The organism is Roseivirga echinicomitans (genome assembly GCF_001592935.1).
Classification (GTDB): domain Bacteria; phylum Bacteroidota; class Bacteroidia; order Cytophagales; family Cyclobacteriaceae; genus Roseivirga; species Roseivirga echinicomitans.
Window position 1 is genome coordinate 1 of record NZ_LRDB01000004.1, and the last position, 57671, is coordinate 57671.

The 57671-nt window shown below is 40.0% G+C and carries 30 protein-coding genes and 1 pseudogene (2 of these 31 only partly in view); 13 read left to right on the forward strand and 18 right to left on the reverse strand.

What is annotated here, in order from left to right; genetic code table 11:
• Window positions 1–585 (reverse strand): annotated as a pseudogene (locus AWN68_RS06185) (hypothetical protein); the annotation flags it as partial.
• Window positions 586–1339: 754 nt separating this feature from the next.
• Between AWN68_RS06185 and AWN68_RS06190 the strand changes: the two are divergent.
• Complete coding sequence (locus tag AWN68_RS06190) at window positions 1340–15487, forward strand: NHL domain-containing protein (RefSeq protein ID WP_068412853.1); 14148 nt, start codon at window positions 1340–1342, stop codon at window positions 15485–15487.
• Window positions 15488–15662: 175 nt separating this feature from the next.
• On the opposite strand, the gene AWN68_RS06195 is transcribed toward AWN68_RS06190, so the two are convergent.
• A complete protein-coding gene (locus tag AWN68_RS06195; protein WP_068412854.1) occupies window positions 15663–16334 on the reverse strand; it encodes a LytR/AlgR family response regulator transcription factor in 672 nt (223 codons plus the stop codon).
• Window positions 16327–17937, reverse strand: coding sequence for a sensor histidine kinase (locus AWN68_RS06200; RefSeq protein ID WP_068412860.1), 1611 nt, complete (start codon window positions 17935–17937; stop codon window positions 16327–16329). The genes AWN68_RS06195 and AWN68_RS06200 overlap by 8 nt, the downstream gene beginning before the upstream one ends.
• Before the next feature lie 439 nt (window positions 17938–18376).
• Between AWN68_RS06200 and AWN68_RS06205 the strand changes: the two genes are divergently transcribed.
• Window positions 18377–19996: a M14 family metallopeptidase gene (locus tag AWN68_RS06205; RefSeq protein WP_068412862.1), complete on the forward strand. Its 1620-nt coding sequence runs from the start codon at window positions 18377–18379 to the stop codon at window positions 19994–19996.
• Window positions 19997–20004: 8 nt separating this feature from the next.
• Window positions 20005–21744, forward strand: a complete 1740-nt coding sequence (locus AWN68_RS06210; protein WP_068412864.1) for a M14 family metallopeptidase — start codon at window positions 20005–20007, stop codon at window positions 21742–21744.
• Between the two features lie 117 nt (window positions 21745–21861).
• On the opposite strand, the gene AWN68_RS18900 is transcribed toward AWN68_RS06210, so the two are convergent.
• The 5 genes from AWN68_RS18900 to AWN68_RS06230 form a co-directional block, all read right to left on the reverse strand.
• Window positions 21862–22011, reverse strand: a complete 150-nt coding sequence (locus AWN68_RS18900) for a hypothetical protein (protein WP_172796042.1) — start codon at window positions 22009–22011, stop codon at window positions 21862–21864.
• Between the two features lie 56 nt (window positions 22012–22067).
• Complete coding sequence (locus tag AWN68_RS06215; protein WP_068412865.1) at window positions 22068–23420, reverse strand: DEAD/DEAH box helicase; 1353 nt, start codon at window positions 23418–23420, stop codon at window positions 22068–22070.
• Between the two features lie 77 nt (window positions 23421–23497).
• On the reverse strand, window positions 23498–24478 hold the full coding sequence (locus AWN68_RS06220; protein ID WP_317038919.1) for an NADPH:quinone oxidoreductase family protein: 981 nt from the start codon (window positions 24476–24478) through the stop codon (window positions 23498–23500).
• A gap of 43 nt (window positions 24479–24521) precedes the next feature.
• Window positions 24522–25055: a GNAT family N-acetyltransferase gene (locus AWN68_RS06225; RefSeq protein ID WP_068412868.1), complete on the reverse strand. Its 534-nt coding sequence runs from the start codon at window positions 25053–25055 to the stop codon at window positions 24522–24524.
• Complete coding sequence (locus AWN68_RS06230; RefSeq protein ID WP_068412869.1) at window positions 25052–25246, reverse strand: YwbE family protein; 195 nt, start codon at window positions 25244–25246, stop codon at window positions 25052–25054. The genes AWN68_RS06225 and AWN68_RS06230 overlap by 4 nt, the downstream gene beginning before the upstream one ends.
• 132 nt (window positions 25247–25378) lie before the next feature.
• Here AWN68_RS06230 and AWN68_RS06235 point away from each other — a divergent pair, with 132 nt between their 5' ends.
• Window positions 25379–26866, forward strand: coding sequence for a YfcC family protein (locus AWN68_RS06235; protein WP_068412872.1), 1488 nt, complete (start codon window positions 25379–25381; stop codon window positions 26864–26866).
• Between the two features lie 142 nt (window positions 26867–27008).
• On the opposite strand, the gene AWN68_RS06240 is transcribed toward AWN68_RS06235, so the two are convergent.
• A complete protein-coding gene (locus AWN68_RS06240) occupies window positions 27009–27626 on the reverse strand; it encodes a deoxynucleoside kinase (RefSeq protein ID WP_068412875.1) in 618 nt (205 codons plus the stop codon).
• Between the two features lie 310 nt (window positions 27627–27936).
• Here AWN68_RS06240 and AWN68_RS06245 point away from each other — a divergent pair, with 310 nt between their 5' ends.
• On the forward strand, window positions 27937–28902 hold the full coding sequence (locus AWN68_RS06245) for a YheT family hydrolase (RefSeq protein ID WP_068412878.1): 966 nt from the start codon (window positions 27937–27939) through the stop codon (window positions 28900–28902).
• Here the strand turns inward: AWN68_RS06245 and AWN68_RS06250 are convergent.
• From AWN68_RS06250 to AWN68_RS06265, 4 genes are all read right to left on the reverse strand, one after another.
• Window positions 28899–29375 carry an SRPBCC family protein gene (locus AWN68_RS06250; RefSeq protein WP_068412880.1) on the reverse strand — a complete coding sequence of 159 codons (477 nt, stop codon included), beginning with the start codon at window positions 29373–29375 and terminating at the stop codon, window positions 28899–28901. The genes AWN68_RS06245 and AWN68_RS06250 overlap by 4 nt on opposite strands.
• Before the next feature lie 55 nt (window positions 29376–29430).
• Window positions 29431–30543: a fatty acid desaturase family protein gene (locus AWN68_RS06255; RefSeq protein WP_068412883.1), complete on the reverse strand. Its 1113-nt coding sequence runs from the start codon at window positions 30541–30543 to the stop codon at window positions 29431–29433.
• Window positions 30544–30684: 141 nt separating this feature from the next.
• Entirely contained in the window at window positions 30685–31884 is a 1200-nt protein-coding gene (gene lhgO, locus AWN68_RS06260; RefSeq protein ID WP_068412888.1) for an L-2-hydroxyglutarate oxidase, read from the reverse strand.
• A gap of 1 nt (window position 31885) precedes the next feature.
• The gene (locus AWN68_RS06265) at window positions 31886–32275 is read right to left on the reverse strand and encodes a DUF3127 domain-containing protein (protein ID WP_068412891.1); all 390 of its coding nucleotides are present in this window, start codon (window positions 32273–32275) and stop codon (window positions 31886–31888) included.
• 285 nt (window positions 32276–32560) lie between these two features.
• On the opposite strand from AWN68_RS06265, the gene AWN68_RS06275 reads away from it, so the two are divergent.
• The 6 genes from AWN68_RS06275 to AWN68_RS06300 all read left to right on the forward strand — a co-directional run bounded on the left by AWN68_RS06275 (window position 32561) and on the right by AWN68_RS06300 (window position 49008).
• Complete coding sequence (locus tag AWN68_RS06275; protein ID WP_084362781.1) at window positions 32561–35629, forward strand: T9SS type B sorting domain-containing protein; 3069 nt, start codon at window positions 32561–32563, stop codon at window positions 35627–35629.
• An 84-nt stretch (window positions 35630–35713) separates the two neighbouring features.
• Complete coding sequence (locus AWN68_RS06280) at window positions 35714–38845, forward strand: T9SS type B sorting domain-containing protein (protein WP_068412899.1); 3132 nt, start codon at window positions 35714–35716, stop codon at window positions 38843–38845.
• A 60-nt stretch (window positions 38846–38905) separates the two neighbouring features.
• Window positions 38906–42046 (forward strand): UvrD-helicase domain-containing protein, encoded by a 3141-nt coding sequence (locus tag AWN68_RS06285; RefSeq protein ID WP_068412901.1) that lies wholly within the window; start codon window positions 38906–38908, stop codon window positions 42044–42046.
• Entirely contained in the window at window positions 42043–44880 is a 2838-nt protein-coding gene (locus AWN68_RS06290) for a PD-(D/E)XK nuclease family protein (RefSeq protein WP_068412904.1), read from the forward strand. Before AWN68_RS06285 ends, AWN68_RS06290 begins: the two co-directional genes overlap by 4 nt.
• 297 nt (window positions 44881–45177) lie before the next feature.
• Window positions 45178–46560, forward strand: coding sequence for a DUF5106 domain-containing protein (locus AWN68_RS06295; RefSeq protein WP_068412906.1), 1383 nt, complete (start codon window positions 45178–45180; stop codon window positions 46558–46560).
• 87 nt (window positions 46561–46647) lie between these two features.
• Complete coding sequence (locus tag AWN68_RS06300; protein WP_068412908.1) at window positions 46648–49008, forward strand: ABC transporter permease; 2361 nt, start codon at window positions 46648–46650, stop codon at window positions 49006–49008.
• Between the two features lie 59 nt (window positions 49009–49067).
• Here AWN68_RS06300 and AWN68_RS06305 read toward each other — a convergent pair whose 3' ends face one another.
• Complete coding sequence (locus tag AWN68_RS06305) at window positions 49068–49544, reverse strand: GNAT family N-acetyltransferase (protein ID WP_068412910.1); 477 nt, start codon at window positions 49542–49544, stop codon at window positions 49068–49070.
• Between the two features lie 110 nt (window positions 49545–49654).
• On the opposite strand from AWN68_RS06305, the gene AWN68_RS06310 reads away from it, so the two are divergent.
• Entirely contained in the window at window positions 49655–50254 is a 600-nt protein-coding gene (locus AWN68_RS06310) for a DinB family protein (protein WP_068412913.1), read from the forward strand.
• A gap of 106 nt (window positions 50255–50360) precedes the next feature.
• On the opposite strand, the gene AWN68_RS06315 is transcribed toward AWN68_RS06310, so the two are convergent.
• Both AWN68_RS06315 and AWN68_RS06320 read right to left on the reverse strand, forming a co-directional pair.
• Entirely contained in the window at window positions 50361–51833 is a 1473-nt protein-coding gene (locus AWN68_RS06315) for a S10 family peptidase (protein WP_068412915.1), read from the reverse strand.
• An 11-nt stretch (window positions 51834–51844) separates the two neighbouring features.
• A complete protein-coding gene (locus AWN68_RS06320; RefSeq protein WP_084362782.1) occupies window positions 51845–54946 on the reverse strand; it encodes a WD40/YVTN/BNR-like repeat-containing protein in 3102 nt (1033 codons plus the stop codon).
• Between the two features lie 180 nt (window positions 54947–55126).
• On the opposite strand from AWN68_RS06320, the gene AWN68_RS06325 reads away from it, so the two are divergent.
• Window positions 55127–56071 (forward strand): DUF6268 family outer membrane beta-barrel protein, encoded by a 945-nt coding sequence (locus AWN68_RS06325; protein WP_068412921.1) that lies wholly within the window; start codon window positions 55127–55129, stop codon window positions 56069–56071.
• Window positions 56072–56362: 291 nt separating this feature from the next.
• On the opposite strand, the gene AWN68_RS06330 is transcribed toward AWN68_RS06325, so the two are convergent.
• A protein-coding gene (locus AWN68_RS06330) for a TonB family protein (protein ID WP_068412923.1) crosses the window boundary here: on the reverse strand, window positions 56363–57671 show its 3' portion. Its footprint extends 14 nt past the window's final position; the window shows 1309 of its 1323 coding nt (coding positions 15–1323); its start codon lies beyond the right edge, outside the window; the stop codon is at window positions 56363–56365.
• A protein-coding gene (locus tag AWN68_RS06335) for an RNA polymerase sigma factor (protein ID WP_068412926.1) crosses the window boundary here: on the reverse strand, window positions 57669–57671 show its final stretch. Its footprint extends 585 nt past the window's final position; only the last 3 of its 588 coding nucleotides appear in the window; its start codon lies off the right edge, out of view; it ends in the stop codon at window positions 57669–57671. Before AWN68_RS06335 ends, AWN68_RS06330 begins: the two co-directional genes overlap by 17 nt.

The following is a 57671-nucleotide window of genomic DNA, read 5'->3' on the forward strand; positions in this document are numbered from 1 at the left end:
GGTACCGTTAGTTCCAGCAATACCTTGAATTCCCTGAACTCCTTGGGTTCCAATGATAGAAGTAGGGCTTCCCCAGTTTCCAATGGTTTTAGGCCCGAATAGGTCTAGCGTAGTAGTGTTGATAAAGAAGTCACCGTCTACGCCATTGGAGGAAGTAGGGTTTGTGGCGCCACTTAAGAGCGCGTTTCCGTTAGAGGACCTACTTAGTTTCACAGATCCGCCATTTTCTAAGGTTAAAAGACCAGTTGTTTCATCAAAACTCAACTGTTGAAAACTAAGGTTCTTTTGCTTATCAAAATCGATTAGATAATTCCAGCCACTCGTTGAGTAAAAATGAAATCCGATAGGTTCATCAATTTGGAATACTAGGAGTCCGAGTGGAGGGTTGACTATCGCTTGCTTTTGTTGACTTGATAATCGAGGTATGAGTAGCCCTTGGTTATTAGACTTTAACTCTAAGATTGCTGCGCTGTCTGGTTTGAAATCAACACTACCTATACCAACTGATTGTGCGCTAAGTCCTAGGTTCAAAGTCAAGAACAAAAAGGGAATAAGAATCAGTTGATTAAAGTTAGTTTTAATCATCGTTCAGGTGGTTTTAGTTAAGTTCTCTAATTCTGTTAAGACTCTTTAGGTAATGGATTTGACCTTTACTTTAAGTCTTGTGCACATATCATATACGAGATGTCTGAAACAATCCGATCTATTAAGTGCCATACTCTTTTTTTTACTTTTGAGCCTATCTGGTTTTCTCCCTTTTTAGTTAAAAACACAAGTTGTCTGATAAGGCTCTTAATCAAACATAATGTTATAAATCAGCCAACAGATGATCCTTTCACCCATTATTGGCACTAAGAGAAATACCTAGTACGGTATTTATGAGCACTAAATAAGGCTTATAATAGGTTTGTGTTTTGGGATTAGAGAAGTCTTTCAAGTACTAGAAATTACATTAGTACGACAGTTTCAAAGGTGTGTTTTACGTATTCCGAATGAAGGGGGAATTGATAACGAACAAGAACTCGAGCAAATAGTGATCTTTAACAATCAAAATTAAGTGAAATTTATTTTGGTGCAGTTCGATTTTTTTCAACAATAATATTGGCTTTTGGTGCTATGGAAGAGGGTGGGGCTTTTTGGAAACTATAGTCGATTCAATTTGAAACGACTACATGTTTAGACTCTTCCATCTAAACAGGTCAAGTACCATTCAACAGGAGAAATGAAAGACTCTTACTTTTTATGACTTATTAGGTTTTATTTTATCAGAATTCTAATAGGACTTGAGAAATAAAGTTATCTTTAGGCGATATAACCAAAACTATACCCTACAGCTTATATGGCTCGTCTCTTACCCATTGTGAAGTACTCTTTGCTTCCTTTGATCTTTCTTCTTTTTAGCCAAAAAGTATATTCCCAGAAATTGGACTGGGTATCTGAATTAAAAACTCTAGAATACAGAAATAATGTAAGCTTGTTTGTCGATGACAATCTATACAGCTCTGCTGAAAAAAGATTAGAGGTTACTGTGAATGATGGGTTAGATCCTGTATTCACTTCGGCAACCACAGCCAATTTTGTAGAAAACGGAACAGGGACTGCTTATACTGCGGTAGCGACTGATTCAAACCCGATTACTTATTCATTAGGCACAGATAAAGACGAATCACTTTTTAATATTGACGCTACTTCTGGTGAAGTAACTTTTAAATCTGCTCCAGATTTTGAGACACCAATAGATGCAAATACGGATAACGATTATGCGATTGAGGTTAAAGCCAGTGATGGGGTAAATCAGATAAACCAAACGGTAACCATCACCGTGACTGATGTTGACGATACAAATCCCGTTTTCACTTCGGCAGCCACAGCTACTTTTGTTGAAAACGGAACAGGCACTGCTTATACAGCAGTGGCTAACGATGTGAATACAGTTACTTACAGTATTGATGCAGGAGATGATGGCGACAAGTTCAACATTGTGGGCGCAACGGGTGTGGTTACTTTTAAATCTGCTCCTGACTTTGAAAGCCCATCGGATGTAGGTTCAGATAACACATATTTAGTCCGAATAATAGCCAGAGATGATGTAGGAAATTCAAGTAATCAAACGGTCACTATTACGGTAACCAATGTCAGTGATGTAAATCCAACCTTCACATCCACAGCAGTCACGACAATCAATGATAATGCTACTTATATTTATGCCATAACCACGAGTGATGCGGATGGAGATGCAGTAACGGTGACAGCAAACACTAAACCCTCCTGGCTCAATTTGACTGAAGGACAGGCTATTGTTAGCACGATTGCAGGGAGTAGTGCGCTTGGATCTGCTGAAGGCACAGGGACTGCTGCCGCTTTTTGGGATCCAAGAGGCATTGTAGTAGATGCTGTTGGGAATATCTATGTAGCAGATCAACAAAATAATAGAATTCGAATTATCGATACGCAAGGAGTTGTTTCAACATGGGTGGGCTCAACAAGTAGAGGGTTGGTTAATGGTATTGGCACTGAAGCTCGTTTTTTCTTACCAAGCGCTCTTGCAATAGATGCTAACGGTAATATCTATGTCGCTGATTCTGGCAATCATACGATAAGGAAAATCAGTCCTTCCGGTGTGGTAACTACATTGGCGGGGTCATTTGGAAGTGGAGCAGACGGTACTGGTACGTCAGCTCTTTTCAATAACCCTGCTGGGCTTGCGGTAGACTCTGAGGGTAATGTGTATGTAAGTGATGACCAGAACTACTCAATCAGAAAAATTACCCCAGAGGGAGTTGTCACCACATTGGCGGGATCTGGAAATAGGGGGTCATCCAATGGCACGGGAACTGAAGCTGAATTCGATAATCCAAGAGGTTTGGCAGTAGGGCCGGATGGAAATATTTACCTAGCAGATAGAGAGAATAATTTGATTCGTAAGATTACCCCAGAGGGAGTTGTCACCACTTTCGTGGGTTCAGGAAATGCGTCCTTCGCTGATGGAACAGGATCGGAAGCTGAGTTCTATAATCCGGTTGATGTTGTATTTGATCGGGCAGGAAATCTATATGTTTTGGACCAGTTTAATCAAAGAATAAGAAAGGTTACTGCTGAGGGGGAAGTGACAACAGTGGCAGGGTCCTCTTTTTCCCCGGTAATTTCAGTGGATGGTATTGGAACAAGTGCTTCTTTCTATTTCGGGTATCATATGACCGCTGATCAAAATGGTGATTTATACGTTGCACAAACACACAGCATTAGAAAAATAGAAATTACAGAAGCCTTGTTGAGCGGGAATCCTACCGATCAGTTGGGTACACACAGCGTTGTACTCGATGCAGCCGATGATAACGGAGGTACTGCACAGCAGAGCTTCACCATTACGGTTCTGGATGCACCTCCAGTGTTCACTTCAGCTACCACAGCCAATTTTGTAGAAAACGGAACAGGGACTGCTTATACTGCGGTAGCGACTGATTTCAACCCGATTACTTATTCATTAGGCACAGATAAAGACGAATCACTTTTTAATATTGACCCTACTTCTGGTGAAGTAACCTTTAAATCTGCTCCAGATTTTGAGACACCAATAGATGCAAATACGGATAACGATTATGCGATTGAGGTTAAAGCCAGCGATGGGCTTAACGAAGTAAGCCAGAATGTATCAATCACGATTACTGATGTTGATGAGATTGCACCAGTCTTCACCTCAACAGAATCAGTGTTTTTTGCCAATAAAGGTACAGGTGTTGCTTATGCTGCGACAGCATCGGATACTAATGTTATTGCATTTAGTCTTGGAAGCGATAATGACGAACAACTGTTCGATTTGAATTCATCTACAGGCGAAGTTAGTTTTAAAAGTGTACCTGATTTTGATAATCCAGCAGATGCCAATAGTGATAATACTTACTTAGTTCAAGTCATAGCAAACGATGGACTACAAGCTGCAAGTCAAATTGTATCCATTAAAGTATTGTCGTTAAAGTTTGAATCGGCACCCATATTGAATATCTCTAACACGGAGACTTATAATTATAATGTTGTGGTTAGTGCCTCAAATGGAGGGTCAATGGTTATTAACGGGGATAATTTACCGTCTTGGTTAACACTTAAGAATCAAGCAGAAGTGACTAGTACTAGTGGTATAACTAATGGTGTCAATACTGCTCTAACTCAAGATACAAATGGTGATTTTTATGCAGTTTCGAATAACCAGGTATTAAAGATTGATGGTATGGGCAATGTCACTGTCGTGGCAGGGTCGGGAGATTTTGCATTTGCAGATGGTACAGGAATAAACGCCTCATTTGCTGTTCCAACGGCAATTACTATGGGGCCTGATGGAAACCTTTACGTGGCAGACATGAGAAATAGCAGAATTAGAAAGGTGACCAAGGAGGGGGTTGTAACTACTTTTGCAGGAAAAGGAAATACTGGTTTTGAAGTTATCGATGGCCCAGCAAGTCAAGCTTCTTTTATATGGCCGAGTGATTTAGAATTTGATTCACATGGTAATCTCTTCGTGGTCGACAGAAGGTCTCATTCAATCAGAAAAATAGATACTAATGGTGATGTTTCTACGGTAGCTGGGGATGGAAGAAAATGGTATATAGATAGAGGCGATGGTCCTACTTTAAGTGGACTAGATGGTGAGTTTGCTGATGGACAAGGTATTAATGCTAAGTTTAATGCTCCTCTTCAATTAGCCATTGATGGAAGCGATAATATTTATGTAGTTGATAATGGTAACTATAGAATTAGAGAAATCTCACCTACTGGTTTAGTAAGTACTGTTGCTGGTTCTACTCGTGGTACTAATGATGGTATTGGCTCATCTGCTCAATTCGATTCCCCGCTCAGTTTAGAATTAGGGCTCGATGGAGTGATATATGTTGGCGATGGAAATAAAATTAGGGGTATCACTAATGATGGATCGGTAACAACAATAGCGGGTGGAGTAACATCTGGTTTTGCCGATGGCATTGGGACGGATGCAGTTTTTTCGGGTGTGTCGAATATTTTGCAGGCGAATGATGGGTTCCTATACATTCCTGATGATGCTAATCAAAAGTTCAGAAAGTTTAAGATAGTAGATTTGCTGACGGGCGATCCTTTCGAGCATGTTGGTGATCATCAAATTTCCTTAGTTGCTACTGACGCTAATTTAGAATCAATATCACAACAATTTACGCTTCAGGTAAGAGATGTTATAACGCCATTTATCACTGAGATACTCAGGGTTAATCCAGTGGAGGAAGAGATCAAGTCTGATAATGTAGCATTCCTAGTAAAATTCAATGAAAAGGTTTTGAATGTAGATGCTTCTGATTTTGGAATCAGCTTGAATGGTGCTGATAATGTAGTAACGGATATTAGTCAAGATGTATTTGATGAGACCAAGTATAGAGTAAAAGTGAATGTTAGCAAGTTTGGTTTGGTTGATTTGAATTTAATGCCATCTACAGATATCACAGACTTTCATGGTAATGAGTTGAATAACTTAGTGCCAACGGGCTTAGAAGAGACTTTTCTTGTGCAAGCCAATAATTCTCCTACAATAGATTCATCGCCTCTTTTAGAAGTAGGCGATAGCGAGCTCTACAAATATGAATTAGTAATCAACGATTTAGATTTTGATTCCCTAACGCTAATAGGCACAACTTTACCAAGTTGGTTAACGCTTAGTATTGAATATGTGGTTGAAACATTAGCTGGTTCAGAAAGTGGATTTCAAGATGGCGTAGGTAATACAGCTAAATTTAGTAACCTCGGAGGTATAACGGTAGACCAGTTTGGAAATGCTTTCGTTACCGAGTATTCGAGTAATAATATTCGAAAAATAACCCCTTTAGGGGATGTAAGCACATTTACCCAAGTGATTAGAAGAATTCCAACTGCGGGAGGAGGAAGTACTTCTGTGATGCGACCAACCTCTATTATGTTTAGTCAAGATGGAGATTTTTACATTACTACAAACCGTTTTGGGACAATTGAAAAAATGAATGGTAAGGCAGACAGATTTACCCTCGCTGGAAGCGATCCTGGTTATGTTGATGGCACGGGAGCAACTGCACAGTTTAGAAACCCATTAGGCTTAGCAATAGACAGTGAAGGCAATTTAATTATTGCTGATACGGATAATCACTTGATTAGAAAAGTAAGCCCTTCAGGGGTTGTGTCAACTTTTGCCGGTTCAACAAGAGGATATCAAGATGGTAGTAAAAATGTAGCCCGTTTCGATATGCCCACAGATGTTGTAATAGATAAAATAGGAAATATTTTCATTGTAGACTCTGGCAATAACAGGATAAGAAAGATTGACCAATCTGGTAATGTCACAACATTCGCAGGATCTAGTGCGGGATTTGCCGATGGCTTAGGTCAAAGTGCCCAATTTAATTCTCCTTTATATATAGCTGTTGATCCTTATAATAATCTTTACGTTGTAGATCGATTTAATCACAAAGTTCGAAAGATAGATGCCTCAGGGAATGTAAGCACAATTGCTGGTAGCACTTCAGGATTCTACGATGGATCCGCAGAAGAGAGCAAGTTTAATACGCTAGCTGGTATTGCAATTGACCATGCAGGTAATATAATTGTCGCTGATGCAGGTAATTCACGAATAAGAAAGATTTCGAAAAAGTATATCCTTTCTGGCTCAGCCATTGGGCAATCAGGGACCCATGACGTAAGCCTTAGTTTGAATGATAATAATGAAGGAACAGTTTATCAGAATTTTCAAATTGAAATTAACGATGTTATAGCGCCCATCGTCACTTCGCCCGCCACTATATCTTTTACTGAAAACGCAACAGGCACAGCTTATACCGTTACGGCTACTGATACGAATACGATTACTTATAGCTTAGGCACAAACAATGACGAAGCATTATTCAATATAAATGCGGGAGTGATAACATTCAATACGCCCCCAGATTTTGAGGCACCATTAGATGCAAACACGGATAATGCCTATGTGATTGAAGTCGGAGCCAGTGATGGCGTAAATCAGGTAAACCAGACGGTAACCATTACTGTGACTGATGTTGACGATACAAATCCAGTGTTCACATCACTTATCACAGCTAGTTTTGCAGAAAATGGAACAGGAGTCGCATACACTGCGGTAGCTACTGATACCAATACGCTTAGTTATTCATTAGGTGCTTGTAATGACGAGAACCTTTTTAATATTAATGCTGCAACTGGAGAGGTAACATTCAAATCTTCTCCCGACTTCGAATCTGCAACCGATTCAGATTCGGATAATACCTATGTGATTGAAATTAGGGTAAGTGATGGGATAAATGAGGTGAGTCAAACAGTGATAGTATCAGTTGCTGATAGCAATGACCCACCACTATTAACAGGTAATGGCAGAGATTTTACCTATACAGAAGCTTTTCAGTCTGGCATTAGTACTTTGTTATTTGAGAATATTTCAGTTTCGACAGTGGAGCCAGATCAGTTGATTACCTCTTTTTCTATAGAGTTGACAAACATAGCTGCCTTTCCAAATGCTGGGAGCTTTGAGAGTTTTGATGGTTCAACCATATGGTTATCTAACTCTAGAGGTACTACTCAAAACAATGGTTTGGAGATGAGGCGTGAAGTGATTTCTGGAGTAAATACAATGACCTTTACTAAAGAATCAGGTATTACTACTGATGTGTTTAATACAATATTGAACAACGTAAAGTATAACTATGCTGGTAGAGATCCTGATGTGGAAAATGTTCGAACTTTTGTTTTAAAAACTATTCAAGATAATGGGAGCAATGAGGCAGATAATAATACTGGAACTTTTGCAATAACTTCCAATGTAACGCTGATTGGAACAGATACAGAACCTTATTTGAGTTCCTCTCCATTGAACCCTACACATTATGTAGGTAATAATCCAGTAAGTCTTTTTAAGGATACTAATGCCTCTGCAGTAGAGTCTTCTCAGAAAATTAGTCAAATAGAATTTACAGTTAACAATTTAGTGGATGGCGCAGAAGAACTTATTTTTATTGATGGTCAGCAGTTTACATTAACAGATGGCGAGTCTGGAGTAACAGTCAATAATTCAATCACTGTTAATATTGAATTAGTCGATGATATAGCGACAGTTAGACTGTCAGCATCTCAAGGCTTAAGCGATGATTCAACAATCGACCTTATAAATGGTATAACTTATAGTAATACCAATCAATCCCCAGTAGCTGGTACAAGAGGAGTAACCTTGATAAAAGTTATTGATACTGGTAATAATACTGGTAATGACAGAAATGAGCAGGTGTTTTCAATTAGTAGTAGCATCAATTTGCTTAACGAAACTGTTCCTCCACCCGTATTCACTTCTGCTGCAACTGTAAATTTCACTGAGAATGGAACTGGGGTGGTTTATACGGCTCAAGTAACTAGTGTAAACACTGTTACTTATAGCTTTGGCACAGACAATGATGAGGCTTTATTTGATTTTGGTGCGGCTTCCGGAGAGGTCGTTTTTAAATCTTCTCCTGATTTTGAATCGCCAATAGGTTTGGGTACCGATAACACTTACGTTATTGAAATTAATGCAAATGATGGAGTGAACTCTGTAAGTAAAACTGTGAATATTAGTGTTACAAACCTTAATGAAGCTCCTGTTTTTACTTCAACACCTATTACTGAAATTGATGATAATGAGACTTATGGCTACAATATTACAGTAACTGACCCCGAGAATGATAAAGTAGTCATTAGTGCTTCCGAGATCCCAAGTTGGTTGAATTTGAAAAATGAAACCTTGGATGAGGTGGACATATTTGCTGGTTCAAGGGGTGGATATATGGATGGAACAGGAGTGAATGCATCTTTTGCAAATCCATATGGTCTTGCTATCGACAATCAGGGCAATATTTTTGTCGCAGATAATTCTAACCATAGAATCAGAAAAATTAGCAAGGAGGGAGTAGTGTCTACTTTTGCTGGTTCTGGCGTGCCTGGTTATTCTGACGGCAATGGTCTATCAGCTCAATTCTATCGACCATATGACATAGCGGTGGATCATCTTGGATACTTATACGTTTCAGACTGGCAAAATAATAGAATAAGAAAAATAAGCCCCGATGGAGAAGTAACAACTATGGCTGGTTCGGGGGATGATGCATTCCGAGATGGGCAAGGGGTTAATGCATCCTTTAGCAATCCAATGGGCATCGATGTGGATAAATCGGGAAATGTATTCGTTGCAGATTTTATAAATGGTCGGATTAGAAAAATAGCCCCCTCTGGAGAGGTGACTACTATAGCTGGTAATGGCAGCAGAGGCCATTCCGATGGTATTGGGACGTCTGCATCGTTCGATGGGCCGAGTGGATTGGCAGTTGATCTAAATGGATACTTGTATGTTTCTGATCAGTACAATCACAGTATCCGAAAAATAGCGCCTGATGGTATGGTGAGAACATTAGTTTGGAGCGGAAATGGTGGAGTTAAAGATGGTGATCCTGGGATTGCTTATTTTCAATACCCAAGTGGTATAGCAGTGGACGATCTGGGGGTAGTTTTCGTAGCTGATAATGGTAATAGACGTATAAGAAGAATAGACCAAGCGGGTGTAACAACTACTATAATAGGTAATGGAACAGATGCTTATTCAGCTGGAATTGGGGTACAGGCAGGGATAGGACGTCCTTCTGGAATTGCAGTTGATTCAAATGGGGAATTATACATTAGTTCTGGTCCTTATGTACTCAAACGCTCGATAGGAAAAACGTTTATTCAAGGGATTTCTTCAGCTCCTTCGGGTTCTCATTCAGTTTTACTTGAGGCAAGAGATGAGTTAGGGAATGTATCGAACCAGTCGTTTACTATCACTGTTAATGACGTAACTGCTCCTATATTCACTTCGGCTGCAACAGCAACTTTTACAGAAAACGGAACGGGCACGGCATATACCGTCACTGCTACGGATGCCAGTGCAATTATTTACAGTTTAGGGACTGATAACGATGAGGATTTTTTCGATATCTCAGCTGGTGAAGTGTCATATAAATCTGCACCAGACTATGAAACTAAGAGCAACTATACAATAGTAGTAAAGGCAAGTGATGGCTTATATACTGCCTCACAAACAGTGACTATCACCATAGCGGATGTTGACGAAATTGCTCCTGTATTTACATCAGCTACTACAGTAAGTTTTATTGAAAATGGCACAGAGGTAGTTTATACGTCTATTGCAACAGATAATAGCCCATTGACCTACAGTTTGGGTGATGGCAATGACGAATCATTTTTTAATATTAATGCTACTTCTGGTGAATTGATTTTCAAATCTGCTCCAGATTTTGAAACCAAGAACAGTTATATAATAGTAATCAATGCAAATGATGGTTTCAATACGGTCTCGCAAACGGTGACCATCACCATTGTGGATGTTGACGAAATTGCGCCTGTATTTACATCAACCACCAAAGCAACTTTTACAGAAAATGGAACAGGGACGGTCTATACCGTCAAAGCTACTGATGCAAATGCAATTACCTACAGTTTAGGGACTGGCAATGATGAATCATTTTTCAACCTGACAGAAGGCGTATTAACCTTTAAGACATCTCCAGATTTTGAGACGAAGAGCAGTTATACTATTCAAGTAAGGGCGAATGACGGACTGAATGAGGCTACTCAGAATGTAACAATCACCATCACTGATGTAGATGAAATTCCTCCGGTATTCACTTCGGCTAATGAACTCATCTTTGGAGAAAACCGCATAGGTACAGTCTATACATTTACTGCAACTGATGCGAATGCTGTTACTTATAGCTTAGGTACTGGTAATGACGAAGCCTTTTTCAACATCGCAGCAGGGGTAGTAACATTCAAAAACGCTCCTGACTTCGAAACAAAATCGACATATGTAATCAATGTGATTGCAACGGATGCTAACAACAATGCTTCGAATCTGAATGTGACGATTAGGATTGTAGATCATGATGAGATTGTACCTATTGTTACCTTAACCGCAGATGTGAATGGATTGGCCTTTACACCATCAGTGAAAATGTCACTTAAGTTCAGTGAATATGTTACTGGACTCGATCTGTCAGATTTCACATTGATCAACGCTTCGATTTCTAACTTAGAAGGAACAGGCAATACTTATAGCTTTATCTTAAACTCGATACTTGATGGAAATGCCTCAGTCGGCCTTAAAGGGAATGCTGTTATAGACGTTGGTAACAACGGGAATTTGGCTTCGGCCACGTTCAATCAGAGTTTTGAAGCCCGCAATGAACTCCCTACAGAAATAAACTTGAGCACATCGGCAATTGCAGAAAACATCATCAACCGTGCAGAGGTAGGTAGCTTATCTACTAAAGATGTTGATGTAGGAGATCTTCATTCGTACAAACTTGTCAGTGGCTCGGGAAGTACGAACAATGATCTGTTTGATATCGTAGGGAATAAGCTCTTCAAAAAGGCAGGTTTGTCTTTTAACTATGAAGATGTAAAGTCACTTTCAGTTAGAATTCAAGTGGCGGATTTAAGAGGAGGAACCTATGAGACGGCCAAAACCATTACGGTTGCTGATGTAGCAGAACCTACTGCAGCTTTGACTATTGTTGATGCTTCTAATATCGAGTTAGGAGGTAAGAGCATCATATTTGACTTAGTGAAAATAGGGGCGAGCAAAACACGTCAGGTGAAGATCAAGAACACAAGTCCAGATGCAAGCTTACAAGTAAGTAATATTAAACTACCGGTAGGTTTTACAGCGAGTGTGTCTAGCTTTACTTTGGGGATTGGAGAGGAAAAAACAGTCACTATTACTTTCAGCCCAACGGATGATCAGTTCTTACTCAATAGGCTTGAGGTGATCAGCAATGCGGATATTCAACAATTATTTGTGGTAGGGAAAGGCCTTAAGAATAGAGCACCCATTGCTATGGCCCCTTCTGTAAGAATAGCCCATGTACCTGGGAACTTATTTAAATTGATAGGTTATGACCCTGAAGGTGAGCTTGTTGACTTTGTTATTATTGAAGGGCCTAGTTTAGGTACCTTAACGGCTCGTACACAAGCTGGTGAATACACTTTTGTCCCCAATGGTCTGTCTCCTGAAACGGTGTATGAAGATCAAGTAATATTTAAAGCAGTTGAGCAAGGTGGAGGTTTATCTTCGCAAGAAGCCACAGTACGTTTTAAATTTAGTATTCCTGATTCCAAGCATGCGCTTTATCCTATTACAATAGAACCAAAAGATGAAAATAACATTGACTTGGTGGTTAAACTTGAAGATCAGGTAATCAATAATGAGTACTTCATTAATGGCTTTTATAGAGGTAAGGAAGAAAAACTGAACAAAGTATTTAGAGAAAATATTGCGATATCTAATTCAGCTTTTACTGTTGATGGTAGCACACTAACGTATAGAGTATCATTAAGTAAAACTGACTACCCTGCCTTATTTACGAACACTAAAGTTTTGTTGGGGGTGAGTATATCAACCACCAATGGATTTCGCGATTCAAAAGCACAAATATTTAGTAGAAACACAGCTGGTAACTTAGGCGGTGGCGGAATTAATGATGATTCATCTATTGATGGTAATTTCTCCGTGTTCTCAGTTGATTCATCAGTGCCTGAAAATGAAACGGTTAATCTTAAATTATCTGCCGTTGAATTTGGTGACTTTGACCTGTCTGATGCCGTAGTTGCAATCGTAAAAGGGCCTATTAGCGGCACTGTAGGCACTCCTAAGCTAGCCTCTAGCAAGGATGGCTTTATCGAGTGGACGATAGCGTATACCTCTGCATCGGAAATTGGGTTAAAGGATTCGGTACAGTTTAGTGTAACACATAAAGGAAGAAATGAAACCTTGTTGGCATACGCTCGGGTTCAGGTCATTGACGTTCCTGATGCACCAACGTTGGTGGATATAAATGATCAGTCAATGGATGAAGATAAAACGCTGTCGGTAGATTTTACGGCTACTGATCCAGATAGTCAATTATCTTATCAAGTGATTTCATCCAATGCAAATGTTACTGGAACAGTAGTGGATGGTAAAATAGAGTTGAAAGCTGCCAATGATTTTAATGGCAATGTAAATATCCAGCTGTTGGTTACTGAGGTGGGGGGGGCAAGTCCACAAGTAGTCACCGATGATTTCAGTTTGGTAATAGTGCCGGTAAATGATTCTCCCATTATGGGGGATATTCAAAATCAAACCGTGGCGGAAGATAATCAGTTGATAATACCTCTTTCTGCGACTGATATTGACGGAAATGTAAGTGTCTTTAATTATTTGGCCAGCTCCAATGCTGATAATAATGTATCCTATAAAATTGAAAACGGGTCATTAACTGTAACTCCAAAAGCGGACTTCTTTGGAGAACTTGAATTTACCGTTAATGCGGATGACGGAACTGGAACCAAAACAGCCTTATCTATTGGTAAGACTTTTAAAGTAACAGTAACTCCAGTGAATGATTCTCCAATTTTGAGCAAAGCGCTAAACACTCAGACGCTGGTTCAAGGTTTTCCAGCGTACTCACTAGACCTTGCTAATTTCTTTGAGGATAAGGAGACCGTTGCCAAAGATTTAACCTATACGGTGAGTAGCATTTCTAATGTTGCTTTGTCAATGAGTGGTAGTATACTCACCATAACCTCTTCTAATGGAAATGTTGGTTTAGAAACAGCCAAATTGACGGTTAGTGACGGTCAGTTAACCACTCTTCAGGATTTAAATTTCTTAACGGCTGTTAATAGTAAAGACATTACAATAGCCAATTCTATATCTGATATTACACTACAAGAAGATTTTGGATTGAAGGAAATAGACTTGAGCACTGTATTCTCTTATGCAATTAACCCGAGTGCTAAATTTGCTTACAGCTTAGCTGGTAACCAAAACCTAAATGCATCGATCAATGGAAATAAAATAGAGCTTAGCTCTGTTGCCAATTTTAATGGGCTCGATAAATTATATGTAACCGCAATGGTAGAGGGCAAAGCCTCTATGATGAGCTTTAATATTACGGTCAGTGCTGTGAATGATTTACCTACTTTGGTTACAAAAACTGGAGATCAATCTATTCTTGAAGACGCAGTGTTTAAGAAAACTATTTCTTCTTCAAGCTTTGCAGATATTGACAATGATGTATTGACCTACTCAGCCAGTTATACAGCCAGTTGGTTAAGTTTTGATGCAACCACAAGGACTTTCTCTGGTACCCCAGATAATGGTAATGTAGGTGAAGTGGCAGTGACGTTGACAGCTACTGATCCTTCAGGTGGTAAGGCCAATGATGTTTTTAAAATTATAGTCAGTAATGTAAATGACGCGCCAACTGCTATAGTTTTGGAATCTAATACAATGGAGGAAAATACAGTGCTTGGAACTGCTATTTCGAGCTTATCGAGTATTGATGTGGATGCCGGAGATAATGTATTTACTTATCAGTTTGTAAGTGGAGTAGGGAGTACAGACAATGATAAATTCACATTGGCCAATGGTAAGTTGGTTTTAGCGGCTTCTGTTGATTATGAGAAAAAGTCCAGCTATTCTATAAGGCTTAGAACCACGGATGGCTTTGAGGGTAGTTTTGAACAAGTAATGACCATCAAAGTGAAGGATGTAAACGAAAGTCCAACCGAGATTAGCCTGTCATCAGCAGTACTCACTGAGAATGCTGCCATCGGAACCTCAGTTGGTTTGTTAGCCTCGGTTGACCAAGATGCTGAAGACAGCCACACTTATGCTATGGCAACAGGTACAGGAGATACAAATAATGCTTCGTTTGAAGTTGTAGATAATAAGTTAGTGGCTAAAGCGTCATTTGATTTTGAAACCAAAGAATCTTATTTGGTAAGAATCAAAGCTACCGATACAGGAGGCTTGTCATTTGAAAAGAGTTTTGTCATATCAATTACGAATCAAGCTGAAGCTCTATTGAGAGTAGAGGTTGGGGAAAGTGCAGAAACCACCAATGTAGGAGAAACTTCAGCTCTAGAAATTTCAATCTTCAATGATGGTGATGGCCAAATGGAGGTGAGTTCAATCACCTACCCAGATGGTTTTACTGGCCCAGCCACGATTGACGCAATAGCTCCATCAACGAATAAGTCAATAACCATTAATTTTGTACCAACGGAGGCTAAAACCTATACGGGTAATATTGTATTTAAATATAATGGAGGCTCGGGTATTAAATCAGTGGTTGCAGTAGCCGAAATGGTGACTTCAATCGATGATGGGGTTATTGATGAAGTGGCAGTAAGTATTTATCCAAACCCTGCTAATGATCGAATTACACTCGATTTGATTCAATATAATGGAAGACCCGTTGATGTTTTAATACTTAATGAGTCTGGGCTTCAGCTATACAATAGCTCGAATATTATAAATACATCCCATGACATTGAGGTCGGCAACTATCTTCAGGGTATTTATATTGTATTGATTAAATCAGAAATCGGTGTGGTAAGAAAGAAACTGATGATTTTCAGGTAGTAAAGGTTTTGGTACCTGATATTTTAGAAACAAAAAGCCGGAGGAGACTTCGGTTTTTTGTTTTCAGGTAATATTAAGGTTTACTAGCTCAAAGAAGCACCCATTGGGGGTAGGTCTGTTGAGTTGAACTGCTTGCCTCTATTTGTGTTTTGTTTACTTTTTTATATTAAGTTGGTTACTGTGAATTGAGAAACCTTTCAATATTGTCTTTATAGCTTCTTGAAATGGGGATTTTATGCCCCTTTAAGCTTAGATGATTTGCTGAAAACTGGAGCACATACTGACTGTTTACTAAATAAGACCTGTGCACCCGTAAAAACAATGAAGGAAGCTCGTTTTCAATTTCCTTTAGGAGCTTTCTCTGTATAAAGTGATGTTGGGGGGTATGTATTTCAATATAGACCCCATCTGACTTTACATAAACTATATCGTTTGGATTAATATATTCAACACCATTAGCAGTACGGATTTTAAGTGTTTCAGGTAGTTTATGAGCAATGATCTCCAATGCGGCAGTAACATCTACCTCATGGAAAGGTTTACTAATATAAGCAGCGGGTGCTAGGCGGGCAGCAGCCTTTAATGTCTCTTTGTCTTTGTTGGCGGTTATGAAAACAAAAGGCTTTTGATGTTCCGTAAGTTTAGGCCCTAGGTCTAACCCTGTTACCTTTGAAGAAAGAAAAATATCAACAATGGCCGCATCAAACTCCCAATCGGTTTCTTTGAGAAAATCCTCGCCACTATGATAAATCCCTACCACCCAAAAATTATGCTGTGACACCAGTTTTTTTAAGTGTGTCGCGGCAAAAAACTCATCTTCTATAATGACAATTTTGGCTTTAAACATGAAATGAAAAATTAAACTGACCGTTTTTAGGATCGAAAAGAAAATCGAACCCACCCACTCTTTCAACTAATTGTCTAATCAATACGCTACCGGTCCCTTCCTTATAATTAAGGTCCCAGGGTGAATTGTCCTTGTAATAAAAAGTAAATATCTCATTGTCTTTAGAAATTTCTATATGAGCTTGTTTAGCTGCTGCTTTCGAGTGTTCCATTGTGTTGGAGAGCATTTCGTTAAAAATTAGCCCAAAATAAACAATTCGCTGGCTACGAATCTCCGCGTTTTCAAATTGATGTGAGATGATAAAGTGAGTGGTTGATAAATCAGAATAGAGCTTAATGATTTCGTTAAAATATATTTCTAGGCTCACCTTTTCATTGTGAACGTCTGCATAAAGGTGTTTGTGCAAGGCACTGATTGTTTGAATCTTTCTAGACATCCGTTTTATAACAGTCAGGTCATTCACATTTGGAGTAGTCTCGGCAAACTCGAACATTGATATCACCATTTGTAAGTTGTTTTTTATTCGGTGGTTGCTTTCGATCATTAGCATTTGATATTGTTTATTGGCCGTTTCGAGCTGCTGATTCATGACTTTGAGTTTGTTCCTTAATATCAATTCCCTGTAAAAAAGAATAGCTATGCTAAGTATGATAACTATTAAAATAGAGAGGTAAATAAAAAGATTTCTTGTACGTATTTCTTGTTGTGTTAATGCTAGTTGAGCATTTATGGCTTCATTTTGAAAGTTCAGTGTTTCTTGCTGAACTCTAAAATTATCGAGCCTTTCAGAACCAATTGCTGCGCTATACTTAATTAAGGACTTGTTCGCTTTGTCCTTCCATTTAAAATAGTTGAGGGAGTCGCCAGACTTTAAAATGTATTGATAGGCAATAATATTGAAAAGCTCTACTTCTGCGGTATGCCAATTTTTACCTCCTGTTTCCTTTAAAAGTATTTGTATAATTGAATCAGCCTTGTCATGATCATGAATTGTGTTCTGATAAATATTTAGGACTTTGGTCATTGCACCAACATAGTTGTGTCTATCGTTATTTTTCAAAAAAAGCTGTGCAGCTTCTAAGTGATAAGGTAGTGCGTCACTACCTCCGATTAAATGACCGAACTCGTTTTTTAATAATGCTTTTTCAATTTCAAAGTCATAACTATCGGCAAATTCAAGCCCAAGGTTAATGTATTTACTTACCGAGTCTACGGTCTGTTGTCGGTCATCAAAGCTTGATTCGTGATATATTGCTGCAAGCCGTCCTAGCTTTTTGACATGTTCAAGGGGATATTTCTCAGTGTTTTTCAATCTTAAAAGTAATGCTGCCCCTTTGTCGTAATCCCTTGTTTTTCTTAAAGTTTCTGCCAAAAAAATAGTGGCCTGAATCTCTTCCTTTTCTAAATAATTTAGCTGTGCTAATTTTATGGATTTGGTGAGTTCCTCTATGCTCTCTGAGTATAGATTGGCCCGGCTCAGTTTCTTGGCTTGGTCAAAGTGTTGCTGGAAATCTCTGGTAGAAAGCTGCGACTCCTGTGCATTTATAATTATCGTGAAACAGAGCGAAATTATCAGATAGCTATATGGAAAAAGATTTCTCAATACTAAGTAGTTCGTGCTTTTAAGAAATTAATAATCATCTAAAGTAGTGAATAGACCCTTGTTTCTATATTTTTTATTGAATGAAGTTTTTTGAATATAGAAGAGTTTGAGGAGTTCCTTATGCTGTAAGTCATCCACAACAGAAATGGGTTATTCACAACAATACCAATTGAAGGTAATACAGAAGTAGTAGATTGAACATAATAACCTCAACCAGTATATTTTTTCAACTATGACATTCTAGCTTATTCAATTTGATAAAGAATGCTATTATGTTTGAGAACCCAGAAGTGATTTTGGGTTCTTTTTTATGTCTTCCATCTAACCCGATCAGATACCATTCAACAGAGGAATTGAATGCCTTTAGTAATCCTCGATTTTTTCAACACCATTTTTTCCTTAAACTCATGGTTTAATTGAACAAACTATTAATTAGCCTATGAACCAGAAAGTCAAAAAATGGGTATTGGGGGCACTATTTCTTTTTAGTGTTTCTCTTCAAGCCCAAGACTACAACAACGCTAATCAGCTTGAACAAAGGCTGAAGCAGTTGGCCGGGTCTTCACCCGATGTAAAACTAGAATCAATCACAAAAACCGATGGAGGGAAAGACATTTGGATGCTTACTCTTGGTAAAGGCGATGTAGATAGCAAACCAGCTATGGCCGTTGTCGGTGGGGTAGAAGGAGCACATGTTCTCGGAGTAGAGATGGCCGTTCGTTTTGCTGAAGGTATTGTGAAGGATAATGCGAATGTTTTAGAGAAAACTACTTTTTATGTTTTCCCAAACATGAGCCCTGATGCTACTGAGCAGTATTTCGCAAAATTGAAATACGAAAGAAGTGGCAATGCAAAACAAACAGATGATGACCGTGATGGGAAACTCAACGAAGATCCATTCGATGATTTGAACGGAGACGGAATCATTACTTGGATGCGTGTTGAAGATGCAACAGGTGACTGGATTACTCACCCTGCAGATAGCCGTGTGATGATCAAAGCCAATAAAGGCGAAGGTGAAAAAGGTAAATACAAGATATTTACAGAAGGAAGAGATAACGACAAAGACGGCAGCTTTAATGAAGATGGCGAAGGTGGAATCCACTTCAGAAAGAATTTAACTTATGAGTTTCCATACTTCGAAGCTGGAGCTGGTGAGCATTCTGTTTCTGAAAAAGAAAATAGAGCTCTACTAGATTTCCTTTATACTAAGTGGAACCTATATTCAGTATTTACTTTTGGCCCTGGAAATAACCTTGCGAGCCCATGGAAATTCAACCGTGCTGGTGCTTCAAAAAGAGTAGTAACCAGTATTTTGAGCGAAGATGCTGATTTGAATAAATTTATTTCTGATGCATATAATAAAACGACAGGAATGAAAAATGCACCTGCTTCTGGAGAACAAGGTGGTGATTTCTTGCAGTGGGCTTATTTCCACTTCGGAAGATTGAGCGTGGGTACACCAGGATGGTGGGCACCTACTGTAAAAGATGAAGAAGGAGGAGTTGCTAATAAAGACAAAAACCAAGAAGTGAACTTCTTAAGATGGGCAGCACAGGAAAACCTAAGCAACTATTTCGTTGATTGGAAAGAGATCAGTCACCCTGATTTCCCAAATCAAAAAGTAGAAGTAGGAGGTATTGCGCCATTCAAAATGAACAATCCTCCAATGTCAATGGTAGGCGATGCTTCTAAAAAGAACAATGATTTTATTGTTGAATTAGTAGGAATGCAAGCCGATGTTAAATTGGTGAATCTTAAGTCTGAAGCCGTTGGTAAAGGAATGACAAGAATTACGGTAGATGTTTACAATGCGGGTACACTGCCAACTCATACGCAAATGGGAACTCGTTCTCGTTGGTTAATGCCAATAAGAGTTGAAGTGAAGCTTGGTAAGGATCAAGAAGTGATTTCTGGCCGAAGAATTATGACCATAAATAACCTTGATGGTGATGGGTCACAACAATTTACTTGGCTTGTAAAAGGAAACGGATCAGTTCAAATTGAAGCTGGCGCTCCACATGCGGGTGTTGATAACGTAACTGTAAACCTTAAATAATAAAACCGATGAAAAGATATATATCAAACTTATTCGCTGGTTTAATCATGGTAGGTTTAACACTACCGGCAACCAGTTTTGCACAAAATGCTGATGAAGTTTTTAGGGCAGCAGGTTCTCCTCACAATCCTAAAGTTGACATTGCCTTTAACCGTTATTATACAGCGGAAGGATTAGCTGAAATTTCTAAGAAAATAGCAGCAGCACACCCTGATTTGGTGAGACGTGTTTCTATTGGGAAATCTTATGAAGGTCGTGATATTTGGATGCTTCAAGTAACCAATTACAAAAAAGGAGTGGCAGACAGAAAACCAGGTTTTTATGTAGATGGAAACATTCACTCGAATGAAATTCAAGGAGCGGAAATCTCTATTTACACGGCCTGGTACCTGACTGAAAACTTTGGTGATGTAGATTACATTACAGACATGCTTGATAATCGTATTTTCTACATTGTTCCAACCATCAATCCTGATGCAAGAAACAATTACATGAAAGAAGCGAACACAGGTAGTTCTCCTCGTTCGGGCATGATGCCTTTGGATGATGATCGTGATGGTTTAGTAGACGAAGATGGTCTAGATGATTTAGATGGTGACGGTTCTGTAACCAGCATGCGTAGAAAAAGTGAGTATGGCGATTTTATCGTAGATCCACTTGATCCACGAAAGATGTTACAAATAGGGCCGGATGACATTACTACTGCTCAACGTTATGAAATGTTAGGTTCTGAAGGAATTGACAATGACGGTGACGGCAGAGTGAATGAAGACAGACCAGGTGTTTATGATCCAAACAGAGATTGGGCTTGGAAATGGCAACCAGATTATATTCAGCGTGGAGCATTAAAATACCCATTCAGTGCACCTGAAAACCGTGCTGTAGCTGATTTCGTTTTAGCTCATCCAAATATTGCTGGTGCGCAAAGTTTCCACAATTCTGGAGGTATGATTTTAAGAGGCCCTGGGGCTGAAGAAGATTTAGCTACGTACAACCGTGCTGACCTTAGAATTTACGATGCTATTGGTATGAAAGGGCAGAAAATGCTTCCTGGATACCGCTACTTAACAGTATATAAAGATTTGTATTCTGTCTTTGGTGGAGAGCTGGATTGGTTCTATGGAAGCCGAGGTATTTACACATTCACCAATGAGATTTTCTCAAGTTTTGCATATTATAAGTCAAATAACCCTGACCGTAACCAAAGCTATGATTTTGATCAAGAGTTATTGGCGGGCGATGCATTTACCCCTTGGGCAACTTATAACCACCCAACTTATGGTGAAGTGGAAATCGGTGGTTTCAAGAAAAACTTTGGTAGAGCTACTCCTGGCTTCATGTTAGAAGAAGAGCTGCATAGAAACATGGCCTTTGCATTATATCATGCGCACCATATGCCACTGCTAAGCATTGATAAAGTAACAGAGAAGGACTTAGGTGGAGGACTTAGAGAGATTACTGTAGTAATCAAAAATGATAGAATGATGCCTACTCATGCTTCTCAAGATTTGAAGTATAAAATTGAGCGTCCTGATTTTGTGACCATCTCAGGTGTTGATGTTCAAGCAGGTATGATTGTTCAGGATCTAGATTTAAACCTTAGTACTGAACAAAAAGTAGACCCAGCTAAAATGGTTTTGGAAAGCATTCCAGGTAACGGTATCGTTACCCTACGTTGGATTGTTTCTGGCAAAGGGAAAGCCAAAATTACAGTAGATAGTGCTAAAGGTGGTGTTATAACCAACTAAGCCATTTCTAACTGATATTGAATAAAAAAAACCGGAGGAGACTCCGGTTTTTTTGTGATTAATTTTATCGAATAAAAGTCATAAAGGCTTTACTCTGATGATTAAGCTGTTGCCAACTTAATCGTAGGTCTTTTTAGACTTTTTTTCTCTTTTTGCTTCTTTCTTTTCTTTAGGCGTTTTTAATGCCTCTTTTTTTGCAGACTTTTTCGCGTCTTGAGATTTGGCCATGATTTCTAAATTTCGTTGAATGTACTGTTTTTTAATCATTAACGAAAAAAGGGACATAATCTTTCCTGAAAAGGAAATGTGGCTAAGCAAAGGGCTTACTTTCTCTTATTTTTCTTGATTTGATTTTTATCTCCTCTTGTTCTCGGCTTTTTGTATTTGGCCTCGATGGTTCTTTTGTAAGAACCCCCAAGGTTTTCTTTTTGGTTCTTCTCCTTCTTTTCATGAAAGGCTGGGCCAGGCTCATGTTTTGACTGCTTGTGATTCTTATGGATTTCAATCACCGCAGGTTCTTCTTCAGGCGTCATCCTTCTGTTGACGGTTACCTCTTCTGGGAAATCCAAGGTTGGGATTTCGTAACCCATTAAAAGCTCAATGGCTTCTTTATCGTTTTCTTCCTTTTCAGTATAAAACAGAATACTTTTTCCTTGATGTTCTGCACGGCCAGTTCGACCAATTCGGTGCATGTAGTTTTCGGCAAAGTTCGGAGTATCGAAGTTGATGACATGCGTGATCTGGTCTAAATCCAATCCACGAGCAATTACATCGGTTGCTACTAGAATTCGAGTAGTGCCTTGGTCAAATTCTTCAATGGACCTGATTCTGTAATTCTGTGATTTGTTAGAATGAATCACCCCAACCTTCGACATGAAAGTTTCTTCCAATAACTCATAGAGCCTGTCGGCTACCTTTTTGTTGGCCACAAAAACCAACACCTTCTTAAACTCTTCTTTGGCCTCTAAAAGGTGGGTGAGTAGGTTGGCCTTGGTGTAAAAGTTAAGCACTGGGTAACACTGCTGCGAAATGTTTTCGAGCGGTGTTCCACTTACCGCGATGGATATTTTGGAAGGAGTGATAAAATAATCTGTAATTAACGCATCTACCTCATCCGTCATTGTGGCGGAAAACATTATGTTCTGCCTTCTTTCAGGAAGTAGATCGAAAATGTTTTGAAGTTGAAATCTAAAGCCCAAATCAAGCATCACATCTACTTCATCAATTACTAGTTTATTGATACTCTTTAATGAAAGTGCCTTGCTTAGCACTAAATCATATAATCTACCCGGAGTGGCGACCACGATATCGCAGCCTTCAAGCGCTTGGGCCATGTGCGTTTTGATGTTCACCCCACCATAAACACCAAGGGTTCGGACGTTCATATATTTTGTGAGTAGCTTGGTTTGTTCTACCACCTGCAATACAAGTTCTCGAGTAGGAACAACCACCAAAACCCGTGGTGTGGTCTGTTTAGAGAACTTCAGGTCACGAAGGGAAGGAAGCATGTAAGCGAAGGTCTTGCCTGTACCCGTTTGTGCAATACCCACCAAGTCTTTTCCAGATAAGACTACTGGAAAAGCTTCTGCCTGAATAGGGGTAGGTTTTTCAAAATTCAGATCATCAAGGGCGTTCCGAAGCGGAGTAGAAAGATTAAGCGATTCAAAGTTATCCATGAAGAAAATATTTTTGCAAAAGTAGGAATATCTTGATTAGCAATTAGTAAGCCCAGAAAATCTTCTGTGAAAGTCTTTTATTTAATTACCACCACATTCTTGCCCATTACCTTCCGTTCCATTAAATCCTGAATGGCTTGAGCACCTTCGCTCAGTGGATATTGGTGGTGAATATGCTGCTTTAGCTGGCCGTTTTTAATCCAAGCGAGGATCTGCCGAAAGTTTGCCATACTGTCTTTGGGTTGTTTTTGTGCAAAGGCTCCCCAAAACACGCCCACAATGGAAGCGCCTTTCAGTAGAGGTAAATTTAAGGGAATGGAAGCAGGAGCTCCTCCTGCAAAACCCACGACCAAATAACGTCCTTGCCAAGCCAAGGAACGAACGGCTGGTTCTGAAAAATGATCACCTACGGGGTCATAAACAACATCTACACCTCGGTTGTCTGTCAGTGTTTTTATTCTCTCTCGAAGGTCTTCAGTGCTGTAATTAATGACTTCATCTGCTCCCTTTTCCTTACATAAGGTCAGTTTTTCATCTGTTGAAGCTGCGGCAATCACTTTAGCGCCCATCAACTTCCCGATTTGAACTGCTGCTAAACCTACACCACCTGCCGCACCCAATACCAAAAGCGTTTCGCCTTCTTTCAACTGTGCTCTTTGCTTTAAGGCGTGAAGTGAAGTGCCACAAGTGTACATCGTTGTCGCAGCGGTGATAAAATCCATTCCTTCGGGAATCGGCAGGGTCTTATAGCCATCGGCTAAAACTTCTTCAGCAAAACCTCCCCAGCCTGTCAACGAGAAAACACGGTCACCCACTTTTAAATGGTCAATTCCTTCACCTACCTCTTTTACAATGCCTGCTACTTCGCCTCCTGGTGCAAAAGGTAATTCAGGTTTAAACTGATACTTGTTTTGAATGATAAGACTGTCAGGGAAATTAACTCCGCATGCTTTCACAGAAATGACCAGCTGACCTTTTTCGGGTTTCGGGCTTTCCGTATTAGTTAATTTAAGGTTTTCTGTAGAACCAAATTCATGGCAGAGTAGGGCTTTCATCATTCAAATGTTAGGTTTAGACTTGCTGACTCAGATTAACCAAGATTTAAGACAAAGACAAATCGCAGCGCATTAAATGATCCTTCTGCTTGGCTGTGCCTAACTTAAAAGGGTGCTCTGCAAATTTGTAAAATCCCAGTTGTTCATAAAAAGCAATAGCTTTTGCGTTTCGCTCCCAAACGCCTAACCAGATGTATTCAATTTGATGCAACTTGGCCTGTTGAACGATAAAGTCGAAAAGCATTTTCCCATAACCTAGGCCATGGAATTTCATGTCCACATAGGCCCGCTCAAGCTCTAAACTTTTCGGGTCATTGATATCTGATTGAAAAGGAGTGAGGTTCAGTTTTATATAGGCAATCACCCGGCCTTCAAGCTCTAAAAAGTAAAAGCTAGAACCTTTATTGGCCATTTCTTGACTTAGTTTTTCTTCTGTAATCGCCTTTTCTATATAGGTATTGAAATCTTTGGGCGCGTTGTCTTTTTCAAAGGTGTCTTTGAAGGTCTTAAGTGCAAATTGACTTAGCTGAGTTAAATCCTTTGCTTCACACTTTCTAATGATGGCAGCCCCGGTTTTCATTCTAGTATTTCTTTTACGCGTCCCACTTGGCCATCCTCTAAACGCACTTTTATGCCATGGCTGTGCTTTGGAGATTTTGTCAAAATATCTTTCACTACACCTTGGGTCAGGTTCCCATTTCTTTGGTCTTGTTTAAGCACAATATTTACCTCAATGCCAGGTGTTATGTCTGTTCTATTGGTTCCGTCCATGCTACAAATGTAATGAAAGCGAAATAATGAAAAGCCTGTCTTCGCTTAGATTTTAAAGCGGAAAGCAGCTATTTCTGTGAGTAGAAAATCAATCCTTCAAATTCCTTAACTTAAAGCCTTTAATCTTGCCTTATGAAGAAATTCAAGTTCCCTAATCCGTTTACAGTACTGTACATAATTATCATTCTAAGTGCGGTGGCCACCTTTTTAATGCCAGCTGGAAGCTTCTCAACTTTGAGTTATGATGCTGGTAATTTTATTATTGAAGGAAAGGAGACTACCGTTTCCTTAAAAGCGAGTCAATCAATTTTGGATAGCCTGAACCTGAAAATGGAGCTCTCTAAATTTGAAGAGGGTAAAATCAGAAAACCTGTTTCTATTCCAGATACTTACAACAAAATGGAGCCGAGTCCACAAGGCTTAATGCCCATTGTGTATGCCCCGATTAAGGGAATCTACGAGTCGATTGATATTATTCTCTTTGTATTGATTATCGGAGGGTTCATTGGTGTGTTTACAGCCTCTGGTGCCTTTGATCGAGGTTTGTCTTCGCTTTCAGAAAAAATGAAAGGTCAGGAAAAGTGGCTAATTGTAGCAGTAATGACCTTAGTGGCCATAGGGGGGACAACCTTTGGAATGCAAGAAGAAACCATTGCTTTTTATCCCATTCTAGTACCCATATTTTTAGCTGCTGGTTATGACCTCATTGTGCCTGTCGCAGCCTTGTATGGTGGCTCTTGCATAGGTTTAATGGGGGCTATGATCAATCCCTTTGAAACCATAATTGCTTCGGATGCCGCTGGCGTAAGTTGGACATTGGGTATTTACAGTCGATTGGCCATGTTTATTTTGGGTGGAATAGTTATGATTACCTATGTGCTGCGCTATGCTGAAAAGGTAAAGGAGAATCCCAATCAGTCGCTTTTGTATCACATGGATATTAAGCAGCCATTTTCAGCACTGAACAAAACAGAAGGGGTTGGGAAATTGAATGCCAAAACGAAATTGCTATTAATGCTCTTCGGCTTGACTTTCATTGTCATGGTGTATGGCGTTTCTAGTTTGGGTTGGTGGTTCGAAGAAATGACAGCCTTGTTTCTAGTCAGCGCCTTGTTTTTAGGCTTGATTATTCGTTTGGGCGAAAATGCTTTTGTGAATGCCTTTATTAACGGTGCAAGAGACCTACTCGGAGTAGCGTTGATCATTGGAGTGGCACGAGGCATCACCATCATTATGAACGATGGACAGATTTCCGGTACCATCTTAAACTATGCTTCCAACATTGTGAGCGGAGTAGATGGCTTGGTGTTTTTGCCCGTATTGATGTTAGTGTTCTTTGTGTTGGCCTTCTTTATTTCCTCTTCATCTGGTTTGGCCTTGGTGAGTATGCCAATCATGGGCGCTTTGGCCAATGTGGTGGGCGTGCCTACGGAAGAAATTGTGAATGCCTATGTGTTTGGTTTTGGTCTTATGATGTTCATTACACCAGCTGGAATTATCCTCCCTTCATTGAGTATGGTGAATGTGCCTTATAATGTGTGGCTCAAATTTGTTTGGCGTCCAATGTTGATGATGGCTGCTATTGGGGTTGGAATTCTGGCCGTAGGTTACTTGTTTTAAAAGACTCTTTTTTCGAGTTGAGGCAAAAAAAATGTCCCGGTAGAATACCAGGACTGTATAAGTTTCAATTAAAAAGTAGAGTTTCTATAGCGATTTCATTACCAATATAGTGAATTTTTCAATATTCTATGTTACCCTACTATTAACTAAAAAGTCCATTAACTTCTATATTTACTTTTTCTACAATGAGGGAGTAGTCCTCTATATTGTTTACGAAATCAAGACTGTTGACATCAATGACAAGCAGTTTACCCATATCGTAATCACCGATCCAATTTTCATAATGTGAATTGAGGTTTTTTAAATACTCGATTCTAATCAACTCTTCGTAATCCCTTCCTCGCTTCTGAATGTTGCCCACAAGCTTTGGGATATCTGCTTTAAGGTAAATTAACAGATCTGGCGGCTGCACGTACTTAATCATGGACTTAAATAGTTCTAAGTAATTCTCATAATCTCTTTCGCTGATAAGCTTTGATTGTTTAAGGTTGGCGGCAAAAATATGAGCATCCTCATAAATCGTTCTGTCTTGAATGGTTCCTTTTATCGATTCCTGAATGACAGAAATTTGTTTAAACCGGCTATTTAAAAAGTAAACCTGAAGATGGAAAGACCAACGACTCATGTCTTCATAAAAATCCTTTAGATAAGGATTGTCCTCAACAGACTCCAGTTCCACATTCCAATTGTAGTCTTTACCTAGTTTCTGGGCTAAAGTGGTTTTTCCAGAGCCAATATTTCCTGCTATCGCTACGTGCATATGTTCAAAAGTAATGACCGCAAGTTAGGATTTAACCAACTTTTGAACAGTTTTTTTGCATAAAAAAAGTCTGTGGAAAACCAGACCTTTTTTACAAACACCCAATATATATGAAGAGATTATTTATTAGCCTAAAGGTAAATTGTGTGTATATCTTAGTCGTAAAGGAAAGGTTAACAATATGTTACTTATTAACAGATAGCTTTCATCAGTAATTAGAATCAGTGTTTTAAGGCTTTTTGTTTAGGAATGCAGATATTTGCGAATCGAATTTTTCAACCTTTCGATAATAAAAATTCAGTAAAGTAACATGCCCATACTTCCTTCCAAATACCAAGGCCCTCCATTCTTTTACCTCAATGGCCATTTTGAAACCATTATTCCGAGCATAAGAAGAAAGGTAGTTGGCGTTACTTACGAAAGAGAAAGGATTGAAACCCCAGACGATGATTTTTTGGATATCGACTGGATTCGAAAAGGAAATAACCGATTATTGGTCGTGAGCCACGGGCTGGAAGGAGATTCAGGACGACATTACGTAACTGGCTTGGCAAAGCTTTTTGGTGAGAACGCTTGGGATATTTTGGCTTGGAACAACAGGACCTGTAGTGGAGAAATGAACCGCCAAAAGATTCTTTATCACCATGCTGCCAGCTACGACTTACGGACTGTCATTGAACATGCCAACCAGAAGCACGGCTACAATCAAATCAGCCTCGTTGGTATTAGCATGGGGGGCGGGCAGACCTTACGTTACTTGGGGGAATCAGATTTTCCATTGCCAAAAAACGTGAAAGGCGCGGTGGCCATTAGTGCGCCCTGTTCTCTGATCGAAAGTGCAGCAACTTTAAACCTTAGGGTGAACAAGGTGTATGAACAGAAATTCCTAGTAAAACTTAGAGAGAAGATCAAGAAGAAAGCACTTCAATTCCCTGAAATTGATGTAAGCCGAATGGATACTGTGAAAACGCTAAAGGAATTTGATAACTTGTATTCGGGACCCATCCACGGTTTTAAGGATGCGAAGGAGTTTTATGCGTTCTGCGACCCATATCCCTTCATTAAAAATATTGAAGTGCCCATTTTACTCATTAATGCACTGAACGACCCATTACTGGAAGGGGATTGTTACCCATATCAGTTGGCAGAAGAAATGCCAAACCTGTATTTAGAAACCCCAAAAAGGGGAGGGCATGTAGGTTTTACGCTTGCTAAAAGTGAGTTCACCTATTCAGAACTCAGAGCCCTTGAGTTTTTGAATAAAGAGAAAGGTTAAACAGAAAGCACCTGTTTCCATTTATTGGATTCTGCAAACTCCTTGATGACTTGGTTTCTTTTTTCAAGAAGCTTGAACATGTATTTTTCTAAAACAATGCTGTCGAAGAGTCTTCCAATAATGCGAAGGGGAGAAGTGTAATAAAACTGATCTATCATTTGAGTTTGGCCATTAATAACTTCAAAATGATGTTCATGCTTGAATGATTTGAAAGCTCCACTTACCATTTCATCAACAAAGTAATTTGGGCTATTGACAGCAGTTATTTTTGAAGTCAGATTTTGAGTAATGCCAAAGTGTTTTGCTCGCCAAGTTACCGTTTCGTTTAACCCAATTAACCCTGAAGTTTTACCTGCGATTGCTCTTTCCTTGGTTTGAACTGTGGAGATTTGATGAAGATCAATGCTTCTTGATAAGTCAAAACACCTTTGAATAGGAGCGTTAATAAGTGTTTTTATAATGATAATGGGCATATTTGGATTCACTTGGTTAATAATGAACCTTCAAAGAAGCAGGTGAATTAAGGATTTAGGCTTCCGCTAATTTCTGATCGTATTTGCCTGTTCCCAGGTCATGCAATAAGCTAAAGTGACTTTTTAGAGCATCATAAAACGTCCTGTGTTGGTAATAAGGGATGTCGTATTTCTCGGCCGTTTCCTTTACGATTTTTGAGATAGCCCTATAATGCACATGGCAAATGTTTGGGAAAAGATGGTGTTCAATTTGGAAGTTCAGTCCACCTACATACCAAGAAAACCAACGGCTGCCATTGGCAAAATTGGCGGTCGTTCTTAACTGATGAATCGCCCAGTTATTCTCCATACTTCCTTCTGCATTTGGAAGAAAGAAATCAGTTTCTTCAATGACATGTGCAGGTTGGAAAATGAGTGCTAGGATAAGTCCTGAAATAAACTGCATCATTAAGAAACCAAGCATTACCTGCCACCAAGGTAAGTCTACAATAATGAGCGGTAAAACTACTGTGAGTGCGATGTAACCTATTTTATTGACGGTCAGCCTCCAAATGGCTTTTCGTAAAGTAAGCCCTTGGCCTACCAATAGGTTCTTTTTGTTATAATCAATGAGTTGCTTAAAATCTTTGCTAAAAAGCCAGTTCAATGTGAGCAGTCCGTAAACAAACGGGGCATAGAACGCCTGAAATTTATATCCTTTTTTGCGTGGCTGACTAGGCGATAAACGCATGACTGGATTCTCAAAGTCCTCATCAAAACCTTCTACATTGGTGAAAGAGTGGTGGAGTACATTGTGCTGAATTTTCCAGTTAATATGGTATGCGCCTAAAAAGTTGACCAAAAAACCGAAAATTTGATTGACACTTTTCTTGTTGGAATAAGCCCCGTGATTGGCATCGTGCATTACCGATAAGCCAATGCCAGACATGCCCATACTCATCAAAAACCAGAGGCCCATCATAGGCCAAAAGCTATTAATGGTGCCAGAAAGTAATATGGCGAGGGGAATGAAGTATAGACAAACCATGAAAGCAGTTTTTACCACCATGGTGGTGTTGGCCTGCTTAGAAATGTTGTTCTCTTTAAAATACCCGTTTACGTTTTTTCTCAGTTCGGTAACAAACTCGGGTCTGTCTTTTGTATTGAATTTGACAACGGGAGTTCTCATATTGATTCTTTTACTTTGCTACAAAAGTAATGCGAATTCAGTTGAGTTGTTGTCATTCAATTAAAGTTTTGATTATCGGTGAGTTCATTATTGAGATAATGAACTCATTGATTCTCAATTAACTTTGAGTTTTCGATCTATTCAGTCAAAGCGCTTTAAAGCCAAGTCTGAAATAGAATCACCAATGGATAGAGACGAGGTAGCTGCTGGAGATGGTGCATTACACACATTGATGGCCTTTTTAGTTTCTATGATCGAGAAGTCATCTAATAAACCGCCAGTTCTGTCACAGGCTTGTGCGCGAACACCCGCACCACCATCGATTAAGTCATCAGATTGAATTTCTGGAATCAATTTCTGTAAAGCTTTGGTAAATGCAGCTTTGCTAAAAGAACGGTACATTTCGCCAAAACCTGTTTTCCAATATTTCATGGCTACTTTTTGGAAGCCTGGCCACATGAGTGACTCGGCCAATTCACCCAAATGAATTTGAGATTTCTTGTATCCCTCGCGCCTAAAAGCCAAAACAGCATTAGGTCCCGCTTCAATTCCGCCTTTCATCATTCTGGTGAAATGAACGCCTAGGAAAGGGAAGTTTGGATCGGGAACGGGGTAAATCAAATGCTTTACTAAGTACTCTTTTTCTGGCTTCAGCTTAAAATACTCACCCCTAAAAGGGATGATTTTCAAGTCCACATCTTCAGAGGTTTTTCTGGCTATTTTATCAGAATACAATCCGCAGCAATTGATCACCAGTTTGGCCTCAAATGAACTGTCATCAGTAGAAACATTCGAATATTGACCTTGATCGGAGATCCCCGTTACTTTGGCATTCAACCTAATTTCTCCACCTAATGCTATGATTTTCTCACCGTACTTTTCGGCCACTAGTTTGTAATCAACAATGCCAGTGTAGGGAACATTTAAGGCAGCAATTCCTTTTACATGCGGTTCAATTTCATTCATCTCCTCAACAGAGATTCTAGAAATCTTATCCAATCCGTTTTGTAAACCACGTTGATAGAGGTTTTCTAATAGGGGTTTTTGAAAGTCATCGGTGGCAACCACAATCTTCCCACATAGGTCGTAGGGAATACTTTCTTGATCGCAAAAATCAATCAGCATATGGTAGCCATTGATGCAGTTGGTAGCTTTTAAACTCCCCGGCTTATAGTATAAGCCGGAGTGAATTACACCACTATTATTACCTGTTTGATGTGCGGCTAGCGCTCCTTCTTTTTCAAGTAGAAGGAGTTTGAGGTTTGGCCTTTTCTTCAAAGTTTGATAGGCAGTAGCTAAGCCTACAATACCTCCTCCAATAACAATCACATCGAACTTCATATTAGAATGGTAAATCGTCTGAACTATCGCTGTTTAACCAATCTGGCTCATCATTGGCCGAGGGTGGAGGAGGTGTATTCCCGCTCGACTGTGGTGCAGCGCTTTGACCAGCAGATTCTGGCGTAATTCTCCAAGCTTGCAAAGAGTTGAAATATTTCACCTGTCCTTGCGCGTCCGTCCATTTTCTTCCTTTTAGGTTGAAACTCACGTTTACAGTTTGGTTAGGTTTGAAGCTGTCCAAAAGATCACATTTGTCTTGAATGGCTTCAAACTTCACATACTCAGGATATTGTGGGTTTTCAGCAAACTCTACGACAAACTCTCTTTTCTTGAAAGAGGCAGACACTTGTTGGGTTGGAAATATTTCGAGGAGTTTAGCTTTGAGTTCCATTTTCTAAATTTTGCTCAAAACAATTGATTAAATGATCAAGATGCAAATGGAAAGGCCAAGTTTAATTATTCATCTCACGTTTTTTTTTACGTAATCGATAACCCTAACTTAGGTAGTGTGTTACTTGATTGGATGTTTTTCAGGTCTTAATTTAAACTTATCTCATAAAAAGAGGCATATTTAAAGTTCATATAAGAGATTACTGCTAAAGGAAGAATTAAATTGAGGAGCTTATTTCTAACTTTTTTTGGGTTTGTCTGTCTCGCTTTTTCAGCAAGCGGCCAAGTGACTACAGAAGGTACTGACTTCTGGTTTGGCTTTATGGAAAATGTTTTAGACCAGACCAGCGGAATCGAAATATATATCAGTTCAAATGAGACCACTAAAGTAACTGTGGCGATACCCCTCAAAGCATTCACAAAATCCGTCACCGTAGTTCCGTCTGCTTCAACCCGTATTGAAATTCCCTTGGAATACATGCCAAGGGATGAAGATTTATTTGATTTTGGCATCCATATTACCTCTGATCAAGCAATTTCAGTATATGCATTGAATAAGAAAGAGCATAGTGCTGATGCGGCAGTTATCCTACCAACTCCAGCATTGGGAAGTGAATATTATGTTTTTGCCCATAGAGAGCCGCCAGGTGATGGGACGGGATTTGACTTAGAGTCTGAATTATTGATTGTGGCTACCGAAGATGGAACGGAAGTGGAAGTTACAACCTCAGTGGATTCTTGGGGGAATTTTAAAAAAGGAGTGCCTCGCACAATTACCCTGAACAGGGGGCAAACTTATCAAATAAAATCAGAAAAGGACCTGAGTGGGACTTATATCAGAACAAAAGGGGAGAGCGCAGGAGCCTGTAAGAATATTGCGGTTTTTGGAGGGAATAAATTCACCAATCTTGGAGGATGCGGGCAATTTCATGACCATCTCTATGAGCAAATGTTTCCGGTCGATACCTGGGGAAAGAAATTTCTGTTTGTTCCCTATGAGACAAGGAGAGGGGGGGATATGATCAAAATAATAGCTGCTCAGGATGATACCGAAATTGCTATATCATTTCAAAATACTATAAAATTAAATGCAGGTGAAGTTTACACAAATAAAGCCCTAGAGCGCATTAGGATAATTTCTGCCAACAAACCTATTAGTGTGGCCCAGTTTAGTAGAAGCCAGGAATGTGATGGTATTGAAGACTTGCATGCAGATCCTTTTATGATTGTTTTGAGTCCATTAGAACAGAGTATAAAATCGATTACTTTTAATGCATTTGAAGTCGAGTATATAAGTGATTATTACCTAACACTTGTGGCTGAAATTAAGAATGTAAAAAACATAAAATTAGATGATCAGGATATTACAAATAAGTTTGTACCCTTTGGCGATGTGGCTTTTGCCTCGTTGCGTATAGCTCAAGGGAACCACACCCTAATTGCTCCGAATGGTGTGATTGCCTATGTTTATGGTTATGGTGATAAGGAGTCTTTTGGCTACTCGGCTGGAACTAGTTTGGACAAGATTAAAGCAGAGTTGATTTTGAATGATGCCACCATTGCCCTTATCGATGAAGAAGGCTGTGTCAACTCAGAGATTGATTTTAGTTTTGAAGTTCAAAACCAATCGAGTAGAGTGACTCGGTATAATATTTTTGATTGGCATTTTGGAGATGGATCTGTAGTTACGGGTGAAAACCCAATTCATACCTATACAAACCCAGGTACCTATGATGTGACTTTAATCGCCTCAAACGGAGAGGCAGGCTGTGGTTCGTCAGAGACTTTTTCCAAGCATGTAATCATTAGAAATGTTGATGTAGAATTAGTAGTTGGCCCTCAATCGGTATGTCCTGAAGTAGAGGATGTAGAATATTCTGTTCAAGGTGGGGAGGGGAATACGTATCAATGGGAAATCAGCAATGGAAGTTCGTTCACAGTCGATTCCCCTTCAGGAGATAAGGTTTTGGTGGATTGGGGGATGACAAACCCAGATGCCTTCCTTAAGGTAACCCCCTATAATAATTTAGGCTGTAAAGGAGATGCAATTACCTATGCAGTAAATATCAATAATGTGCTTGAACCCGCAATACCTGAGTCAAACGTTATTTTTGCCAGTCAAGCTTGTGTAAATACGGCAGAAGGGATTATTTATTACACTCCACAAACCAACGGATCCATTTATGAATGGTACATCGATGGAGGTCATTTTGTAAACGGAAGTAATGTAGGTAATGAAGTAAGTGTTATCTGGGATAGACTTGGTGCAGGACAGGTTTGGTATATGGAATCAAATCCTTTGATTGACGACTGTGCTGGTGTATCTGCTCCACTAAATGTAACCATCTATCCTGAACTCAAAGCAAGCCCAACCATAACAGATATTTCATGTAGTGGGCGCTTAGATGGCTCAATTGAGCTTATGATTTCTGGGGGAAGACCTGGGACTTATGATGTGATATGGGATAATGGAGATACAGGGCTATCAATTTCCGGCTTGGCTGCAGGTGATTACGAGGCCACGATTACCGATGCCGCTGGCTGTCAGTTGGTGGTGTCCTACACCATTGTGGAACCAGCTCTGTTGACCATTGCAAATTCTGAAATATTACCTGTGAGATGCTTTCAAGAAAACAACGGAAGCATTACACTTGATATACTTGGAGGAACTCCTAATGCCCAAGGTAACTACACTTTACAAGTGATTGGTGAGCATTTCAATGAGACATTTAATACAAATATGGCTACAAATCTTCCTGCTGGTGACTTTACTATTACTGTAACAGACAGTAGAGGTTGCCAAACTTCCAGACAATATACTGTAGCCGAACCGCCTGCCTTAGCACCGCTTCTCGAATCATTTATCAATGAGCCGATATGTCCGCAGGCATCTGATGGAATGACTTTTATTGAAGCCAAGGGAGGTATACCAGATTACCAATTCTATTGGAGTAACCAACCATCGGTAAACACGCAAGAAGGTACTAACTTTTCCAAGGGGACATATAATCTAAGAATTGTAGACGCCAATGGCTGCGAAACTATGATGGACTTTGATGTGGTGGAGCGATTGCCTAAAATTTTCATTCCAAACGCTTTTAGTCCTAACAATGATGGCGTTAACGATGTGTTTGAACCAATAACGGACTGCGATCTAGCCTATAGCATGCAAGTTTTTAATCGTTGGGGCGAAATAATATTTTCTAAGGAAGGAAAAGGCTCGGGTTGGGACGGAAGCTTTAAAGGAGAAAAGGTACAAGACGGGCAGTATAGTTATGTCGTTTTTTATGCTGGATTGGTAAACGGAGTTGGTTTCGAAGAAACAAGAAGAGGCTCCTTCAAGCTTTTTCGTTAATCCTTTTTTATAGAATAATGTCACATGACAGCGGAGGAATGCGAGGAAAAAACGCCATATTTATAGCCTTTAAGACTACTTATATTGAAAAAGTTAACGCTGAGGAGCCTAATCCTAACTTTTTTTGGACTACTATCTATTGCCTTATCGGCAAATGCCCAAGTAACTACTGAGGGCAGAGATTTCTGGTTTGGTTTTATGGAGAACCTTGTAGAGCCAACAACTAGTATTGAAATCTATATCAGTACAGAAAAAACCGCAGCAGTATCTATTTTGACGCCAAAAGGCACTCTTAATATATCCGTTACAGTAGCCCCTGGGGTTTCTAAAAAAGTAGTGCTCCCTTTAAACCTTATGCCTTTAGCGGAAGGTAAATTTGGCTTCGGCATTCATGTCACTTCTGATAATCCCATTTCATTATATGCATTGAATAAAAAGCAATATAGCGCAGATGCGGCTGTAATATTACCTACTCCAGCCTTGGGGAATGAATATTATGTGGTGGCGCATATGGAGCCTCCGGGTGATATAGAACCTAGTTCTAGAGAGTCGGAATTCTTGGTGGTGGCTTCTGAGGACAATACTGAGATCGAAATAACGCCCACAGGCAATACCTATAATGGTTGGTTAAAAGGTGTTCCTCAGGTCATTGTATTGAACGCTGGCGAAACCTATCAAGTTAAATCGAATGAAGATTTAAGTGGCTCTTATGTGCGTACAGTAAGTCAAAACACCTCCGACTGTAAGAATATTGCTGTTTTTGGAGGGAATGTATTTACCAATGTGGGGGGCTGTGGGCCGGCTAGAGATCACTTGTATGAGCAAATGTTTCCGGTTTCCACTTGGGGGAAGAATTTTCTTTTTGTACCCTATGAGACACGGAAAGGGGGAGATTATGTAAAGATCATCGCTTCTGAAAATGATACGAGAGTGGTGATTTCCAAGATGTCTCAAACACTTATCCTTCAGGCGGGGGAGGTAAAAATTTTTAGTCCACTTGATGGAGTGAGAACTATTTCGGCAGATAAACCCATTACGGTGGCCCAGTTTAGCCGAAGTCAAGAGTGCGACAATGTTCCAGGTGATCCTTTTATGATCATTGTTAGTCCTTTGGAACAAAGGATTAAGTCAGTAACCTTTAATGCCTTCGTAGTTCAAAACATTGATCGTTATTATCTTACACTTATAACTGCGAGTGATGCCGTTAAAGATGTGGTTTTGGATGGAGTTGATATAACAAATCAATTCAAAACTGAAGGCGATGCAGCTTATGCATCTTTGAATATTTCTCAAGGCAATCATAGATTGACCGCCCCTGAAGGCGTAATCGCTTATGTTTATGGTTATGGAGATGTGGAATCTTTTGGTTATTCAGCCGGAGCCAGCCTTGAAAATCTCAATGCGCAACTTTTGTTAGCAGATGCCAATCTCAATATTATTGCCGATGAAGGCTGTTTGAATTCAGCTATTGATTTTAAAATTCAGTTTGAAACCGTACCGGGTGAAGACCCTCTTTATACGGTCTTCGATTGGCATTTCGGGGATGGCACAACTGCCACGGGAAAAGAAGTAAACCATACCTATACGGAGCCCGATGACTATGTCATCAGAGTAATTGCTTCTAATGGGGAGGGTAGCTGTGGTAACTCAGAAGTTTTTACTAAGCAGGTTACTATTTTAGAAGTGGAGGCCACTGAAATCATAGGCCCACAGTCGGTTTGCCCAGATGTTCAATTTATAGATTATTCTGTAGTAGGTGCTGAAGGAAATACCTATGAATGGATTGTATCTACTGGTGATGGGCAGATAACAAGCGGACAGGGAACCGATAAGGTTCAAGTTTCTTGGGGGACATCAAATGACAATGCATTTTTACAAGTAATACCTCGAAACGCTCTTGGCTGTATTGGTGATACACTAGAAATTCCAGTGAAAATCAATAAAGAACTTACTCCTCCATTGCCAGTTGGTCCTGCCGATGTTTGCTATACGGATTATCAAGAGGTCACTTATTCTACTCCTCAAACTAATGGTGCAGTATACACTTGGGAAGTAGAGGGAGGGACTTTTGTAAATGGAATAAATACAGGAAACGAAGTAAAAGTAAAGTGGGATGGAGTGGGGACTGGTAAGAGAATTAGATTTTTAGAATCAAACCCCTTAGTGCCAGATTGTAATGGTTATTCAGAATACCTAAACGTGGTGGTTTACTCAGAAATTAAGCCAGTAGCCAGTATCACTAATATTTCTTGTTTTGGCTTAACCGATGGGGTCATTGAACTGACGGTGAGAGGTGGTAAACCAGGGGACTATACCGCTATTTGGGACAATGGAATGACAGGGCTTTCTATTGCTGGACTAACGGCTGGTAATTATGAAGCTACTATCACAGATGCTGCGGGTTGTGAAATTATTGAAACCTACACGATAATAGAACCAGCGCAATTGACCATTTCCGATAGTGCAGTTTTACCAGTAAGGTGTTTTCAGGAAAGCAATGGAAGTATCACCTTAGAGATTACTGGTGGAACTCCTAACTCCCAAGGTCTGTATTCAATTAATGTGGTAGGGGCTAATTTCGACAAAACTTATAATACAGCTATGATCACGGATTTACCTGCGGGCGGTTATGCCGTGACAGTCACGGATGCCAATGGCTGTAAAACCTCAAGTGTATATACAATAACAGAACCACCAGCTTTAGAGCCTTTCTTGGAGTCTTTTCTTAATTCTCCAATTTGCCCTCAAGCCACAAACGGAACAACCTACATTGAAGCCATAGGGGGTACGCCAGACTATCAATTCTATTGGAGCAATAAACCAACACAGGATTCGCAAGAAGGAAGCGATTTCTCTCAAGGCGCTTACTCACTGACCATTAGAGATGCCAACGGTTGCGAAACAGTAATGGATTTTGATGTGGAAGAGCGCTTCCCCAAAATTTTCATTCCAAATGCCTTCAGCCCTAATAATGACGATTTTAATGATGAGTTTAAACCTGTCACTGATTGTAATCTTCAATACAGTATGCAAATATTTAATAAATGGGGAGAAATAATATTCTCAACCGAAGACATCACCGAAGGTTGGGATGGAAGATATAAAGGAAAGAAGGTTCTAGATGGGCAGTATAGCTATATTATTTTCTATGCGGGTGCCTTAAATGGTGTAAGCTTTGAAGAAACCAGAAGAGGTTCTTTGAAACTTTTTCGCTAGACTTCCTTACCAAATCAAAGCCTTTCTTTAATTTCAGCATTGGACTGAAAACTTATTATTTTGGCATTAACGGTTTATAAATCTTCCGCAGGTTCGGGTAAAACCTTTACGCTCGTAAAGGAATATGTCAAGTTGCTGATTAAAAGGCCACAAGACTTTAAGCATATCTTGGCCATCACTTTCACCAACAAGGCTACGGAAGAAATGAAAACCCGTATTCTCAAATCTCTGGAAGATATGGGGGCGGGGAAGGAAACGCAGTTGTTCAAAATATTAGCCACAGAACTGGCCGCAGAACTCACTCCACTCAACATTCAACAAAGGGCCGAAGAAGCCTATGATCTGATCATTCATAATTACGGTCGGTTTGAAGTGTCCACCATCGACAGTTTCTTTTCTAGGGTGCTCAAGTCCTTCGCCAGAGAATTAGATTTACCGCTCAGTTACGAAGTGGAAATGAATACCTCCATGGCCTTGCAAGAAGCCATGAATGAGCTTTTCAAAAGCTTGGACGATAATAAAGAAGTACGGCAATGGCTTACTCAATATGCCAAAGAGCAAATCGAAAGCGATAAGTCATGGAACGTTGATCAGCAGATCGAAAAACTTGGCGGTAACCTCTTCAGAGAGTCTTTCCAAGATGGTTTCAGTGGACTGAATCTTAGTTTTGATGAACTGAAAGCGATCATTGAATCGCTCAGGTCTGATATCAAGTCTTTTGAGTCCGTATACAAGTCAATAGGGAATCAGGCCTTAGATGCCCTTGAGAAAAACGGTTTGGCAATAGCTGATTTTCATTATGCTGGAAGTGGAGCCATGGCTGCTTTTAACGCCATGCTAAAAATTCAAACGGATATTGATGAGAAAAAGCGCTTTTTACAAACACTCAATGGTGATATGCCATGGGGAGCAAAAAAGAGTTCGAACTTTGATCAGGCCAATGAACTGGGAGAAAACTTGCTGAACCAGTTGGGAACGGAAGCACTTGACTTGATTGAAAACAAATTATTTGACTACAACACAGCCAAAGCCATTCTGAAAAATGTCTATGCTTTTGGTTTGTTAGAAGAGCTGAATAGGTATTTGAAAGAATACCGTGATGAGCACAATGTGATGCTCATTTCGGATACGAACATCATTCTCAAAGACATTCTGGAACAAGCTGATGCACCTTTCATCTTTGAAAAGCTCGGTAGCTTCTACAAGCATATTATGATTGATGAGTTTCAGGACACCTCCAATTTTCAGTGGAGCAACTTAAAACCTTTGATCATTAACGCCCTATCAGAAGACAATGAAGTGCTGATTGTAGGAGATGTTAAGCAATCCATTTACCGTTTTAGGGGCGGGAATATGCGTTTGTTACTCTCTCAAGTGAAGGAGGAATTGGGGGCTTTTTATCCTAAGGAAGCCGATCAGGTGTTGAATGACAACTGGAGAAGTTTAAGCAGTATTGTCACCTTCAACAACGCTTTGTTTGGGAAACTGCCAGAAGCTTTCGGTAAAAACGAGGTTTTGTACGATACCACTTTGTTTACCCAAGCTTATGAAAACCACGAGCAACAAATACAAGGGGGAGAGGGTGGCTATGTGCAAATGCGTTATTATTCCTCCGATGGTGAGGATGAAAAATGGCAGGCACAGTCGATAAATGACCTTTTAATTCAGATTAGAGAAAACCAAGAAAAGGGATTTTCACTGAGCGATATACTTATTTTGGTGAATCGTAACAAGGAAATTTCAGATATTGCCACTGCTTTTCTGAGTGAAAAAATTCCATTTATCAATGGTGAATCGCTTAAGCTTCAACAGAGCGAATCGGTTTTGTTTGTGCTGGATTTGCTCCGCTACCTACAATCCGGCAAAGACGAAGTGCTGATGCTCAACCTTATCAGTCTTTTCTTTAGGTTGAATGACATTCCAGAGCAAGCGGTAATGCTGCGCGGAAAAGGAGAACGAATGACTTTGGAAGAAGCGGGTTTCCCTCAAGAATTCCTGACCAGACAATATGAAATAAAGCAGTATGCACTTTTTGACTTGGTGAGTGAATTGTTGCTGATCTTCGATATCGAAAAGAAGTCGGATGTTTATCTTCAACAGCTATTGGATGTTATTCTTGAGCAGTCGCAACGAGGTGCTAACTCTATCAATACCTTTTTGGAATGGTGGGAAAAGGAAGGGGATAATCAAACGGTAGCCACAAGTGAGAAGACGAATGCAGTTCGCATTCTTTCGATCCATAAATCCAAAGGACTGGAATCACCCATTATCTTCATTCCATTTGCCAGTTGGGACATTCTGCCCAACCCAACAATGCACCAGTTTTGGACAAAGAATATCCCTGAGCAATACCAATCTCTTCAATACATTCCGCTCGATTTCAGTAAAGGCACACTGCTCAAATCTCATTTTCAAGATGACTATTATACCGAAGCCGCTGAAAGCGCACTGGATATTCTCAATAAAACCTATGTGGCTTTTACGCGCCCCAGAGAGAAACTCTATTTAGCAGCGCCATTACCCAAGAGAATTGGAAGTTCTAAAATCCATGAGTTTCTACTGGATTTACTTCCTGAAATTGGATTGCTTTCTAAAGAGGAATCAGCTTATACACAGTTCAGTTTGGGTACTGATGGTCAGAAAATAGGAAGTGGAGAAGAAATAGGCGCATCCGTAGCGATCAGCATTTATCCGCAAGTTTCCTTCCTCAATCAGCTGACGATCCGCAATGATTCAGAACGGTTTTTCATGCTGCAAGAAACCGAAGAAGCCCAGAACATTAGTTTGGGGAATCAGGTGCACGAAGTATTGTCTGCCATTCGGGTAAAAGAAGATTTAGAAATGGTTTTAAGGCAGTTCTTGCAAGCTGGAGAGTTGGATCATAATGCAATAGCGTTGGTGAAAGATCGAATCCTCAGACTTTTTGAGGATCCAAAAATCAGTATCTGGTTTTCTGATGACTATGAAGTTTTCAATGAAAGAGAAATTTGGTTCGAGGGCAAAGCCCATAAACCAGATAGGCTACTGATTAAGGGAAAAGAGGCTGTGATAATCGATTATAAAAAGGAAAAGGAAAGCCCAGCCCATCAAGAACAAGTAAAACGTTATATGAACGCAATGAAAGCCCTTGGTTTTGAGCAAGTCTCCGGTCATTTAATTTATGTTGAACCAGTGATAGTGAAGGAGGTAGCTTTATCATGAAAATCTTCCACCAACTTATTGTAGAACAGATTCAGGAAAGCGACTTGCAACAATTGAAAGGCCATTGCTTTGTGTTTCCTACCAAACGTGGAGGCGTTTTCTTCAAGCGTGCTTTGCTTCAAAAATACGGTCATCATGACTTTATGCTGCCCACCATTTTCAGTATTGAAGATTTCGTGCAACGCATGACGGGCTTGTCCATTACGGACGAACTCACTTTGCTTTTCCATCTTTTCAAGATTTACCAAAAGCGAGATAGAGATTTAGAATTTGATGCTTTCTACGCTTGGGGAAAAGTGATTCTGAAGGATTATGACGAGATAGATCGCTACTTGGCGAACGCCAAACAGATCTATTCTGACTTACAGAACATTAAAGAAATTGATCATGTTTTCGGCTATAATGACGAATTCAGAGAGATCATTGCCCGTTTTAGAACCCTGACGGAAAAGCAAGATAAGACGAAACTGCTCACTGAGTTTTTGAAAATCTGGAAAGAGGTTGGTGCGGTGTATGAAGATTTTCAAGGTGAATTACTGAAAGAAGAAAAGGCTTATGGCGGTATGTTGTACCGAAATTTGGCTTCGGTACTCAGTCAAGATCACTTTGAGCATCCTTTCGATTATTATCATTTTTGCGGTTTCAATGCCCTTTCCAAATCGGAAGAGGTGATTTTTGATGCCTTGGTCAAAGCCAAAAGAGCACAACTCTATTGGGATACCGATAACTACTTCATGGTCGAGAAGAAAGAAGAGGCAGGCGACTTTATGAGGGAATACGGAACCAAGTGGCCCGACAGTATTTGGTTCGATGCCGATTCTTTAAGTGAGCCCAAAACGGTACATGTGCATGCTGTGCCTCAAAATATGGCGCAGGCGCATTTGGCGGCAAAGTTGGCTGGAGAACTCATTCACCAAGGAGCCAAGCCAGAAGAGACTGCCATTGTATTGGCCGATGAAAAGCTGTTGGTGCCCTTTCTCTATGCCATGCCGCTGCACGACCATAAAGTCAATGTAACAATGGGTTATCCGATGAGGTCTACCATTGTTTTCGATTTTGTGCTGTGCTATTTGGAATTGATGCGAAAGGCACAAACCACCGACCAGGGTTTGGTTTTTCATACTTATGACCTTCGACCTTTTCTTTCTAATGCCTACACTGCGCTTTTTCATGAAGGCATTTATCAGCAATTGAACGAATGGTTTGTGCGGGAAAAGAAAACCAAAATTGGCTTGAACGAATTGCTTGAAAAAGTGAAGTCCAGTCAGTTGCAAGCCTTGCTCAAAGCGGGGAAAGAATGGGAAGGTGTTGCTTTGGCCTTAAGGACTTACCTCACAGCCGCATTCTATGATTTTAAAGAAAAAGACAGTGGACTAACTGACCGTGAGTTTATCTATTTTTTCCTGAAGTCGCTCAATCAGTTGAACGACTACCTAAGGCAGAAAGAAACCTTTTCCTTAAGGTTGATCAAGAAAATTATTCAGGAGCATTTCAGGGCGGTTAAAATACCTTTTGAGGGCGAGCCAGTGCAAGGTGTTCAGGTGATGGGTTTCCTAGAAACCAGAACCTTGGACTTCAAACACATCATTGTGGTTTCGGCCAACGAAGGAAAGCTTCCGACCGCCAGAAACTCAAATTCTTACATTCCTTACGGCTTAAGAAAGGTATTTCAGTTGCCCACCTTCGAAGAGCAAGACGCCATTTATGCCTATCACTTCAAGCGATTGTTACAGCGGGCAGAAGAGGTGCATTTTGTTTATGATAACACTACACAAGGCGATTCGACAGGGGAGAGAAGCCGTTTCATTTTACAGCAACTAAAGCGGTATAAGAAGCTTGATCATTATAGTATTCTAGAGAAATCATATGAAGGGCTTGTTCCTAAAGCCATCAATTCGAATGAGATTTCAATTCCAAAAGGGCCAGAAGTAAATAAACTACTGAGTCGCTTTTTGCAGGGCACAGAGGAGGGTAAGTTCTTATCGCCCACTTCCCTTACCAATTACATTACCTGTCCGCTAAAGTTCTACCTAAAAAACGTAGCCAGCTTTAGAGAATTGGATGATTTGGATGAAGACATTGATGCACGAAATCTTGGAATTGTAGTGCATGAGGTGTTGGAGTTTTTATACAAACCTTGGCTGGACAGGGAGATTGGTGCAGAGCAAATCCGTTTGCTCAAAGGCTTGGTCGAAAAGCAGCTGATTGACTCTTTAGAACGAAACAAGATCATTCAAGAAAATCAACAACTGTCGGGTAGAGATTTGGTCACCAAACAGGTGATGGAGCAGATGATTCAAAAAGTACTGGATTTAGATGCCCAAGAAGCTCCTTTCAAAGTGATTGGTCTGGAAGCAGAAGAATTTGAAACCCTTGTCGCTATTGATGGAATTGGCAAAGCCAGGGTCAGCGGTACGATAGACCGAATGGATGAAAAGGGAAGGGAGTTACGCATTACAGATTATAAAACGGGAAAGGTGGAATTTGTTGGCAAGGCGCTGATGTTTAAAGATCCAGAGGCCTATATGGAGAAGTATTTTGATGACCCAAAGTACAAATCTGGTTTTCAGGGCTACCTCTATGCGGTGCTCACAAAAAGTCATTTTGATTTACCTGTAAAAGTGGGTATTACGAGTATGCGTAAGTTGAGCGAAGGCACGCAGTGGCTCCGAGATGGCCAAGCCATTCCTGCTGAGGCCATTGCTATGTTTGAAGAAAAGCTTCAAAATCTAGTACGCGAAATTTACAATCCAACAGTTCCATTCGCTCAAACCGATGATCTAAAACGTTGTGAATATTGCGAGTTTCAGCAGTTGTGTAAAAGGGGAGGTTAACAGTATAGATATAAACAGTTCGCCCCGCTGGGGCTTATTGATTTTATAGCTAAGGTTTTTACAAACAGTTCACCCCGCTGGGGTTATTGATATTCAGCAATCAAGTTAGGTTGAGAAAGGCTGCTTTTTCGTGTCGCTCAAGTAAGGTTTTGATTTGCTGTATGCTTGAAATAAAGTCCCAGCGGGACGGCCTGTTTGTAATCTACAAACAGGTATAGATAGTTAAGCTCCGTAGGAGTGACCCATATTATCTCCAATTCAATTCCTTTGAAAACCTAAAATCAATTATCTTTCCGCATGCGTATTTTGAAACTCCTCATTCTAGTCTTTGTACTCGGAATTCCTTCTAAAACTTCAGCTCAAGAGATTTATAATGCCGATTATAGCTTTACCATCGAGGGTTTGCCTGCTGGTGAAAATATGCGTTTGGCGTATTATTTAGGCGATAAACAGTACATCAAGCAGGAGTCGCTTTCTCAAGAAGGTGGTTTGGTGAATTTTAAAATCGACACGCTTCATGTTGGTTTGTGCATGCTGGTGTTTCCAGATAACAATTACTTTGAGTTCGTTGCCAAGGAGCCCAGAGTGATGATGAAAACAAACAAAGACGATGTCATTGGTGCGATGGAAGTGATTGCGTCTGAGGAAAATGCAAAGCTTTATGAGTACCTAAAATACAATAACGAGCGACAAAATGATTTCCAGAAACTAGAGGCCAATACTGAACTAAGTGATGCCCAAAAAGCCACTATGGGAATGGATATGGAGCAAAAGGGGGTAGAGAAACGAAAAGAGTTCATTGAAAAATACCCAGAAAGTTATTTGGCCCAGTTGATTGCGTCATCCATGGAGTATGAGCCCAAAGAAGCACCTGGGGACTTATCTGAGGATGAAGCTGATGCCTATCAATTTTACGATTATAAAAACCATTACTTCGATAATATTGATTTTTCGAAAAGCGACCTATTGTACTCTCCAGTCTATCATCCAAAAATGATGGCTTATCTAGATCAGTTAACTGTACAGCAACCTGACTCACTGATTGCTGCAGTCGATTATCTGTTAAAAGGAACGAGTGCTAATGAGGAGTATTTTAAGTACACATTAATTACGCTTTTGAATAAGTTTGCGAAAGCCAAAGTGATTTGTCAAGATGAAGTTTATTTGCATTTGATTGACACTTACTATTTGAAAGGAAAGGCCATTTGGATGGATGAAGAAGGACTGTCGAAGTTAAAAAATAGTGCCGATAACTTGAGAAATAACCTCTGTGGCGGACTAGCTGTGGATTTCGAACTTCCAGATGTCAATGGTGCAAATCAGTCACTTTATACCCAAATAGCAGACTGGACGGTGCTCGCCTTTATGCAAACCGACTGTATTCCTTGCGAAAAGACATTGGAAGAATTTTCTAAGTTTGAAGAAACTGAAATGCCATCTTTTAAAGTAGTGACCGTTTTTAGGGAAGGTGATAAAACGGCTTGGAAAGGACTGCTTATGAACAATACAAAGCCAAACTGGGTAAATTTGATGAATGTCAATGGTACACTCGATGTCCTACGTGATTATAATATCCAATCTTATCCATCCCTTTATTTGCTCGACAAGGATAAACGAATCGTTATTAAAAGAGTCAGTGCTTCTCAAATTAATGATTACCTCAAGAGTCTCAAACAGTAGGTAAGGCATCTCGGGAACTAATATAAACTAATTAGATAGTTGTTTTTCTGATATAAACCTAATACTTTAGTTTCAAATCAGATTGCTATGTTGTCTACTCACTTTCGTTTTGCTCTTCGATCCGTATCACGATTCAAAATCCCCAGCTTAATTAACTTTTTGGGCTTTGCCGTAGGCCTTACTGGGGCCATTTTACTTTCCTCAATTCTACTTCATGATGTTTCCTATGATGGCTATCATCAGCGAGGGAACGATATTTACAGATTATCAACAGGTTTGAACATGCGAGATGGGAAACGACATTTTGCTTCCACTTCCGTAATGAGTGGCGATAATTTGTCAGAGGTAATTCCTGAAATCACAGACAGGGTTCGACTACGTTATCAAGACTTAACATTGACTATTGGAGATAAAATTTTCAATAATGAAAACACTTCTTTTGTAGATAAGGGCTATTATAGCTCTTTTACCACCGAGCTGGTTGCTGGGCAGTATCCCAAAGAAGAAAGTGACATTTTGATCAATGAAAGCACAAGTGAAAGGCTATTCGGTACAACTGATCCTATCAATAAAGTAATTTCTTCTCAAGGAAATTATGGGACAAAGGGCTTGACAGTTGTGGGGGTTTTTAAGGATTACCCCACCAATGTTTCTTTTCGCCCTAATATCTTAGCCGATTTTACAATTATTGAACCTTTTAGCAATAAGAGCTATGGCTCTATTGTACCTGGCCTGAATACTTTTTTGGTGACAGATGGGAGTATTGATGCTGAAGAGCTGAATGAAAAACTAAATGAATTTTACAAGGAGCACATAGGAGACCTGCTTGATATCGTAGTACATGAAGCTGAAGTCTATTCTGGTATGCATTACCATCGAGGATTGGAGTTTGACTTGGGGCAAAAGCATGACAAGAATACGCTTTGGGTTATAGCCATTCTTGCCCTATTTATCATCATTTCAACGCTTATTAATTTCTTTAATATGCAAACGGCCTTGGTTATTCAAAGGTCAAAAGAGCTTTCTATCAAGCAAGTATTGGGGATTACATGGGCTTCGAAAATTAAGCAGCAGGCATACGAATCGATGATTGTGCTTTTACCTGCCTTTGCATTGAGTGGAATAATGATTTCGCTGGCTTTAAGCGAGTTAGAGCAATACACAAACCTAACCTTGGCCAATGGTTGGTTCTCGGCTGATAACCTTTGGTGGTTGATGGCTGGGCTATTTTTGATTTTCTGGACGATTACCGTGGCAGCTTCATTGTTAATGAGTCGTTGGAACAGTTATTCTGTTGTTTCAAATTATAAAACCAAGGGGCAAAGCAACATACGTACGTTCCTGATTGGCCTTCAGTTTACTTTGGCTGGCTTCTTTATTTTTAGTGCTAGCGTAATTTCGAATCAGCTGACCTATATGGAAACCTTGGATTTGGGCTATGAGCAAGATAACCTGATGACGATTACACTAAACCAAGTTTCTGGTTACGATCAGGCAAGAACAATTAAAACAGCTTTTGAAGGAATTGCAGGAGTGAAGAAAGCGAGTCTTTCAACCGCTCCCGTTTTTGGGTGGCAAAGTAAGGCCAACTTCTCCATAAGAAAAGATACTGCACAGGAAAACCACTTGCTCAACGTAAATCTAATTGACCCAGATTTTATTGAGACGAATCAAATGCTCGTTTTGGTAGGGGAGAATGTTGATGAAAAGGGAAGAAAGCTTCTACTCAATGAGAGAGCAGTCAAAGCTTTGGGTTTTTCATCTAATGACGAAGTATTGGGACAAAAAATGATGTATTCCATGCGCGATACCACCATGGAGTATACCATTAGCGGAGTGGTAGCCGATTACCATTATGCAACTATGCATCAAATGATAGAGCCTATGGTGCTTTTGACCAATGAACTAGGTGGGTATTTCAACCTCACTTTAAGAACCGAATCTAATGATGGTCAATTGACTACGGCATTGGAGAAGAAATGGGATGAGTTTTTCCCTGGCTATTTGCTGACTTATAACCTTGTGGAAGAATCTATAGACAATGCTTACCGACAAGATTATCAGAAAGGGGCATTTTATCAATGGGCTACTTTGCTTTTGGTCTTTGTTTCAGCCATGGGGATTTTTGGGTTGACTTATTTTTATGCTGATCAGAAGCGCAAAGAAATAGGCATAAGAAAGGCGATAGGAGCCGGAATGAAACAAATTTTGGCACAAATAGGAAAACCAATTGCCTGGGTTTGCCTTGCTTCAATTTTGGTCTCTGTGCCCTTGTCTTTTTATTTTTCTGGGGAATGGCTAGCAGGTTATCAATATAGAGTAACACTTGGAGCAGAGCACATAATTCTTACTGTAATTCTAATGGCTTCACTTGCCGCACTGGCATTGATTTATCCAGGGATTAAGGCCAGTAAAATAAACCCTGTCGAAGCGCTTCGTCAGGATTAATGAAGTTTATGGTGCTTAGAAAGTATGGTGTCTTTCCAAAAACGTACCTTTTCAAAGGTTTATGATTTTATGTTAGCCACCCATCTGATTTTCACGGCTGAAAGCTTTTCGGTTTCCAAACGAACATCACTGAGTACATTGAAACCATTTTTCAGGTAGAAAGGCAGGGGTACTGCATACAGTGAACCATCTGATTTTTTACTGGTGTCATTGTCTATCACCCAGCCATTAAGGGTTTCAAAGTCGTGTTTCACTAAGTTGAGGAGTTGTTTTCCCAATCCCTGCTTTTGAAAATTACTATCTAAGATGACCGAAAACCAGATTTCTTCATTGCGGATGAAAACAGAAAGCCAACCAATAATGGTTTCATTTTGATGCCAAAGAATGTAATGCTTTAGTTGCTCTATGTTGTTGAGAAACTCATCAAACTCAGCGATAGTGTTATAATTCAACGAGGCTGGATATTCCGCATTCCACAAGGCCATTATCCTTTCTTTTTGCTGCAATGATAACTGTTGGGTTTGGATGACTTGCATATTACTTTAGAAAGATAAAAAGCTGTTTTGGATAATCACTTATTTGCTCGGGAAAAGTAATGGTTATTCATTCTTCTTATCTTAGTCCGATTATTGAATATTATTAAATCATGGCCAATCGTAAAAGCATCTTCTTCTTCCTTTTTATGTTATCATTTGCTGGCTTAGTAAATGCCCAAGATATTCTTCCCTTTAGGGAAATACCTCCTGCAGCAAAGATTTTCACTTCAGGAACATTAATGGGACGCATGTCCGATGGGCTTGGTTTCAGGTTTTATTGGGCTACACAGGGGCTTACAGAAGAAAATTTGAGTTTTAGGGCAGGAGAGGAGTCAAGAACAATTGGTGAAACAATTGACCATGTTTACACTTTGGTATTAATGTTTACCAATGCGGTAATGGAGCAACCCACTACTTTTCCAATTGAAATGAAAGACCTTACTTTTGAAGAGAAAAGAAAGAAGGTGTTGTCGTTTATTCAGACCGCAAGTGCTTTACTCAAAATGAGCCGCGATGAAGATTTTGAACGTTATAATTTGGTGTCTCAATATCCAGGCGGAAATGGGCAAAAACTACCATTTTGGAATGGACTAAACGGACCAATGGAGGATGCACTATGGCACATTGGCCAAGTGGTAACACTCAGGCGAATGGCTGGCAACCCAATCAATCCCAAAGTCGACTTTATGAATGGAGTGGTTAATAATTGAATACAGCTTAATAGCACAAAGATTAGGCATGTTCATTCTATTCAGACCGTATTAAAAAAGGGCGAATAATCTATTATTCGCCCTTTTAATAAAGATTTAAATACGATTAATACTTCGCTGGCGTGCCTGCAGGTGGTATTGAGTTCTTTATGAACTCTCTGATGTCCTCATTCGACTTGGCCAAATCCTCAGCCCTTAAATACATCATATGGCCACTGCGGTAACCTTTGAAACTCATTCTGTCTTTTAGTTTACCACTTGGGTCGGTCTGCCACATATTGTACTTGGCATTGAAGTAAGTAGTAGCACCATCATAGTAGCCACTTTGCGTCATTACTTTTAAGTAAGGATTCATGGCCAGCGCTTTGCGCAGGCTTTCGGCAGAGTTATCACCTGAACGATCCCAAGGGTTTACTGGGCCGAACATGTTGTATTTGATGTCAGTTTTGTAACCCAACTCATTCATGAAATATTGATTGATGGCGGGTGTAAATGAATGTAACCAAGAAGTAAGCTCAGCATTAAAATCTGGCCCCATACCTGCATCCATTCTATCAATACCTTTATAGCGTGAATCTAAACGACCAACGGTATGTCCTTCATGGCGGAGTAAATCCTTCCAAAAGAAGTTATAAGGTACGTCAAGGTTATGCTGTCTGATGATTTCTTCCTCTAATCCAGAATAACGTGCAAACATTTTGATGGCCTCATTCTTTTCAGATTCAGTTGCCCATGCGCCTTTGGCCATCACAGGGATGAACTTGTTAATGGCGTAGCTTTCAACTTCATCCAAAACCTCTAACAAATCCTTGCTTTGTAAATCAGAAGGAAGCTGCTTATGGTACCAAGCCGTGGCGGCAAAATATGGCAATCTATTGGCTACCTCCACTGGGCCACTTCTATCGATTCCCATATCAGTTGGTGATACTAAAATAACACCGTTCAGGTACATCCACTGATTGTTCTGAAGCTCATAAGCCATTCCAGCAACACGAGTGGTTCCGTAGCTTTCACCAATTAAATATTTGGGTGAGCTCCAACGATTGGCACGAGTTACAAAAGTATTTACCCATTCAGATAAATAGGCGATGTCTTGTCTCACACCAAAGAAAGTGGATTTACTCGCTTTCGGATCAGTGATTCTAGAATAGCCAGTGTTTACTGGGTTCACGAAAATAATATCCGCTACATCTAAAATCGAGTTCGGGTTATCTTTTACACCATATGGTTGAATAGGGTAACCTTCATCATCTATTTTTAGAATACGAGGGCCAGTATAAGCCAAATGCATCCATACAGAAGCAGAGCCAGGGCCACCATTGAATGAAATTACTAATGGGCGGCTGTCTTTGTCTTTGACATCCGTTCTTTCATAATAGGTGTAAAATAGAGTCGCAATTGGATCTCCATTATTATCCCAAACGGGTTGGGTGCCTACAGTAGCAGAGTAGGGCACACGCTTCCCTTTGATGATTACCTCATGTGTGGTAACCACTTTGGATTCCACATCAATCTTGCGGCTCTGTGCCATTCCCGAAACGGAAATGACCAGAAGCGCTATTAAAACTTTGATTTTCATAAGCTATTTAGTTATTGACCTGTGTATTTGTTCTCTTTACTTAGGCCTTTGTTCAGCTTTTTAACAGCATCATTCATTACTGCTTTTTTCTGTGGCTCTAACTTGATCAGCATTTCTTGCAAGTAATCGAACTGAGCTTGTTGATCGCCAGTGATTTGACCAATCCAGCCAGAAGCGCCAAAATAGACACCTCTTACACGACTCATTAGTTCGGTATAAAGTCCAGCTACATTTCTGATTTCCTTAGCAGCAGCCTCATCATACTTCACTTTTTTTCTATCCAATTGACTTAGGTGTCTCTGCAATCCAGCAAGGTCGCCCATGGCTTCTGTAGCTTTCAAAGAAAACTCTCCAATCTCCATCAATTTGGCTGTCCATGCTTTTCTGTCTGAGATATCAATATTCAATCTCGGGTCGTCTTCTACCACAAAAGTTTGCGAGTAAGAATTGCCTTTAACCGTAAGTTTGGCCACATAATTTCCAGGGTTTACTTTTGGTCCGTTTAAGCCGAAGCCTCTACGGCCACCGCCAGTATTTGCAGCAGAAGCAGGAGCAAAACTTTCGTAGTTCATGTCCCAAACTTCACGCTGAATACCAGCAACAGTGTCTGGTGCTAAAGTTTTGATCAAGTTGCCATGCGTATCGTGAATGGTTAATGAAATTTCACTTTCCTTAACAGGCGATTTTAAATAGTAATCGATGATTGCACCACGAACGGGGTTCTCTCCTCTAAAGAACATATCACCTACATGTGCTCCATCACTAGTGTAATTAATCATCACACCTTTATCAATACTGAAGAGTGCAGCATCTTGGTTGGCTACAGAAGTAGTGAGCTCCTGAATTGCGTTAAGGTTGTCCAAAATCCAAACACCACGTCCGTGTGTGGCCAAAACCAAATCATTGTCTCTTGGATGAATTACCAAGTCATTGAAAGGTAATGTTGGCATGTTGTTCTTTAACTCAATCCAGTTTTTACCACCATTGTTACTGATGAAAAGACCTAACTCAGTTCCTAAATAAAGTAAGCTTGGGTTTTTAGGGTCTTCTCTCAAAGTTCTTGCTACACGATCAGCAGGTAGATTACCTGTAATTGAAGCCCAGTTTTTACCACCATCTACAGTTTTGTAAACATAGTTTTTGAAGTCGTTATTTCTGTAGTTGTTAATAGCAACATAAGCTGTTCCTGCATTGTGGCTAGAAACTTCAATCGTATTGATCCACGTTTCTTTTGGTAAACCACTCAGTTTCGAAGTAACATCCGTCCATGTTTGGCCATCATCACTTGAAACCTGAAGCAAACCATCATCTGTTCCAGCATATAGTAAACCTTGGGTGAAACGGTCTTCAGCCACTGCCGTGAGGGTAGGGTAGTATGGAATTCCATCATCCAATGAAGCTGTATTCTCATCAGCTCTTCTTCCCATGATTTTCAACTCTCTACGGTTTACTTTGGTGGTTAAATCACCTAATGATTCCCAAGAGTTTCCACCATCTGTACTTTTCCAAAGCACGTTGGTTCCCGCATAAATCGTGTTCGGGTTATGGTAGGATAGGAAGAATGGTCCGTCCCAGTTGGCCGGTGCCATTGCATTTTCCAAATCTGGCTCAGGCAAACCTGGCCCCCAGAAATCCCAGTTTCTTCTTGCTCCAATGGCGCCTTTTGGGTCGCCCGGTCTGATTGATTTTCTTTGACCAGTGTTTAAATCGAGTTTGAAAAGGCCTAAATATTGAGATTCACCATACATAACACCTTCTTGGGTGTGGTGCGGTAAACTTAAGAAACCATCTCCACCACCTGTTCTTCTCCAATCGGAATTAAGGATTCCATCATTGTTGTAAGTGGCATTTGGGCCTACCCAGCTACCATTGTCTTGCAAGCCACCATAGATATTATAAGGTTCGGCATTGTCAACTGCAATTCTGTAAAACTGACTTACAGGTAGGTTGGTAAGGAAAAGCCAAGTTTTGGTTTGGTCGTAAGAAATACCAATTCCACCATCATCGCCTTTGATTACATGGCGAGAATCATTAGGGTTTACCCAAACAATTCTATCATCACCGTGAAGTGACTGACGTGGGGCTGTAAATGTTTTTCCGCTATCAGTAGAATAACTGAACTGGTTTTGCATGTAAATACGCTTATCGTCATTTGGATCTACATAAGGCTGAGAAGCATACATTGGTCTAGGGTTCCAATCACTCATGAATGCCCAAGTTTCTCCTTTATCATCAGAACGGTATAAACCAGCCCTGCGCTCGTTGTAAGCTGTTGAAGCATTGTACTGAAAACCTTGCTCTACAGAAGCATAAATAATATTCGAGTTTTTTCCATAAATGGAAATACCAATACGACCATATTCGCCTTCTGGTAAACCATTGGTTAGTTTTTTCCATGTTTTACCTCCATCGGTAGACTTGTGTAAACCACTCCCCGGTCCACCACCATCAAAACCGTAGGGTCTTCTTCTTCTTTGGTAAGTAGCTGCAATCAGAATGTTCGGGTTGCTTGGATCCATGGCCACATCTACAACTCCGGTGTCATTATTTACATAAATAATGCGCTCCCAAGTTTTACCACCATTAGTAGTTTTATAAAGACCTCTTTCGTTGTTTGGTCCCCATAAGTGCCCCATCGCTGCTACATAGGCAATGTCTGGGTTAGTAGGGTGCAATGCAATTCTACCAATATGATGAGAATCTTTTAAACCTACATTTGTCCAGGTTTTACCTGCATCGGTAGATTTGTAAACGCCATCACCCCAAGAAGAACTCTGACGACTGGCGCGCTCTCCTGTTCCTGCCCAAATGATATTAGGGTTATTTTGGTTTAAAGCAATGGCACCCATTGAGTGAGTCGCTTCATTTTCAAAAACAGGTTTAAAGGTGACGCCATTGTTGGTTGTTTTCCATATTCCACCTGTAGAAGTGGCTGCATAGAAAATATAAGGGTCGCTTTCTTGTACTGCCAAGTCTACTATTCTTCCACTCATGTTGGCGGGGCCAATGTGTCTTAGGGCCAAGTCAGTATAGGTTTCTGACTTGATTTGCCCCATTAGTTGGGAGGAGAATAAGATGATTAACAGTCCTGATAAGGATAGGAGTCGTTTCATAGTTAAGTATTTGGGTTGATATTGAAACTCAAGATAAGGAAAGGTTTCAAGCGGTAAGATTGATTTTTTAAGAGCGGTGAGCTGAGATTGGCGGTTAGTAATTATTCATAACTTTTCTCTTACTTACGGGTTGAATGAAAACGGAAACTTGGTCAGTTCCGGTCTAGACTTAAGTTTTTGATGCGATTACTATTTTCTACCTTTTTTCTTTGCTGTGTACTTGGCTTAAATGCACAAGATATTCTTACCTACCGACCTAAAGTAGTTGAATTCAGTACCGAATATCTTTCCAATTATAAGGCTTATGAAAAGCCCACAGGTGAGAGTAACTCTATTTCAAGTATTGAAAAGGATAACTTACTGCGAGTGCGCTTGGGTGTTCCGGTGATTCTTAAGGAAAAAACTCTTTTTGCATTTCAATTTAAATATTATAGACAATTCTATGGCTTGGGAGCTGGGCAGCAAGGCGAGTTATTCGATTTTTTGAATAACAATAGCCTGTATAATGCTGGGCTCAATTTTCTATACCAAAGGAATATTTCAAAGGAGAAGAAATTCACTCTCATTGTCTTAACTGAATTGGCCAGCGATACTTGGGGCATAAACCAATTCTCAAATCGATACTTAGCGATGGGCGAATACAGTAAACAGCTGAACGAAAGTACCATTATTGGTTATGGCGGTGTTGTGAATTACGCCTTGGGTTTATTGAATATCTATCCAACCTTCACTTACAAAAAGCAGCTTTCAGATAAAATGTTATTCGAAGCCATTTTGCCAAGCTCAATTAATTTGAGGTACCATTTGAGAGAGAGCACCTATTTTATTTTTCAGACTGAGTTGGTCAACTGGCGATTTAACCTTACCGATGCCCTAGAAAACGAAGCACATTTAATCACCTTACAAAGGGCAGATATTTACTTCAAATTAAAACTAGAGCAAGAAATACACGATTGGCTTTGGTTGGGGGTAGACGTAGGTTATGTGAACAACCTAACTTACTTTACTGTCAACCCGGGGGATAGAATCAAGAAAGCCATTAGCGAGTATGATATTAAAGATTCAAGCTATCTCCGCTTTTCTATCTTTTTGGTGCCCCCTAGAAAACTGTGGGATTCGCTTTAAGGCTTAAACCCGGATAATGCAATAGACTATCTATTACGGACGTAACTCACTTTGAATCAGTCGCTACGCTTCATTTGTCTTTTCACCATAGCGATGCTATGCTTTCAAAGCCAAACTTCCTGATTCTTTGCGATTTACGCTCTCATTACGATCTCTATTGCATAAACCAGGTTAAATTCAACTCTAACCCTCCAAAAGTTGAAGAATCAATTTTATAAGAAACTATTGGGTAGGAACTTTTGGAGGGTTTCTATAATGAGAAATCAGCCTGATTTATGCATGGAGTTCTTTTTAAGGCTTAAAAACTACCCGGATAGTTTCTGTCGAAACTTTTAAAGCGCCATTTTTATCGGTAGCCGCTTGCCAAGCCGGCCCTTCTTTGATTAATCGGATCGCCTCTTCATCGAAAGCCGTACCTAAGCTTTTCTTGATTTCGAAATTGCTCAAAGAGCCGTCTGTGTTAATGGTGAACTCCACCTGAACCGCACCTCTCGTTTTGGATTCACTTTCAGGATAAATGATATTCTCTTCTAAGTAATCCTTGTAATCAGGCATTCCCATTACAGGCGCTGCTTTTTGGTTAGCACGAGCTTGACTCTTTTGTCGATTAGCACTTGCTGGACTAGTGATAATAATTTCGGCTAAGTCGGTTACATCAGCTTCCATTCTGATGGTGTCATTTATTTTAGAAAGGTCGCTTAACCTAAATTCTTGAGTAACATAACCTAAATAGCGTACGACATATACAGCAGAAGTATCAGTTGAAATTTCTGCTTTACCTTGAATATTTGTGCCTGTTCCTTGTGTTGTGTTTTTGATCAAAACAGACACTTGAGGCAAAGGTGAAAGATCATTGGCGTCTACTACTGTCAGAGTAATATTGGGCTGACTTACTTGAACTCCGGCTACTCGGCTTTGCAGCATGCTTTGAACATCCATGGTTCTGGCCATTTCAGTTTCGGTCCTTTCTTCAATCGCTGTTTTAGCAGCTTTCATTCTGGTAATCTCTTCCGTTTTTGCTTGAGCTGATTTGGTCTCTTTCGCTTCTGAAAGGGTTTTTAAATCAATGTTTTCAATTTTAAATTCTTCCTCAATTTGAATGTCCAGCTCCATCAATTCTTCTTCATCGGCAATGGGGGAGAGCCTCATGGTTTTTGGCTTGGTATCTGTATTTGAAGCGGTTAGTTTTGGCTTTTCTAATTGGTCTGGGTTAATCAACTCAAGGCTGTCCGTGGCTGGTCTGGCCTCAGTTTCGACTTCTTTTTTCGAAGTGAATTTTTCAGGTGCTTCATCTTTATTCTGTAACCAGAAAAACACAAAGGAAGCAGTTATTAGAATCAACAAAGTGGCTGCCAATCTTCTGGTCATTGTCCAAAAGCCAATGCTATTCTTTTCTTCCAGTCGTTGGTCTAAACGGTTTTCAAGTTTGGCCAAGTCAGCACTTAGCTCCGTGTCGCCAATTTGTTCCCAGCCTTCTAGTGCATCGGCATAGAACGGATCTTCCAACATCAGTTTTTCAACCTGATGTTGTTGTTCAGCATTTAAAAGCCCTTTTTTATAGGCTTCCAATATTGCTGGGGTCAATTGTTCAATATGGTTA

Bases quoted from the DNA above. Each gene is read 5' to 3' on its own strand.
- AWN68_RS06255 (WP_068412883.1), bottom strand. From the start codon at position 30,543: ATGAGAACTCCCGTTGTCAAATTCAATACAAAAGACAGACCCGAGTTT.
- AWN68_RS06305 (WP_068412910.1), bottom strand. From the start codon at position 49,544: ATGCAAGTCATCCAAACCCAACAGTTATCATTGCAGCAAAAAGAAAGG.
- AWN68_RS06265 (WP_068412891.1), bottom strand. From the start codon at position 32,275: ATGGAACTCAAAGCTAAACTCCTCGAAATATTTCCAACCCAACAAGTG.
- AWN68_RS06295 (WP_068412906.1), top strand. From the start codon at position 45,178: ATGCGTATTTTGAAACTCCTCATTCTAGTCTTTGTACTCGGAATTCCT.
- AWN68_RS06300 (WP_068412908.1), top strand. From the start codon at position 46,648: ATGTTGTCTACTCACTTTCGTTTTGCTCTTCGATCCGTATCACGATTC.
- AWN68_RS06320 (WP_084362782.1), bottom strand. From the start codon at position 54,946: ATGAAACGACTCCTATCCTTATCAGGACTGTTAATCATCTTATTCTCC.
- lhgO (WP_068412888.1), bottom strand. From the start codon at position 31,884: ATGAAGTTCGATGTGATTGTTATTGGAGGAGGTATTGTAGGCTTAGCT.
- AWN68_RS06210 (WP_068412864.1), top strand. From the start codon at position 20,005: ATGAAAAGATATATATCAAACTTATTCGCTGGTTTAATCATGGTAGGT.
- AWN68_RS06310 (WP_068412913.1), top strand. From the start codon at position 49,655: ATGGCCAATCGTAAAAGCATCTTCTTCTTCCTTTTTATGTTATCATTT.
- AWN68_RS06240 (WP_068412875.1), bottom strand. From the start codon at position 27,626: ATGCACGTAGCGATAGCAGGAAATATTGGCTCTGGAAAAACCACTTTA.
- AWN68_RS06190 (WP_068412853.1), top strand. From the start codon at position 1,340: ATGGCTCGTCTCTTACCCATTGTGAAGTACTCTTTGCTTCCTTTGATC.
- AWN68_RS06290 (WP_068412904.1), top strand. From the start codon at position 42,043: ATGAAAATCTTCCACCAACTTATTGTAGAACAGATTCAGGAAAGCGAC.
- AWN68_RS06205 (WP_068412862.1), top strand. From the start codon at position 18,377: ATGAACCAGAAAGTCAAAAAATGGGTATTGGGGGCACTATTTCTTTTT.
- AWN68_RS06215 (WP_068412865.1), bottom strand. From the start codon at position 23,420: ATGGATAACTTTGAATCGCTTAATCTTTCTACTCCGCTTCGGAACGCC.
- AWN68_RS06220 (WP_317038919.1), bottom strand. From the start codon at position 24,478: ATGATGAAAGCCCTACTCTGCCATGAATTTGGTTCTACAGAAAACCTT.
- AWN68_RS18900 (WP_172796042.1), bottom strand. From the start codon at position 22,011: ATGATTAAAAAACAGTACATTCAACGAAATTTAGAAATCATGGCCAAA.
- AWN68_RS06245 (WP_068412878.1), top strand. From the start codon at position 27,937: ATGCCCATACTTCCTTCCAAATACCAAGGCCCTCCATTCTTTTACCTC.
- AWN68_RS06235 (WP_068412872.1), top strand. From the start codon at position 25,379: ATGAAGAAATTCAAGTTCCCTAATCCGTTTACAGTACTGTACATAATT.
- AWN68_RS06315 (WP_068412915.1), bottom strand. From the start codon at position 51,833: ATGAAAATCAAAGTTTTAATAGCGCTTCTGGTCATTTCCGTTTCGGGA.
- AWN68_RS06230 (WP_068412869.1), bottom strand. From the start codon at position 25,246: ATGGACGGAACCAATAGAACAGACATAACACCTGGCATTGAGGTAAAT.
- AWN68_RS06195 (WP_068412854.1), bottom strand. From the start codon at position 16,334: ATGTTTAAAGCCAAAATTGTCATTATAGAAGATGAGTTTTTTGCCGCG.
- AWN68_RS06225 (WP_068412868.1), bottom strand. From the start codon at position 25,055: ATGAAAACCGGGGCTGCCATCATTAGAAAGTGTGAAGCAAAGGATTTA.
- AWN68_RS06250 (WP_068412880.1), bottom strand. From the start codon at position 29,375: ATGCCCATTATCATTATAAAAACACTTATTAACGCTCCTATTCAAAGG.
- AWN68_RS06325 (WP_068412921.1), top strand. From the start codon at position 55,127: ATGCGATTACTATTTTCTACCTTTTTTCTTTGCTGTGTACTTGGCTTA.